The following is a 57,671-nucleotide window of genomic DNA, read 5'->3' as shown; positions in this document are numbered from 1 at the left end:
GCTACCTGCGGGCCATGCTTGCCAGCGCGAAGGTGCGCCTGAGGATGCTGCGCGGCGAGGAAATTCCTTTCCAGGACGAGGCCGAGGGTCTGTTCGGCGTGCGCCCCGAACTGATCGACCTCACCACGCTGGACCCGGTGCTGGACCGGATCGAGGAACTGGTGCCGGGCGATCTTTCCGACGGTCCGCTGAACGAGCGGCTAAATGCCTATCAGGATCGCTTCATCATCCCCAACGACCGCCTTCGCGCCGTGATCGATGCAGCCGTTGACGAATGCCGCAAGCGCACCCTGCCGCATATCCCGCTGCCCGAAGGTGAAAGCTTCGACCTTTCCCTCGTTACCGACAAGCCGTGGGGCGGGTTCAATTATTACCAGGGCGACTATCACTCGGTGATCGAGATCAACACCGACCTGCCTACGCGACTCGACCGCGCGGTGGATGTCGGCTGTCACGAGGCCTATCCCGGTCACCATGTCTATTCGACGCTGATCGAACGGGACCGGGTGAACGAACTTGGGCAGATCGAATTCACCCTGCTGCCGCTCTATTCCCCGCGCGCGATCATTTCCGAAGGCAGCGCCGAATACGGCGTGAAGCTGGCGTTCCCGGGGACTAGCCAGCTCGAATACGAACGCGACGTGCTGGCTCCGCTGGCAGGGATCGATGCCAGCAATATCGAGCAGTATTACGAGCTGCGCGAGGCGCTGGAGGGGCTCTCGGGTGCCTATTACACCATTGCCGCAGCCTATCTCGATGAAACCATGACCCGCGAGGAAGTGATCGAAGCCTCGATGCGCTATCGCCTGATGAGCCGCGAGCGCGCCGAACAGTCGCTGCGGTTCATGGACACCTACCGCAGTTACGTGATCAACTACGGGCTGGGTTCGGAGATCGTCGGCGCGGCAGTCGAGGCTCGCGATGCGGACATGGCCACACGCTGGCAGCGGTTCATCGGTATTCTGAGCAACCCGACCCTGCCGGAGGACCTGATGTAGGGCCATGCCCTTTGCCTTTCGGCAAATGCATCCCTACATGCCGCCACCTTATGGCCCGCCCCAAACCCGCCACGTTCGACAAGCAAAAGGTCGTTGCAGAAAACCGCAAGGCGCGGTTCAACTATTCTATCGAGGATACTTTTGAGGCAGGCATCGCCTTGCAAGGTACCGAGGTGAAGGCACTGCGGGCAGGGCAGGGCAGTATCGCCGAAAGCTATGCCGAGGTGAAGGACGGGCAGGTCTTCCTCGTGAACGCCACGATCCCCGAGTTCAGCCATGGCAACCGCCACAACCATGAACCCAAGCGGCCCCGCAAGCTGCTGCTTCACGAGCGCGAGATCAATCGCCTGTTCGGTGCCGTGGAGCGCAAGGGCATGACGCTGGTTCCGCTGTCTGTCTATTTCAACGGACGCGGGCGAGCAAAGGTCGAACTGGCGCTGGCCAAGGGCAAGCAGGCGCACGACAAGCGGGCCACGATCAAGGATCGCGACTGGCAGCGCGACAAGGCCCGCCTGATGCGCGAAAAGGGCTGAAGCCCCTCCCGTTTTCGCGGATGCGACAGGGCGAGCGCGATTGTCGCCCAAAGCCGGATATCGTCGTTAAGCGACGGTTGTCATTCCCTGGGCTAGAACCATCTATCAATGGCGACGCAAAGGAGTATGGGCGATCCCATGATGGAAAGGGCGACTCGGTGGCTGTCGGCACGCATGCCGGCCATGCCCCGGCGGGAAGAGATGGCGAAAAATCGCTGGCTCGCTCCGCTGGCCAGCACCATCGCGCGTTCCGAACTCTGGCGCTTCAATCGCCGCAGCGTGCCGCGCGGCGTTGCGCTGGGCGTGTTCGCCGCTTTCATCATCCCCCTGGGGCAGACGTTCCTGGCCGTGCTGCTGGCCTTGCCATCGCGCGCCAACCTGCCGCTGGCTGCCGTCACCACGCTCATCACCAACCCCTTTACTGTCGCCTTCTGGGCGGTGGTGGCGCACAGGTTGGGCGTGTTCGTGCTGAAGATCGACGATGCGACCACCGGCATGGCGAACGAACACGTGCAGAGCACGTGGTTCCAGTCATTTGCGCAGTGGGCGGAGATTGCCGGTGTGGCCGCCTTCGGCTTCGTCATCCTGGCCGTGGTCGGCGCGGCAATCGGCTATCTCGTGGCCAGCTTCGTCTGGCGTTTTGTCGTCGCCCGCAAGTGGATCCAGCGGCGCGGCAAGTTCAAGACTGCCCAGCCGGCAGAGTGACCGCGTTCGCGCATTGGCGCCAATTGCCGTCTAGGGCGCACGGGGCGGCTTTGCTAAGGCCTTTGCGATGAAGATTGTGAAAGCGCAGGAGTCGGGCCCTCTGATGGATGGCATCGCGGTGGCAGCCGCCGTGCTTGCCAGCATTGCGCTGATCCAGTTCGCTACCGAAAACACCGCCGCCACGCTGGCCTATGCAGGCGGTCTTGTGGTGCTGGGGCTGATTGCCTTTGGCGCTGCACGGGCGCGGGTTTCTGCGCAGGTCCAGCCCGTGGCCGACATGCCCGACTGGTCCGTCACCGTGGCCGCTATCGAGCGCGCCGACGAGGCCGTGGCCATTACCGACCGCGCCAACCGGCTGGTCTGCGCCAATGCCACGTTCGAGCTCTGGTTCGGCTCCAGCAATGCCCCGCCGCGCCTTCCCGTGGACGGGGCGAGCGCGGAGAAGCTGACCCGGCTGGCGCGCTCTGCCTGGCGCGACGGGAAGGGCAGCGAGCCGGTGGTCGTCGCCGACGAGGAAAAGAGCTGGGAAGCCCGCGCCGTGCGCGCCGGAAGCGGGGATGAATATCTCGTCTGGCGCTTCACACCGGTTACCCGCACCAATCCGCTGGCCGGTATCGGCGTCCACATTACCGGACTGTTCGGCAAGGTACTTGGCGCGGCCGGCATTGCCGTGGCGCTGGTTTCGCCGGACGGCATGGTGCGCGCGGCAAACCCGGCACTCGCCCGCCGCGCGCTGGGGGACGAGAACGCCAGCATGTCGGGCCAGGAATTCGTCCGCCTGCTGCGATCCGACGACCGGGAGCGTATCTTCTTCTCCCGCGAGGGGCAGAAGGGTTCGCCGCAAACGCTGGTGCAGATACCGCTGGTCGATCCGGAACTCGCCGCGAGCGAGAAGACGCCCGGCAAGACCGCTGCAGAAGCGCCGTCGATCATGCTGCTGATCGACAGCGGCATCGGCCTTGGCGGCTGGGGCGGGGAAAGCAAGGGACAGGCCGCGCAGCTCGAGGGGCTGCTTGAACAGTTGCCGCTGGGCCTTGCCACCACCAACCGCGACGGCAAGTTCCTCTTCGCCAACCCCGCGTTCCGGCGTGCATCGGGCATCGGCGCCGACCTGCCGCCTTATCCCTCGGACCTGGTGGTGCCGCGCGACAAGACCGCCATGTCCGATGCGGTTCGCCGTTATGGCCAGGGACCGGCTTCCAGTGGCGACGTTGCCGTGCGCCTGCGCGGCGAGCCGGACGAACCTGTCAGTATCGGCCTTGCCGGGGTACGCGGCCTGGGCGAGGCTGCCGTGCTGCTCTCGCTGGCCGACACGACGGAGGAGGCCCGGCTGAAACGGCAGGTAGCGCAGGCTACCAAGATGCAGGCCGTGGGCCAGCTCGCGGGCGGCGTGGCGCACGATTTCAACAACGTGCTCACCGCCATCATCGGTTATTGCGATCTCATGCTGCTGCGGCACACTCCGGGCGACAGCGACTATGACGACATCCAGCAGATCAAGGCCAACTCCAACCGCGCTGCCAGCCTGACGCGGCAATTGCTCGCCTTCAGTCGCCAGCAGACGCTGCAACCCGAGGTGCTGCAACTTCCCGACGTGCTGAGCGAGGTCAGCCAGTTGCTCAAGCGCCTGCTGGGCGCGAAGATCACTCTCAAGGTCCGGCACGATCGCAACCTTGGTCCGGTCCGCGCCGATCCCCGCCAACTGGAGCAGGTGGTCATCAACCTCGCGGTCAACGCGCGCGATGCCATTCAGTCGAGCGGGGGCGGGGAAGGCGCCAGCGGCACGCTCACCTTCGCCACGCGCCGGGTGGAGGCGAAGGACATCCGCCGCATGGGCAGCGAGATCATCCCCGCAGGCGACTACACCGTGCTGGTGGCAGAGGATACCGGCGGCGGCATTCCCGCAAAGGTGCTGGGCAACATCTTCGAGCCGTTCTTCACCACGAAAGAGCAGGGCAAGGGCACCGGACTGGGCCTGTCGACCGTTTACGGCATCATCAAGCAGTCCGGCGGGTTCATCTTCGCTTCCAATGCCAAGGCAGCGGATGGCGGCATCAAGGGCGCGCGCTTCACCATCTACCTGCCGGTACACGAGGCGACCGAAGAAGAACTGCGGCGCACCGAGGTGGAGGAGAAGGGCAGCAATTGGTCCGGCGGTGGCTGCATCCTGCTGGTGGAGGACGAGGACATGGTCCGCGCCGTGGCCGAGCGCGCGCTGGCGCGGCAGGGCTATACCATCGTCACCGCCAGCGACGGGGACGAGGGGCTGGAAATCGTCAGGTCGGGCAAGCATCCTTTCGACCTGGTGGTATCGGACGTCGTCATGCCGAGCATGAACGGCCCGGCCATGGCGCGCGAGATACGCAAGCAGCATCCCGCTTTGCCGATCCTGTTCATGTCCGGGTATGCCGAAGGCGAACTGCGCAGCGAGATCGATATCGAGGCCATGCACTTCATTCCCAAGCCCTTCAGCGTGAAGCAAATTGCTGACAAGGTGGGCGAAGTGCTGGCGAACCCGCGAAAGGGCGGTTAGCACTCTTACCCGAACGCTGGCGAAAGGCTGTTCATGACCGATACAGGTCATGATACCCTATATCATCGCCATTCTTTGGGGAGGACTGCCATCATGACCATCCGCCACACCGCCGCCGCGCTGCTTGCCGCCAGTGCGCTGGCCTTGCCCGCGTCTGCACAGCAGACCGAAGGCACCGCGCAGGGCGACGTGTCCGTCACCATCTACCAGAACGGCCAGTCGCTGGTGCAGGACATTCGCCAGCTGAACATTCCGCGCGGAACGACACGGATCGAGTTTCCCGACGTTTCGGCCCAGATTCGTCCTGCTACCCTCAGCTTCAATGCCGACGACACCGCCATCGTCGAACAGAATTTCGATTTCGACCTGCTCACACCCACCAAGCTGATGGAAAAGGCCATCGGGCAGACCGTCACGCTAATTCGCACCAATCCTGCAACCGGGGCCGAAGTGCGCGAGCGGGCGGAGGTGCTTTCCACCGCCGGCGGCGTGGTGGTGCGCATCGGCGACCGGATCGAGGTGCTGCGCGACGATGGCCTGCCGGTGCGCGTAGTCTTCGACGAAGTGCCGCCCAATCTGCGCGCCCGGCCGACGCTTTCGGTTACGCTCAATTCCACCAGCAGCGGCACGCGCCCGGCCTCGATCCGTTACCTGACGCCCGGGCTGGGCTGGACTGCCGACTACGTTTCGCTATTCGACGAGGTCAACAATACGGTCGACATGCAGGGCTGGGTCACGCTGACCAACACCACTGGCACCACGTTTCACGCTGCCGACACGCTGCTGGTAGCGGGAAATCCCAATGGCGGCGCCAGCGGGCCACGCCGCGGCATGGTTCGCCCCGGCACAGAGACAGCAGACCGCGAACGGCTGGGCGATTTCTATCTCTATCCGCTGGACGAACGCACCACGATCGCCAACGCGCAGACCAAGCAGGTCAGCTTCCTCGATGTACAGGGCGTGCCGGCACAGCGCGTGTACAGCGCTTATGTCCCATGGCTGACCAACGATTCCGGGCCGCGTAACGTCTCGTCCGAGATTGCTTTCTCCTCCTCGCGAGAGGGCGGGCTGGGCGATGCCCTGCCGGCTGGCACGGTGCGTTTCTACCAGCGCGATGCGCAGGGCAATCCGCAGTTCGTGGGCGAAAACGGCATCGGCCACACGCCGATGGGCAGCCGCCTGTCACTGCGCACCGGCGATGCCTTCGACATCACGCTGCAGACCGAGGTCGAGAGCCGCGAGAAGATCACCGCCGCCGAGTACGAGCGCAGCGCGCGCTACCGCGTCACCATCGATGGCGAGCAGGTTCGCGAGGTGGAGATAGACAGGGCGGTCGATTACTATCGCACCACCATGCGCTACACGTTCACCAATGCGAAGCCCACGCCGGTGGAAGTGGAAATGACGCAGGGCGGGTTGGACCAGGGATGGTGGGGCGGCGATTTCCGTGTCGTTTCGGAAGATGTGCCTGGCGAGCAGTTGAATATCGATCGCCGCCGTTACCGCGTCACCGTGCCCGCCAATGGCGAGCGTGAGGTTCGCGTGACATACGAGACGCGGTTCTAGGGGAAGGGCAATGCGCCATCCCCCCTCTTTGCCGAGATACTTGTTCGCACGAATTGCCGGATGCCTGATCGCCGCCGGGTGCACTGTCCCTGCCGCCGCGCAGGAACGGCCCGTGGTGCAGGCTTCGTCCCCCGAAAGCCTCGCGGTGACCGTCTACCGTGATCCCAATCGGGGCGTGGGCGACACCATGAACCCCGACTGGCCGCGCGGCTTCGCGATGATCTCCGAAACCCGGACTGTCACCTTGCCGCCCGGCGAATCGCGCATCCGCTTCGAGGGCGTGGCAGAGGGGATGGTGGCAGTCAGCGCCATCGTCACCGGACTGCCGGGCGGCACGATCGAGAAGAACCGCAACGCCGACCTCCTCAGCCCTGCTGCGCTGGTGAATGGCACACTGGGCAACCGCGTTCGCATCACCCGCACCAACCCTGGCACGGGAGAAGCGGCGAGCGAGGAAGCGGTGATCCGCACAAGAGCCGATGGCGGGCTGGTGCTGCAGACGCAAGACGGGTTCGAGGCGGTGCGCTGTTCGGGCCTGCCAGAGCGGCTGACTTTCGACGATATCCCCGACGGGCTCTCCTCCGAACCGATTTTCTCCATCGATACCCGCGATGCCAGCGGCGGCACCTATACGGTTACCCTGTCGTACCTCGCCTGGGGCTTCGACTGGGAAGCAAGCTACGTCGCCACCCTGCACGAAGGACGCGATGCCGACGACGTTCGCTTCGACCTGACAAGCTGGCTCACCATCCTCAACGACAATGGCCAGAGCTTCGAGGATGCGGAACTGATGGCCGTCGCGGGCACGCTGAACGTGACCAGCGATTTCGAGGATCTGGCCGATCCGCCAACCGCGCGGCCTCTTCGGCTGACGTGCTACCCGATCGGCAGTACGGCGCGCGGCTCACCCGTGGGCTATCCGCCGCCTCCGCCGCCGCCGCCACCCCCTCCAGCGGCGATGGCTGCCTATTCCGAAGATGCCCTGATCGTGGTGACGGGCGCCCGGGTGCAGCGTGAAATGATGGAATCGGCAACCCCGGTCATGGCGGGCGAGGAGCAGCTTGGCGACCTGAAGCTTTACCGTGTTCCGGTGCCGGTCGACGTGAATGCGCAAGGGCTGAAGCAGGTCGCTTTCCTGCGCGAAGAAGGTGTGGAAGGCGAACTGGTCTACGAGAGTGAGTGCACGCCGTGGAACTGGAATGCCGATCCCACGCAGGCCCGGCTGTTACTGGAAACGGTGAACGACAAGCGCCACGGGCTGGGTGTGGCATTGCCCACCGGTACAGTCTCGGTGTTCGAACGCGGTCCGCGCGGGGAACTGCTGGTGGCAGAGGAAACACTGCGCGATTACGCCTCCGGGCAGGATGTCGAACTGTCACTAGGAGAGTCTTCGCAGGTTTTCGTGACGTGCAACCATGCGGGCGCAAAAGACCCGCGCGACGACGAGGCGCGCTGGATGGAAACCCGCGCAACGATCACCAACGCCAATCCGCATCCCGTTACCGTGCGCTTGCAACTGGGCTTCAACAGCCAGTGGCGTTTTCGCGGCGTGCGCGAACGGTTGCGCAATGGCCAGCGAATCATCCTGGTTGACGTTCCGGCAAACGGAACGCGCACGCTGGATTGGGAGGTTGGGGAAGTCACTGACTAGCAGTGATTTCTTCGCGGGAATGGCGCAAGGGCGTGTCTTTCGCGGAAAATCCAACAAAAATTTTGTTCCACTCTTGTTCTTATGGAACAAAGTGGGTACATGTGCTTCTGTTGAAGAGTTGAACACGACCCTAGCAAGCAGACGGAGGCCATGTCATGGCAGGCGCAAATCTGAAATTGGTTGAAAAGGAATCCAACGTGGACCGTCAGAAGGCGCTGGACGCCGCGCTTGCGCAGATCGATCGCGCATTCGGCAAGGGCTCGGCAATGAAGCTGGGCCAGAAGGAAACGATGAACGTGGAGTCGATCTCCACCGGTTCATTGGGTCTCGATATCGCTCTGGGAATTGGCGGACTGCCCAAGGGACGCGTAATCGAAGTCTACGGTCCGGAAAGCTCGGGCAAGACCACGCTGGCTTTGCACGTTCTGGCCGAATGCCAGAAGCAGGGCGGCACCGTCGCCTTCGTCGATGCCGAGCATGCGCTCGATCCTATCTATGCCCGCAAGCTGGGTGTCGATATCGATGAACTGATCGTCTCGCAGCCCGATACCGGCGAACAGGCGCTGGAAATCGTCGATACGCTTGTGCGCTCCAACGCGATTGACGTGCTGGTGGTCGATTCGGTTGCCGCACTGGTGCCGCGCGCAGAGATCGAGGGCGAGATGGGCGACAGCCACGTCGGCCTGCAGGCGCGTCTCATGTCCCAGTCGCTGCGCAAGCTGACCGGTTCGATCAACCGTTCCAAGTGCATGGTGATCTTCATCAACCAGCTGCGCATGAAGATCGGCGTGATGTACGGTAACCCGGAAACCACGACGGGCGGCAACGCTCTCAAGTTCTACGCATCGGTTCGCCTCGACATCCGCCGCACCGGCGCGATCAAGGATCGTGACGAGGTGATTGGCAACTCCACCCGCGTGAAGGTGGTGAAGAACAAGGTCGCCCCGCCGTTCAAGCAGGTCGAATTCGACATCATGTATGGCGAAGGCATCTCGAAGATCGGCGAGATCCTCGATCTCGGCGTCAAGGCCGGTATCGTGGAGAAGTCCGGCTCGTGGTTCAGCTACGACAGCGTGCGCATCGGCCAGGGCCGCGAGAACGCGAAGACCTTCCTTAAGGAAAACCCTGAAATTCGCGACAAGTTGGAAGCTGCCATTCGCAGCAAAACCGACGAAGTCGCCGAGGAGATGATGACCGGTCCGGACGCGGAATCGGAGGACTGATCTTCTCAAGAAGGCCCCTGGCGGTTTTTGCCTCCAGGACTGTGTTCCAGGTGTTCCACATTAGTTGGAAAGCCGCAGACGAAAACACGAAAAGCACGGCCTTGCGAAACCGGAGCCGGCAAGTGGTGGCATTCCTGCCCCCCGCGCCGGCTTCTTCGCATCAGGGCAGTTGCCACCGATGCCTTCCCGACCGATAACGCTCCGGCAGTAGCGGGAGGCAAGGCGTGGTCGACAAGAGCGAATGGCAAGGCAACAGCGGGGAGACCTGGGCCGCCGAATGGCGCCGTACCGACCGCAGCTTCACGCTCCTCACCGAACGCCTGCTCGAACGCACGCGCAAATTCCGCTTTCGTAATGTCCTGGACGTGGGCTGCGGCGCGGGCGAACTGTCACTCGCCATGGCCCGTGGCCGGCCCGATATAACGGTCACCGGTGTCGACATATCACCGCAACTCATCGCCACCGCACAGGAACGGTCGTGCCATCTGGGCAACGTCGACTTCGTCCTTTCTGACGCTGCAGAATGGTCAGCAGAAGCAGGGATACAACCTGATCTCGTGATATCGCGCCACGGCGTGATGTTCTTCGACGATCCGGTCACAGCGTTTGCCAACCTGGCCCATCAGGCGAAAGAGGGTGCGCCGCTGATGTTCTCCTGCTTCCGGGATATCGCGCTCAATCCCTTCTTCACCGAAGTGATACGATTACTGCCGCGGGTGCCACCGGCGATGGATCCCACGGCCCCCGGTCCTTTCGCGTTCGCTGATTGCGATCGCGTACGGTCGATCCTCGAAGAGGGAGGCTGGGCTGACGTTGCTTTCGAGGAGTTCGATTATCCCATGATCGCCGGAACAGGCGAGAACGCTGTGGACGACGCCTTCGGCTACTTCTGTCGGATCGGCCCTGCCGCCCGCGCGTCAGCCGAACTCGATGATGCTGCGAAGGGCCGGTTCCATGCCCGCTTGAGGGAGCTTTGCCAGCGCAGTTGCCATGCAGGAATCGTGGCACTGCCCGCAGCCGCGTGGATCGTGACAGCAAAGAAGGGCAGCTAGTAGCTTATGGCGGCTTGCCGGGGCGCACTTTGCTCCCTAATTCGCCATTCATGACCTCGACCAACGATATTCGCCGCACATTCCTCGATTTCTTCGCGGCCAACGATCACCAGATCGTGCCCTCGGCGCCGCTGGTGCCGTACAACGATCCCTCGCTCATGTTCGTGAATGCGGGGATGGTGCCGTTCAAGAACGTGTTTACCGGCGTGGAGACGCCGCCGGCACCGCGTGCCACCAGCAGCCAGAAATGCGTTCGGGCCGGCGGCAAGCATAACGATCTGGATAATGTCGGTTATACGGCTCGCCATCTGACGTTCTTCGAGATGCTCGGCAATTTCAGCTTCGGCGATTATTTCAAGGAACGCGCCATCGAGCTGGCGTGGACCATGGTCACGAAAGAGTTTGGTCTCGATCCCCGCCGCCTGACCGCGACGGTCTATCATACCGATGACGAAGCCTTCGACCTGTGGAAACGCATTGCCGGTCTGCCGGAAGACCGCATCATCCGCATTCCGACGAAGGACAATTTCTGGGCCATGGGTTCGGATGGCCCGTGCGGCCCATGCTCCGAAATCTTCTGGGATCATGGCCCTGATGTGGCCGGCGGCCCCCCGGGTTCGCCGGATGAGGACGGTGACCGCTTCGTCGAGATCTGGAACCTGGTATTCATGCAGCATCTGCAGGAAGCCGACGAGATTACCGGCAACCTGCCGCGCCCGAGCATCGACACGGGCATGGGACTGGAGCGTATCTCCACCGTTCTGCAAGGCGTTCACAACGTTTTCGAGACCGATACTTTCAAGACGATCATCGCCGCTAGCGAGGACCTCTCTGGTGCCCGCGCGGAAGATAGCGCACTCGCCAGCCATCGTGTGATCGCGGACCATCTGCGATCGACCAGCTTCCTGATCGCGGACGGCGTCCTTCCCTCCAACGAAGGCCGTGGCTACGTGCTCCGGCGGATCATGCGCCGCGCCATGCGTCACGCGCACCTTCTGGGGGCGGACAAACCGTTGATGCACCGTCTCGTGCCCACGCTGGTTGGCGAAATGGGCCAGGCATACCCCGATCTTGGCCGGGCGCAGGCGTTGATCACCGAGGTTCTGGAGCGGGAGGAAAGCCGTTTCCGCCAGACGCTCGAAAAAGGACTTCGCCTGCTCGACGAGGAGGCTGGATCGCTTGAAGAAGGTGACAGCCTTCCCGGTGAAACGGCTTTCAAGCTCTACGACACCTATGGTTTCCCCTACGATCTCACTGAGGATGCTTTGCGTTCGCGTGGTGTCGGCGTGGACCGCGAAGGTTTCGATGCTGCGATGGCGCAGCAGAAAGCTGCCGCGCGGGCCGCATGGAAAGGGTCTGGCGCATCTGCAGACGGCGAACACTGGTTCGACATTGCCGAGCGCGAAGGTGCCACCGAGTTCACCGGCTACGCGTCCACGGAGGGCGAAGGCAGAGTGGTTGCGCTCGTAGTCGACGGTAAAGAAGTTGATCGCGCGGACAGCGGTCAGGACGTGACCGTGCTCACGAACCAGACCCCGTTTTACGGCGAGAGTGGCGGCCAGACGGGCGACGCAGGCAAGATCACCGGCGATGGACGACTGGAGATAGACGTTTCGGATACCTCGAAACCGCTTGGTCGCCTCCACGCCCATCATGGCACAATCCGGTCGGGCACCATCTCGGTTGGCGACACTGTCCACCTGGCGATCGATGCCGGGCGTCGCGACAGGATCCGCGCCAACCATTCGGCCACGCACTTGGTTCATGCCGCCTTGCGCAATCACCTTGGGGAGCATGTGACACAGAAGGGATCCCTGGTAGCCGAAGATCGCCTGCGTTTCGATTTCTCGCATCCCAAGCCGATAGCCCCGGCCGAACTCGCGGCCATCGAGGCCGAGGTCAATGCCGAGATCCGGGCGAATGAGGATGTGCGCACCCAGTTGATGAGCCCCGACGACGCGATAGAGGCCGGTGCCATGGCGTTGTTCGGAGAGAAGTACGGCGACGAAGTCCGCGTGCTTTCGATCGGACGGTCGGATTGGCAGGGCAGCGGCAGGAACTACTCGGTCGAGCTTTGCGGCGGCACGCACGTCCGCGCTACTGGTGACATCGGTCTTTTCCGGATTATCTCGGAAAGTGCAGTGTCATCGGGTGTCCGCCGGATCGAAGCGCTGACGGGCGAAGCCGCGCGCGAATGGGTGGTTCGCCGTGAAGATGCGCTGAAATCGGTTGCCGCCACACTGAAAACCGCGCCGGACGAGGTCGAGGCGCGGGTCGCGGCGCTAGTGGATGAGCGCAAGGCGCTGGAACGTGAATTGGCGGAGGCGAAGAAGCAGCTTGCCCTCGGCGGTGGCGGCGGGGCTGCGCCTAAGGCTGACGAAGAGATCGCTGGCGTGAAGTTCTCGGGCCAAGTCCTTTTGGGGATGGACCCTAAGGAACTTCGCGGGCTCCTGGACGAAGCAAAAAGGCGTATGGGCTCGGGTGTTGCCGCGATCTGCGCTGTAAATGATGGAAAAGCCGCTTTTGCCGTCGGGGTCACGGATGACCTGGTCGACCGGATCAGTGCAGTCGAACTCGTACGCGCGGGTGTAGAAGCGCTGGGCGGGAAGGGTGGCGGTGGCCGCCCGGACATGGCACAAGGTGGCGGTCCGGACGGCGACAATGCCGATGCCGCGCTGGCTGCCGTGCGAGACGCATTGGCAACCGTCGCGGCCTGACGTTTAGTCGGTTCTATTCTGGGCGGCGCGGCGGCGATCACCATCGCTGCCACGCGGCACGTCCTTCATGTTGCGCGTGTCGCGACCATGCTCGTCATCCGAGGCGACATTCTTGGGCTTGAACTTTTCGTCGTTCGGGGTGGGCTTGGTGGGGTCTGTATGTCCGCTCATGGGAAATTCTCCTTTCCCCACCAACGCTCCAACCCCATTGTATTTCCGAGAATTTCAGCTTTCTGCCGTGCTCGTGCGCAGTTTCGGCTTGGATTCGAGGGCGCCTTCTTCACGGATCTGCTCGCGGAATTCATCGCGCTTTTCGTGGATCGAGGCGATCACAGGCCCCATAGCTACGCCCAGGTCCACCAGGGCCGCCTCGGATAGCTGCAGCGAGCTTTCCAGCGTTTCCGGCACGGCGGTGGAGGCTCCGCTCTTGTAAAGTTCTGCCGCATGGAAACTGTCGCGGGCGCGGGCGATGATCGGCATGTCGGGACGGGCTGCGCGCAGCTTCTTGACCAGTCTCTGCGCAAGGACATGCTCATCCATCGTCAGGATGACTGCGGGGGCGTTGTCGATGCCCAGCCGGTCAAGCGCGTCCGAGCGCATCGCATTACCATAGATCGCGTAATAGCCTTCGCGGCGAGCGCGCTCGATCAGATCGGCATCGGCATCTACGCCGACATAAGCTTTTCCGTGCATGTCCAGCATCTGCGCCACCAGCCTGCCGACGCGGCCGAAGCCCACGATGATGACGCGAGGGGTTCCAGAATCGCCGTCCATCTCTTCCAGCGAAGGCGCAGGCTCCACCCTCCCAGCCACGTGACGGCCCAGCAGCGCAAGCAGCGGTGTGATGGTTAGGCCGATAGCGGTGACGATTTGCCAGAATTGAGCGGTGCCGGGCTGGATCAGCAGCGCATTGGTAGCGGCCGCGAGCACGATCAGCGTCGTTTCCGACGGGCTGGCCATGAGGATCCCGGTCTCCGTCGCCGTGCTGCGGCGCGCGCCCATCAGCCGCAGGAGCACGCCTGTTACCACGGCCTTCAGGGTCAACACGCCGACGACCGCCCCAAGGATTAGCCACAGGTTGTTCCAGATGGTCGCAAGATCGATGCTCATGCCGACGGTGATCAGGAAGATACCAAGCGCCAGGCCCTTGAACGGCTCCATGATGCCTTCGACTTCGGTATGGTATTCCGTTTCCGCGATCAGCAGGCCGGCAATCAGTGCCCCGACGATGGGCGACAGGCCCACGAATGCCGTGGCGAGGCTGGCCCCGATTACCACCAAGAGGCTGGCCGCAAGGAACAGTTCCGGGCTCTTCGTGCGCGCTGCCTGGGCGAACAGGCGGGGCAGCAGGAGCCGACCGGCTACCATCATGACGAAGACCACCAGAAGGCCCTGCCACAGGGTGTCCATCAGGCTGACCGCGCCTTCTTCCTGCGCGAAGGGCGCCAACGCACCCAGCAGAAAGATTACCGGCACGATCATGATGTCCTCGAACAGCAACATCGACAGGGCTGCGCGGCCTACCGGCGTGTTGGTGCCAGAGATGGGGAGGACAAGAGCGGTGGAGGAGAAGGCGAGGGCAAGGCCGAGCGCCAGGGCGCCGGTCCAGTACTGCCCCATCATGGAAAGGATTGCTGCCATCAGCGAACCGATCACCAGCAATTCCAGCGCGCCGAGACCGAAAACCAGCCTGCGCAGTTGCCACAGTCGCTTGAAGCTCAGTTCCAGCCCGATCGCGAACAGCAGCAGGATAATGCCGAATTCGGCGAAGGGCTCCAGCCGCTCCTGATCGGTGATTGTCACATACGAGAGCCATTCGTGCTCGATCACCATTCGGCCGAGCCCGTAAGGCCCGACAAGCAGTCCTATCAGGATGAACCCGATGATCGGTGTGACGCGAAATCTGGCGAAAAGGGGTATGACAATACCGGCCGCGCCGAGGATAACCAACGCGTCCTTCATGATCGGGGAGATGGCTTCGGCACCGTGCATTGGCGTCATTATCGAAGATTGGCGATAGTTTAACAACCGCTATATTGCGTTGCAGCGGCTCGCCGCGAAAGGGTCTGGCAAACTTGCTGCCACCTGTTCACATCGCTTGCCTGTCATGTATGGATGGCGGCCATGCAGACACCGACACTGATCGCACTCGCTCTCTATTTCATCCTGATGCTCGGCATCGGACTCTATGCCTGGAAACGCTCGACCGAGGATAGCGAAGGCTACCTGCTGGGCGGGCGGAACCTGCCGCCGGCGGTGGCGGCCCTGTCCGCTGGCGCATCCGACATGTCGGGCTGGCTGCTGCTGGGTTTGCCCGGGGCGCTTTACCTGTCGGGCCTGGTCGAAGCATGGATCGGCATCGGCCTTTTCGTCGGTGCGGTGGTGAACTGGATCGTGGTTGCCCCCCGGCTGCGGCGGCAGACCGTTGAATATGGCAATGCCCTTACCATACCGCAGTTCCTGGCCAATCGCTTTCCGGACAAGGCAGTGGCGCTGCGGGTGACATCTGCCATCATCATCGTGGTGTTCTTCGCGGTCTATTCCGCCGCTGGACTTGTCGGGGGCGGGTTGCTGTTCGAGAGCACGTTCATCGACGCGCCGGTGATGGGCTTCAGTCCCTACATGGCGGGCGTCCTGCTCACGGCGCTGGTGGTGCTGGCCTATACCATGGTCGGCGGATTCCTGGCTGTCAGCCTGACCGACTTCGTGCAGGGCTGCATCATGGTGGTGGCTCTGGTGGTCATGCCACTGGTGGTGCTGTTCGGAGATGGTTGGGCCGCGACGGGCGATGCGCTGCGGGCGGTTGATCCCGATTTCCTCAGCTGGTTCGGCGGTCTTACGACGATCGGGTTCCTCTCCGCCATTGCCTGGGGGCTGGGATATTTTGGCCAACCGCACATCATCGTGCGCTTCATGGCCATTCGCGAGGGCGGCGTGAAAGCTGCGCGCAACATCGGCCTCGCATGGATGTTCGTGGCGCTGATCGGTGCGCTGGGCGTAGGCCTTGCGGGCCGTGCGCACGTGGAGATGAATGGCCTTACGCTGGAGAATTCGGAGACGATCTTCATCCTGCTTGCCAACACCCTGTTCCACCCGTTCGTGACCGGTTTCCTGCTGGCAGCATTGCTGGCCGCGATCATGTCGACGATCTCGAGCCAGCTGCTGGTGAGTTCCAGCTCTCTGACCGAGGATTTCTATCGCCTGTTCCTGAAAAAAGACGCCAGCGAGCGCGAAGCTGTGACCGTGGGACGCATCAGTACGGCCCTGGTAGCCGTTGCGGCTATCGTGATTGCAAGCGATCCGGAGAGCGGCGTGCTGGCCCTGGTCGCCAATGCCTGGGCGGGCTTCGGTGCAGCCTTTGGTCCGCTGATCATTCTTTCGCTAACATGGAAGCGCATGACCGGCGCAGGTGCGGTCGCAGGCCTGGTGGTGGGCGCGGGCGTGGTGATGGCGTGGATCGCCCTCGGCTGGAACAGCGAGTTCCTGGGCGGCCCCGGCATCTACGAGATCATCCCGGGCTTCGCAGCTTCCTGGCTGGCGATCTGGCTGGTGAGCAAGGCGACTACGAAAGAGCCTGCGGTTGCTGTTGCTTGACCTCAGAATCTCGGGTTAATTCGGTCCTTTCAGGAGATCGTCATTGTCTCATCTGCGCCTGGTCGGATTTATCACGCTGATATTCTTCGCGAATCCAGCTGGTGCTCAACACCCCATTATTGTGCAGAAGCTGACCGAGTGGAACGAGGCCGCACCCAGCCCCGATAATGCTCTACTTGAGCAGGAGGTACTCACAACGGCCGCTGAAATCTATGGGCCGGATGGGGGCTGCCAAGATACGCAGGTCGCCCTCCGCGACGTGCGGCCCGCTACGGCTGATCGATATGTATTCACAGGCGTATTGAATGGAACTCTCAGAAACGCCTGGTTTGTTACAGCAAGCCTTCCGGGGTGCGATAACGCGCCGGTTCGCTTCATGGTAATCAGGGACGCGGACGAAGACCTTCGAACCATCCGCGTCAATCGCGGGGACTCGATTGCTTGGGATTCCCTCTTCGTCGATACGCTTCCGCTGGCACGATTGGGAGCCTTGGCCACCTTGCGAAGCGCAGGTGTCGGATGCGCTACAGAAGCTTCCCACACTCTTGGCGTGACACGCGTGGCAAACGAGGGAAGCGACCTTGGTCCTGATGTGTTCGGAGGGCGCTATGCTGGCAGTTGGTCCGAAATCTGGCCCATCACAATTTGCGAGCGCACTGTCGAGGTCTTCATTGAGTTTACGGCCGACGGCGATGGCGGTGCATATACTCGCGTTAGCGGAGATCAGTCCAAACTCGTCAGTGAGAATCCAGCTTAACCCCCACCCGGTCCATGCTGCCGCGTTGGGGGAGGTCCGCTGATGTCAGTCGCATCGCCGCCAGAGCCCTTTTGCTCCCATTCGATGCGGTAGAGGTCGAACCGGCGATCCGCGAGGTTGCGAACTGTGCCTTCCGCACGTGCCCACGCCAGGTCGGCCAGATTCACGTCGCTGATCGTCAGCGTTTCGACGTTCTCGGTGGCTTCCGCCGCGATGCCATCGCGGGCGAAGGGGAAGTCGCACGGCGTCAGGATACAGCTTTGTGCGTACTGGATATCCATGTTCGCCACGTTGGGCAGGTTCCCGACGTTGCCGCTTAGCACCATGTAGCACTGGTTCTCGATCGCGCGGGCGGCAGAGCAGTACCGCACGCGCATGTAGCCTTGGCGGCTATCGGTGCAGAACGGCACGAAGATGATCCTCGCGCCTTCGTCCGCCAGCCTGCGGGCGAGTTCGGGAAACTCGCTGTCGTAGCAGATCAGCACGCCGACTGGACCGCAGTCGGTCTGGATCACGTCGACGGTGTCGCCACCGTGGATGTTCCACCAGTAGGCCTCGTTGGGCGTGGGATGGATCTTTTCCTGCTCGTGAATAGATCCATCGCGCAGGCACACCATTGCGACGTTGTGGATGTCGCCATCGTCCATGCGCGTGGGGTGTGAGCCGCCGATGATGTTGATGTTGAACTTGAGCGCCATCTCCGACAGCGCCTTGCGGATGCGCGGTGTGTACTCGGAAAGTCGCTCGATGCTTTCCAGCGGGGAGAGTTCCTTTTCCTCGGCGCTCAGCAGCATCAGCGTGAACATCTCTGGAAAGAGGATGAAGTCCGCCTCATAATCGGCTGCAACATCGACGAAATAGCGCACCTGGCGCATGAATTCGTCGAAGTCCTTCACCGCGCGGGCCTGCATCTGGCACGTGGCGACGCGCACGTTCTCCACCCCGCGCGGCACGCGGGCCTTGGGGCTGGCTTCCTGGTCCACAAAGGGATTGCGCCACACCATGTGCGTGGCAAAGGCGCGGCTGCGCTTGTCTTCGGGCAGGTAGTTCTTGAGTACGCCGACAGGCTCGAATCCGTTGGCGAGCTGGAAGCGCACCACCGGGTCGTGGATCTTCCCGGCTATGACCTTTTCGAGGTAATCTTCCGGCCCGTCGACCCGTCGCCAGCTGCGCGACAGGTTCGGCATGCGCCCGCCAAAGACAATGCCCTTCAGTTCGAGTTGCTCCGCCAGCGCGCGGCGTTCCTCGTACAGGCGCCGCCCGATGCGCGTACCGCGCGTTTTGGGATCGACGCAGAGTTCATATCCATAGAGCCAGTCGCCCTTGGGGTCGTGGCGGCTGCCGTATCCGTTGCCGGTGATCTCGTCCCAGCCGTGTGGGCGCAGCGCCTTGTCACCGCCGATGCGCATGGTGGCGCAATAGCCGATCAGCTTGTCGTCCAGCAGGGCGACGAAGCAACCTTCCGGGTAGTTGTTCAGCTGTCCGCGGATTTCGCTCTGGGTGTAAGGCGCAAAATCCTCGTAAACACGCTTCGCCAGCGCCGCGATCCGGCGGATATCGCCAGTTTCAGCCTGACGGACTTCGAGACGTGCCTTGGTCATAGATAAAAGCCCCCGTTACGCCGGATTAATGGCGCAACGGAGGTTTCGTTTCCACTCTGGTGAAATCAGTGGCTCAAACGAGCCCCTGCTTCTTCATTTCGGCTTCGAGACCATCGACGATGGCTTCGAAGAACTGCTCGGTGGTCATCCAGCTCTGGCTGGGGCCGATGAGCAAGGCCAGGTCCTTCGTCATCTTGCCGTTTTCGACACAGCTGATGCAGACCTTTTCCAGCGATTCCGCGAAGGCGACCACGTCCGGCGTGTTGTCGAAACGGCCGCGATACATCAGGCCGCGGGTCCACGCGAAGATGGAGGCGATCGGATTGGTGCTGGTGGCCTTGCCCTGCTGGTGCTGGCGGTAGTGGCGCGTCACGGTGCCGTGAGCGGCTTCGGCCTCTACGGTCTTGCCATCGGGGGTCATGAGCACGGAAGTCATCAGACCCAGCGAGCCGAAGCCCTGTGCCACGATGTCCGACTGCACGTCACCATCGTAGTTCTTGCAGGCCCATACGAACTTGCCGTTCCACTTCAGAGCGGCGGCGACCATGTCGTCGATCAGGCGGTGCTCGTAGCCGATGTCGGCGGCTTCGAACTTTTCCTTGAAGCCTTCGGTATCGAAAACTTCCTGAAACAGGTCCTTGAAGCGGCCATCGTACTTTTTCATGATGGTGTTCTTGGTGGACAGGTACACCGGCCAGCCACGGTCGAGGCCGTAGTTGAAGCTGGCACGGGCGAAGTCGCGGATGGACTCGTCGTGGTTGTACATCGTCATTGCCACGCCGGGCTGGTCGAAGGTGTGCACTTCCAGGTCGATGTTCTGGCCATCATCACCCTCGAACACCATGCGCAGCTTGCCCGCGCCGGGGATCAGGGTGTCGGTGGCGCGATACTGGTCGCCAAAGGCGTGACGGCCGACCACGATGGGATCGGTCCAGCCCGGAACAAGGCGCGGCACGTTGTCGATCACGATAGGCTCGCGGAAAATCGTGCCGCCAAGGATGTTGCGGATCGTCCCGTTGGGCGAGCGCCACATCTGCTTGAGGTCGAATTCCTCGACGCGCGCTTCGTCAGGGGTGATCGTTGCGCACTTCACGCCAACGCCGTACTGCTGGATGGCCTTGGCGGCATCGACAGTGATCTGGTCGTCGGTTTCGTCGCGCTTTTCGACGGAGAGATCGTAGTACTTCAGGTCCACATCGAGGTAGGGCAGGATCAGCCGTTCGCGGATCCACTGCCAGATGATCTTGGTCATCTCGTCGCCGTCGATCTCTACAATGGGGTTCTTGACCTGAATTTTCGCCATGGGGGGTCCTGTCTATTGGTGGAGTTCGAAACTGTTTGCGGGCCTCTTAGCAGGGACGCACGCCGGTGCAAGCCAAGGGGTCAGTCTGCGCTGTCCATGGAAATTCGGCAGCGCTCGGCGAGGTGCGATACAAGAGCTGGCGAAATGGCCGAGAGCATCAGCGCGGCCTCGCTTCCCAGCCATGTCTCGCCCAGCGTCCGCACCGCTTTTGCCATTTGCACCGGTGGATAGGCTCTTGCCGCAAAGGCGCGCTGGTAGGCCGGCGCGCCGTCGGCGCCGTCACGCAGCCAATAGCGCGCGGCCATTCTCCCGCTTGCCACGGCGATGGACATGCCTTCGCCGGCGAGTGAGGGAATAACGGCCGCCTGATCGCCAAGGCGGTAAAGGCCCGTCGCGGTTTCCTGCGCTATCCAGCCGTAGGGGACTGCGCCAATCGTCTCTATCCGACTGTTTTTCCAGTCGTTTCCGAGGCGCTGGGCGAAATGCCGGTTGCGAGATGCTACCCACGCCAGCAGCGACACAGGATCGCCGCCCCCATCGGCAAGTGCCGATTTCCGCAGGGCGAGGCAGATGTTGCACGATCCGCCTTCCTGAAGGACGATCCCGGCGTAGCCGCCGGTAAACAGGTGCAGTTCGATGGCAGAGCCGATCAGCGCGGTTCGCTCTGTGCTGGCGGGGAGACGAATACGCAGGCCGAGTGCCGGATCGCTCGCCGTGCGAGGGCGAGCCTGGCCGCGGATGTCGTGTTTGCCGCTGGCAAGAAAGACGCAATCTGCCTGCCAGTCCCGCTCCTGCCCGTGGAGGCAACCGTCACTCAGCGAGCGAATCGTATCGATTTCCAGCCGGGCACCGCTGGCGACTGCGGCCTTGCGCATGGCGCAATCGAGGGCGTGCCGCGACAGTCCCAGCGCCGGTTGGGGCAGGGGAGTATGCGCTTCCCGTCCGTGCGCGAAGATGCGCAGGTGGTCCACTTTCTGCCCACCTAGTGAACCTGTGTGCACCCCCATGGCATCCAGTTGTGCCAGTGTGCGCCAGCTCATGAACCCGCCGCAAAGCGGATCGCCAACTTCCTCGTTCCGGTCCAGCAGCAAGGGCTCCGCGCCCGCCCGTGCCAGTTCGATGGCTGCCGCACAGCCGGCCGGGCCGGCGCCGAGGATCAGCGGATCCGGGATACGCACAGCCTGAACGGAAATTTTCTGGTGACCTGCGCCTTTTCGACACCGGCCTCGTCCAGCAGCGCGAGCCATTCCTGGCGGCGGAAGCTGCGGGCGATCGAGGTCTGTCCGTCCATGCGCACGATGCGATGCCACCCGGCCAGCTGCGCGAGGATGGGGTAGCCAAGGTAGCTGAGGCCATGGCGGTGCAGGTCGTTGACGAACCACCCAAGCCGGGCCTCGCTTTCCATCACCTGCAGGAACAGCAGCAGTTCGTCCCTGCTCATGTGGTGCGCCACGAGGCTGGAGACGATGAAGTCCCACTTGTCGCTCATCAGGTCGGCATAGTCCCCGGTGATGTAGGTTATCGGCAGCGATGGATCGGTTACGTCTCGCGCAGCTTTTTCGCTGCGGGGGTTGAGGTCCACGCCGACCAGTTTTGCCTTGATGCCCCGTTTCGCCGCGAAGCCGGCAATTTCCCGCAGGGTGTCGCCCTGGCCGAATCCGACATCGAGCAGCGTGAATTCCGTGCGCCCCGCAAGCGCCTTGGCAATAAATTCAAGCGTGGGACGATAGGCGAGGGTCGCGCGGTTGACCTTTGCCAGATCGGCCAGGACGCGCCGATAGACCGCTTCCGGCAGAGCCGGATCGTCCATCAGTTCCTCGGCATCCAGCCGCTGTTCAAGCATCGCTGCCGATCCAGCCAAAACGCACCCCTTCCATCGCCAGCCCCGGCCCGAATGCGAGCGCGATGCCGGAGGCGGGCTTTTCCGGTGCGAGGCGATCGAGCACGAAGAGGACAGTGGCGGAGGACATGTTGCCGAACTCGTCGAGCACGCCGCGAGAGGCGTCGAGTGCGTCGGGGGGAAGGGCAAGGCCGCGCTCGACCGCGTCGAGCACGGACCTTCCGCCGGGATGGACTGCCCATGTGGTCGGCGGATTTTCGCCTAGAATGGTCTCCTGCACAGCCGGGTCGTCCAGCGCTTCGCCCAGCTTGCCGGGCACTTCGCCGGAAAGGTGCATGACGAAGCCGCTGTTACCGATGGTCCAGGTGATCAGGTCGCCGCTTTCCTCCAGTGCCAGCGACAGGCCCTGGCCAAGCGCCAGTCCTTCGCCATCGGCGCTGAGCAGTACGGCGGCTGCGCCGTCGGCAAACTGGCCCATGGCCAGCAGGCTTTGGATGTCCTGCGATTGCTGGAGGTGTAACGAACACAGCTCTACCGCGACAGCCAGCACCCGGGCTGAGGGATCGGAGCGGACAATGTGCGCAGCCGTGCGAAGGAGCGTCACACCGGCGTAGCAGCCCATGAAACCGATGGAGACCCGCTCCACACCGGCGGCAAGGCCGAGGCGGCGGGCAATGATTTGATCGAGGCCCGGGGCCAGGAACCCGGTGCAACTGGCGACGACAAGATGGGTCACGCCCTCTGTCGAAGGCAGTCCGGCGATGGCCTGCATCGCCAGGTCGGGCGCATGGGCGGCGTAGCGTTCCATGCGAGCCCGCGTCCCCGGTTCTTCCTCGCGCATGTAAAAACTGCCGAAGTCGAGAGCGGCGTCCTTGCCCGACAGCACCGAATAGCGATGCGATATCCCGCCGCGCGATTCCATCCGGCGAAACAGCTTCGCCTTGCGTTCGTCATCAAGCTGGGACGCGGCCCATTCCGTGTAGCGCGTGTGTACGTCGCATTCCGGTACCGCCGTGGCGATGGCGTTTATGCGCGGGGCATTGCTGGCAATGGTGCGTGACATTCAGCAGGAGTAACGAGCGTGCGGGCCGCAGGTGCCGGTCATCCGCAAAAATTCGACCGTGCTGCTTCGTATTCGGCAATCAACTGCTGGCAAATGTCCTTTGTCGGTCGCACGTCGCGCACGGCCCCTGTTCCATGCCCGGCAGACCAGATGGTCTTCCACGCCCTGGCTTCCTCGTTCAGTGACATTTCGCCCGGCGCATCATGCAGTTTCGCTGCCTCCAGGCTGGGGGTGAGGAAATTCGCGCCCACGCCGGTCACCTTGTTCGTGTAGGTAACGTCTTTCGCAGAGGCGCCGATCATCATGTCCTTCTGACCTTGCGGAGCCATGCTTTCCTTGGCGGCGATGAAATGGCTGCCGAAATAGGCGAAGTCGCAGCCCATCATCTGCGCGGCGGCGATGTGCCCGCCGTGGCTCATGGAGCCCGACAGTATCAGTGCCCCATCCCAGAACTCGCGGATTTCGCTGGTAAGGGCGAAGGGACTGAAGGTGCCCGCATGGCCGCCAGCACCCGCGGCAACGGCGATGATACCGTCGACACCGGCCTCGGCAGCCTTTTCCGCGTGGCGGCGCTGGATCACGTCATGGAACACCAGCCCCCCGTAGGAATGCACGGCCTTCACCAAATCAGGCACAGCCCCCAAAGAGGTTATGATAAGCGGCACCTTGTGTTTGATGCACACCTCCAGATCGGCCTCAACCCGGGGGTTGGAGCCGTGGACGATCAGGTTCACCCCGTATGGCGCGTCGCCATCACCCTGCCGCTCCTCAATCTCGCACAGCCATTCGTCGAACCCCTCGGTGGTGCGCTGGTTGAGCGCAGGGAAGGTGCCGCAAAGCCCGGCCTTGCAGCTTTCCACCACCAAGTCAGGCCCGGAAACGAGGAACATGGGCGCAACGATGGCGGGCACTTTCAGCCCGCCAGCGAAGGTGTCCAAGGCCGGATTAGCGGCGCTCCTCATCAGAACGCTTCCGCCGGCATGTCCATCATGCTCGACTTGCCGCTGGTGATCGCCATCATCTGCGCCATCACGGGCGGCAGCAGCCGATCGAAGAAGTAGCGGGCGGTGATGATCTTGGCTTCGTAGAAGTCCTTCTCCTGCGTGCCTTCCTCCAGCTTGGCGTGGGCGATCTTCGCCGCCTTCGCAAAGCAGTAACCCATGGCGACGAAGCCCAGCAGACGCAGGTAATCGGTCGCGGCGGCTGCCGCTTCCTCCGGATCCTTCATACCCTTCTGCGCGATGTGCCCGGTGGACATCTGCAACGCGCCGAAAGCCTGTTGCAGTCCGGCGATCATCTTGCCGATCTTCTCGTCCGAGCCGTGGTCTTCGATGAACTGGGAGACCGGGTGGAAGAAGCTGCGCAGATTCTTGCCCATGCGATCGGGCAGCTTGCGGCCGACAAGGTCCAGCGCCTGGATGCCGTTGGTGCCTTCGTAGATCTGCGCAATGCGCGCATCACGGGCAAACTGTTCCACACCCGTTTCCTGGATGTAGCCGTGGCCGCCATAGACCTGCACAGCTAGGTGCGCGCTTTCATGGCCAAGGTCGGTGAAGAGGGCCTTCACCACCGGCGTCATCAGCGCGACAAAATCCTTTGCCCGCTCACGCGCCTCGGGTTCGGGGGAGGCGTGCTCTGCATCCAGCGCGCGGCTGACCCATGCCGAAACCGCACGGCTGCCTTCGTTGTAGGCGCGCATGGTCATCAGCATCCGGCGAATGTCAGGGTGAACGATGATCGGATCGGCGGGGCCATCGGGGTTCTTCACGCCCGACAGCGAACGGCCCTGCAAGCGGTCCTTCGCGTAGTACACCGCCGACTGGTAGGCGATTTCACCCACACCCAGGCCCTGGATACCCACGGCCACGCGCTCTGTGTTCATCATGGCGAACATGGCTTCAAGACCGCGGTGCGGCTTGCCGATCAGCCAGCCTTTCGAATCCTCGAACGACATCTGGCAGGTTGCCGATGCCTTCAGGCCCATCTTGTGCTCGATCGCCGTTGGCCCTGCGTTGTTGTGGTTGCCCAGCGATCCGTCATCCTTGGGCAGATACTTCGGCACAAGGAACAGGCTGATGCCCTTCACGCCCGGAGGGGCATCGGGCAGGCGCGCAAGGACCAGGTGCACGATGTTATCGGTCAGGTCATGGTCGCCGGCGCTGATGAAAATCTTGTTGCCGGTGACGAGGTAGCTGCCGTCGTCCTGCGGTTCTGCCTTGGTGCGCAGCATGCCCAGGTCCGTGCCGCAATGCGGTTCGGTAAGGCACATGGTGCCGGACCATTCGCCGCTGGCCATCTTCGGCATGTAGAAGTTCTTCAGCTCGTCGCTGCCATAGGCCTCCAGCGCCACCATCGCGCCACCGGTCAGGCCGGGATAGAGGCCGAAGGAGAGGTTGGCCGAGCAGGTCATCTCTTCCACCATCTTGCCGAGGGAATGTGGGGCACCCTGGCCGCCCCACTCCTGCGATACGCCAAGACCGGCCCAGCCGCCTTCGCAGAACTGCTTGTAGGCTTCCTGGAAGCCCTTGGGCGTGCGGACGACGCCGTTCTCGATCCGGCAGCCTTCCTGGTCGCCGGGCCAGTTGATCGGCAGCAGCACATCGCGGCAAAGCTTGTTGGCTTCTTCAAGGATCGCGACGGTCACGTCCTCGTCGAAATCCTCGAACCCTTCGAGATTGCCGAAACCGTCGTCTTCATGCAGTTCGTTGATGTTGAACAGCATGTCGCGGATGGGGGCTTCATAGACTTGCATTGGACAAATCCTCTCTGATCAGTTGCGAAGCGGCTTGCCAGTTTCGAGCATGTGCTCGATCCGGGCCTGCGTCTTCGGATTTCGAATGAGGCGCATGAACGCGTCTCTCTCAAGCTTCAGCATTTCGGCTTCGGTCACGATCTCGGTGATATCGGTATCGCCGCCCGTCAGCACATAGGCAAGCTCACCAGCGACCGTCACATCGTGTGCGGTTGCCTTGCCCTGCTTGTGGAAGCTGTCGACCGCCAGTTCCAGCGCGGCCTTGCCGCTGGGGCCGGGCAGGCGGTATTCGAGCTTCTCGGGTGCTGTGTATCCATCCACCATGGCGAGCGCGCGCTGCTTCGCATCGTAAAGCAGGCGATCGCGGTTCATGGTGATGCCATCGTCGCTGCGCAGGAAGCCCAATTCCTTCGCCTCGGCAGCCGACTTGGCGACCGTCGCGGTGGAAATGGTTTCGAACGCCTTGGATACGGCAGGCATTGGGCCAGCGGGATGGCGTTTGTTGTCCTTCCAGCGGGAAATGAATTCGCCGCAGCCGCCCCAGCCGGGGATGATACCGACGCCGCATTCGACGAGGCCGATATAGGTCTCGGCATGGGACTGGATGGCATCGGAATTGAGACAGATCTCGCAGCCACCACCCAGCGCCATGCCGGCCGGAGCCGAAACGACGGGGAAGGGGGCATACTTCAGCGCCTTGTAGGCATCCTGACCGCCCTTGATGCTCTTTTCCACCTCGCTCCACGCCGCGATGTTCAGGGCGAACATGGCGAGGCCCAGGTTGGCGCCGGCAGAGAAGTTGGACCCTTCGTTGTAGACCACGAAAGCCTTGTAATCCTTCTTCACCACCGGAATGGCCTTCTGGATCAGCTTCATTACCTGCTCGTCCAGCGCGTTCATCTTGCCGGTGAATTCCAGCGCGACGACGCCATCGCCGATGTCCCACAGGGCGGCAGAGCCGTTGGCCATGATCGGCTTGCTGGACAGCTTGATATCTTCCAGCAACAGCACGCCTTCGGCACGTTCGATGTCGTGGTATTCGCCATCGGTGCCAAGGTACTGACGCTTGCCGTCCTCGATCCGGTAGAAGCTGCGGTCGCCCGCCATCTTCAGGATCTCGGGCACCGGCAGGTCGTCAGCCTCCAGGCGCTCGACCAGCTTGGCAGCGCCGATGTTGTCGATCATCTCGAACGGGCCGGTCTTCCAGTTGTAGCCCAGCTTCATCGCGTCATCGACGCCAACCACCGTGGCGGTCGCCTCGGGAACGATGCTGGCAGCATAGGATAGCGTCGGGCCGAGGACGGACCACGCGTATTCGCCGACCTTGCCCTTCATGGAAATCAGCTTGCCGAGGTCGCCCTTGGCGGCGGAACCGTAGACCAGGCCGGGGCGCGCGGCGGCGCGGTACTCGCCGGACTTCAGGTCCTTCGCCATCTTGGTGCGCTTGCCGTCTTCTCCCTTTTCCATGGTGTAGAAGCCGCCCTTGCCCTTGCGCCCGGTGTAGCCGCTCTCGATCATCTCCTCGATCAGCGGCTCGCTGCGGGCGATCTTCTGGTACCAGTCATCCTTGGGCAGAGTGCTGGTAAGCGACTTCATCAGGTGCGGCATCAGGTCGATACCGATAAGGTCGATCAGGCCGAAAATGCCGGTCTTGGGCACGCCCATCGGCTTGCCGCCGATCTCGTCCACTTCCTCCACCGTCATGCCCATGTCGAAGGCCGAGTTCACCGCCTGCTGGATCCAGAAGGTGCCGATGCGGTTGGCGATGAAGCCGGGGCTGTCCTCGGCATCCACCGGGGTTTTGCCCAGCTTGCGGTCCACGAATTCGCGGACCATTTCCAACGTATCGGGATTGGTTTTCGGCCCTGCCACCAGCTCGATCAGGCGCATGTAGCGCGGCGGATTGAAGAAGTGGGTGATCAGGAAATCGCGCTTGAACGAATCCGACCGGCCATCGGTCAGCTGCTCCAGCGGAATGGTGGAGGTGTTGGAGGAAACAGCAGTGCCATCCTTCCGCACCTCTTCCAGCTTGGCGTAGAGGTTCTGCTTGATGTCCAGCCGTTCGATGATGGCTTCCACCACCCAGTCGCACTCTGCCACCTTGCCAAGGTCGTCCTCGATATTGCCGGTTTCGACCAGCTTGGCCGGACGCTTGCCCATGAACGGGGCAGGGTCGGTCTTGAGCATTTTCTTGACCGCACCCTCGGCAATCGCGTTGCGGTTGTCACCGTCTTTGGGGGCGATATCCAGCAGCAGCACGGGCACGCCGGCATTGGCGATCTGGGCGGCGATACCGGCACCCATCGTGCCGGCGCCGATCACGCAGACTCTCTTGATGGTTGCTTCAGCCATTATGCTTTCTCCAGGATGGTCGCGATGCCCTGACCGCCACCGATGCACTGGGTGGAGAGGGCGTATGTCTTGCCTTCACGCTGCAGCAGGCTGGCCGCCTTACCGACGATACGCGCGCCGGTGGCACCCAGCGGGTGACCGATGGCAATAGCGCCGCCATCCAGGTTGATGCGCTCTTCCTTGATGCCGAGGTCACCGATGCAGGCGAGCGACTGGCTGGAGAACGCTTCATTGAGTTCGACGATGTCGATATCGTCGATGGTCAGGCCCGCGCGCGACAGTGCCTTCTTGGAGGATTCGACCGGACCGAGTCCCATGACTTCGGGCGCGCAGCCGGAAATCGCCATCGACTTGATCTTCGCCATCACCTTCAGGCCGTTCTTCGCGGCATAGTCCGCGCTGCACACCAGCAGGGCGGCGCAGCCATCGGTGAGGGGGGAAGCGGTGCCAGCAGTCACGGTGCCATTCTCGTCAAACGAGAGCTTGAGGCCAGCCAGACCTTCGGCGGTGGTATCGGGACGCGGCGTGCCGTCGGTGTCGATTACCGTGCCATCGGGCAGGGTGTAGGGAATGATTTCGTCCTTGAACGAACCCTTCTGCACCGCTTCGCCGGCCTTTTTCTGGCTGCCGAGCGCAAACTTTTCCTGCGATTCGCGCGAGAGTTCGTACTTCTTCGCCACGTTCTCTGCCGTGTCGCCCATGCCGATGTAGGCGGCGCTGCGCTTGGCGAGTTCGGGGTTAGGCATCGGGTTGAAGCCGGTCATGGGCACGCGGCTCATCGATTCGACGCCTGCCGCGATGAACACTTCGCCAGCACCTGCGGCAATCTGCCCGGCGGCATAGTGGACCGCGCTCATGGAAGAGCCGCAGAAGCGGTTCATCGTCATGCCGCCGATGCTCAGCGGCAATTCCGCCAGCAGCACCACAAGGCGCGCGATGTTGAAGCCCTGCTCGCCTTCGGGGAAGGCGCAGCCCATTAGCAGGTCTTCGATATCCTCGGCATTCACGCCGGTGCGTTCGATCAGGCCCTTTACGGTGTTGGCAGCCAGATCGTCCGGCCGAACCTTGGCCAGCGCGCCGCGATGCGCGGGGTGGAACGGGGATCGGACATATCCTGCAATGACGACATCACTCATGGTTCTGATCTGCCTTTCTTTTTCGCGCATGGACCTTTGTTGACCTTTTGCGCCGAATGGTTACGATAAAGTCTGTGGCCTGACGTATACGTCAAGCACGGCGAAATCAAGACGCAGTTTGGTGAAAAGCTGCGCCACATTTGGAAAGGATGTTCGATGAACGACGCGGCGGTTACGTCTCACCCGCTTGATCCCAGCCGGATCCTGGATGCGGAGGGGAACCTGCGTCCGCGTCTGCTGACCGAAGCGTTCGACCGCGCGATCAGCGAGTTTCCCGATCGCGTGGCCATCGATTTCCTTGGCCGGGAATACACCTACGCCGAACTCGGTCAGGAGGTGGAAAGGGTTGCCACGGGGCTTCAGGCCCTGGGGCTTCAGAAGGACGACCGCTTCGGCCTGTGCCTGCCCAACACGCCCTATTCGATCATCCTGTACTATGCTGTCCTTCGCGCCGGGGGGATCGTGGTGCAGCTGAACCCGCTCTATTCCGATAGCGAGGTCGAGTTCCTCATTACGAACTCCGGCGCCAAGATGGTGGCCGTTCCCGACCTGGAGTTGCTGCATGCCAAGGTCGCCAATGCCTGGGGCGCCAAAGGCAGCGCGATGGAGCGCGTCGTGCTGTGCTCGATGGCCGATGTCCTGCCGTTCTGGAAAAGTGTCGGGCTGCGCACGCTCAAGCGTTCGTCGCTTGCCAGCAAGCGCGATGGCATCGTCTATTCCGATTACGCCGATCTCGCTGCGCACAAGGCCAATCTCCGCAAGGTTCCGCAGGATCCGCACGATGTGGCGGTCCTGCAGTATACAGGGGGAACGACCGGGCAGCCAAAGGGTGCCATGCTTACCCACGCCAGCCTTGCCGCCAATTCGGCGCAGATGCTGCTGCATATCGGGGAGGAGCGCGACCAGCAGGAGCGCACGCTGGGCGTGCTGCCACTGTTCCATGTCTTCGCGCTTACCTGCGTGCTGAATTTCGGCGTTGAAGTGGCTGCAGAGCTGGTCCTGCTGCCGCGCTTCGAGATGGACGAGGTTCTGGCCACCATCAAGCGCAAGCCGCCGACGATGATGTTCGGTGTGCCCACCATCTACAACGCGCTGGGTTCGCTGCCGGATGACAAGGTGCCCGATCTTTCCGGGGTCCGCACCAGTATTTCCGGCGGCGCGCCGCTGCCGCTGGAAGTGCGCCTGCAATACGAGAAGCGCACCGGTTCACCTGTCTCAGAAGGATATGGCCTGACCGAGGCTTCTCCGATCATCACCAGCAATCCCCTGCTCGGGCGCACGCCGGTGAAGGAAAATTCCGCCGGGCCTGCATTCCCGCACACGGTAGTGGAAATCCGCGATCCGGAAACCGGCAAGATCATGCCCCAGGGCGAGCGCGGCGAAATCTGCGCGCGCGGTCCGCAGCTGATGAAAGGCTACTGGAACCGCCCCGGCGCAACCGATGAGACCTTCATCGACGGTGCCCTGCGAACAGGCGATATCGGTTATCTGGACGAGGACGGCTACCTCTTCATCGTTGATCGCATCAAGGACCTGATCCTGTGCAGCGGATATAACGTCTATCCCCGCATGATCGAGGATGCCGCGTATGAGCATCCAGCCGTGAAGGAAGCCGTCGCCATCGGCATTCCCGATGACTACCGGGGCGAGGCGCCAAAGTTATTCATCGCCCTGCATGAAGGGGAGGAGCTGGACGCGGCGACGCTCCACCAGTTCCTCAAGATGCGCCTCAACCCCATCGAAATGCCCGACGCCTACGAATTCCGCGACGAACTGCCGAAAACGCTGGTCGGCAAGCTGGAGAAGAAGGCGCTGGTGGCAGAAGAGAAGGCCAAGCGTGAAGCTGCTGCCGAAGCGTCCGGAAAGGAAAGCGCATGAGTGAAGAGCAGGAAAGCTTCACCGACAGCCTGCCCGGTTTCGAGGATATGAAGCAGGGCGACCTGAAGAGTATCGCAGAAGCATCCGAAGCCCTGGGGGTCACCCAGCGCACCTTGCGCTTCTATGAGGACAAGGGCCTGATCCAGCCGGGGCGCGTCGGCTCCATGCGCGTTTACTCCCGGCGGGAAATGGGCCGCATGCAGCTCATCATGCGCGGCAAGCGCCTGGGTTTCAGTATTCGCGAGATCGGCGAATTTCTCTCGCTCTATGACGGCGAGAGCGGGACCATCGGCCAGATGCAGCACCTCAAATCGCGCATCAACGAGCGCTTGGTGGAACTTAAAGAGCACCACAAAGCCATCGAACAGACCATACGCGAGCTGGAGCAGATGGATCGCGAAGCGCAGGAGCGCATCGAGGCCGAGGCCGGCCGCAGTAACTGAACTGTCAGGACAGGGGAGTGCGAATGGTGGGCGTAGCAAGGATTGAACTTGCGACCCCTACGATGTCAACATAGTGCTCTACCACTGAGCTATACGCCCACACCATTCGGGTGTTGCCGCCTTGTTCGGGCGGCAGGCGGGCCATCTAGCGCCGCCTTGTCCGTTTCGCAAGAGCCTACTTTCGCGTCAGAGCGACGCGACAGCATTATCTTCGAACATGCGCTCCACTTCCAGCACCAGATCCTTCAGGTGGAAGGGCTTGGAGAGCATCTTGGCGTGGGGCGTTTCGCGATTGGCCTTCAGCGCCACGGCGGCAAAGCCGGTGATGAACATCACCTTGGTCGAAGGGCTCAGTTCGTTGCAGCGCTGGGCCAGTTCGATCCCGTCCATTTCGGGCATCACGATGTCGGAAAGCAGCAGGTCGTAGATCTCGGTTTCCAGCAGGGGCATCGCCTCGGTACCGCAGGAAACGGCGACGACCGAAAAGCCAGCCTGCTCCAGCGCGCGCGTGAGGTAAGTGCGCATCGCAGTATCGTCTTCGGCCAGCAGGATTCGGATCATGCTTCTTTCTCTTCCAGTCAGTCTGTGTGAAACTCGTCTCTAGGCACATTCCCGTTAAAAATCTGCCCCCTGAAACCACCTGACCTGCAATGGGACAGGCAAAAGCAATCCACGCCGCCTTTGACATGGCCAGCCTTCGCCGCCAGCACTGATGTCCAGATGAGTCACAGTCCATCCGGCCCGAACGATTCGCAGGCGCATGAAGGCGGCCTGATCCCTGGCGGCGACGGCCAGCCCGCGTTCGTGCTGCACCGCAGGAATGCGCTGGCGCTGCCGGTGCTGATCGCCGTGCCGCATGCAGGGCGCGACTATCCGCTCAGCCTTATAAACCGCATGCGCCACCCCGCCGAAGCCGCGCCCCGGCTGGAGGACCGCTACGTCGACCTGATCGCAAGGGGCGTTGGCGAGGCGACGGGGGCCACCCTGCTGGTGGCCAGCGCGCCGAGGGCGATGATCGATCTCAATCGCTCGCCGGAGGATGTGGACTGGGAAATGGTGTCCGGCTCCCATGCCGGGTTCGCGCGCTCGCGCCTTGCGGCAGGACGCAGGTCGCGCAGCGGGCTGGGCCTGGTGCCGCGGCGCTTGCCGGGGCTGGGCGAACTGTGGCGCCACCGCCTGCCATCGGCGGAACTGTCGAAGCGGATCGACCAGGTGCACACGCCCTATCACCTTGCCCTGTCGCAGATGCTGGAAGCCTTGCGCGACAAGTGGGGCGGGGCGCTGCTGCTGGACCTCCATTCGATGCCTCCCCTGGGGCCGAAAGCAGGCGAGGGGGCAGCTGTCGACTATGTCGTGGGAGACCGCTTCGGCGCCTCCTGCGAGAGCACTCTGGTGTCTGCCGCGCTCGATCATTTCGAGGAGCGGGGCGTGCGCGCTGCCCACAACCGGCCCTACGCTGGCGGCTACGTGCTGGATCGCCACGGTGCGCCGGCGCGTGGAATTTCCGCGATGCAACTGGAGGTGTGCCGCACGACCTATCTCGATCGCCAGCTGCGGGAGCCGGGCGAGGGGATCGAGGCCGTCTCGCAGCTGCTCTCCGCGCTTGTCCTGCGGCTGGCTGACGAAGTTGCGAAGGGTGCGAACGGCTTCGCACAGGCTGCTGAATAAACAAGAAAAAACCGCCCCGTGCGCGAAGCACGAGGCGGCCAAGGTTCAGGGAGGAGGTATGCAAAAGCATACCTATCCGGCCGGGCCATGAGGGGAGCGCCGGCCGGACAAATCAAAGATAAGCCTGCCGGAAAATGTTTCAAGATCACATGCAAAAGGGGCGGCCCCGAAGAGCCGCCCCTGTCGCTGTTTCGTCGCGAAATCGGCGCGCCCTGTCGGCGCTGCCGAAGCCCGCTTACTTTTTCTTCTTGGCGGTTTCGGCCGGCGCTGCGTTTGCGCCTGCGGTCATACCCTGCGGACCCTTGCCGATTTCCACCTGGCGCGCGAAAATGTTCCGCATGAGGTCGAGCGAGAACAGGTGCGCGAAGATGAGCGGCAGCAGGCCGTTCTCGTTCCACTTTCGCAGCTGGTCGCCGCGCAGTTCGCGCAGCTTGTCCTGGTTCACCATGCGGAAACCGCGATAGATGAAAGGCTGCTCGGGGTTGTCGGCCCGGTTGATCGCGATCTCGCCGTCCATCAACAGGTCGTGGTCTTCCAGTTCCTTCATAAACAACTGGGTGCGGTTGCCGGCTTCCTCGAACTTCTCGCAGAACTGCAGCAGGCCCTTCACGTGCTCGCTGGGTTCCTTGTCGCCGGTGAAGAGGGGGTGGCCCTCATCGAACTTGCCGACAAGATCGCTCGACGGGTCGAAGCAGAGCGACAGGTTGTCGGAATTCTGGTCCAGCTTTGCCAGCAGGAAGGGATAGCGGCGGATATAGGCCGGAATGTACGGCGGCGTGTCGTCGCGCGGTGCGCCGTCTTCGTCGAAGAAAACGTTCACGCCTTCGTTCAGGCCCATCAGCGCCAGCGGCACGGAGCGGTCACCGGCGGAGAAGACGATCGGGAAATTGCGCTGCGCGGAGGGGAATTCCTCAACGGTCAGCGGAACGGCGTGCTGACCGGCAACCCAGGGTGCCTTGTCGACCGTGCGCGCATTCCAGTCGCCATGATCGTTGCTGTTAAGGGGAATCAGTTCCTTGTAGAACACGGGCAAACTGGCTTTCGGCGCGCTGGCCATCATACTCTCCGATCAGGTTGCATTCGGATTTTCCGGCAGCTTGGCCGACATCCGAAGTTGGCTTTCGTGAATTTCGTCCGGCGCGGCCTTAAAGAGGTTCTGCCCCCGTTTCAAGCGGCACCAGCTTGCCTGGATTGAGCAGGCCCCTGGGGTCGAGCGCCTGCTTAACCTGTCGCATGATGGCCAGCTGCGCCGGATCGGCCAGCCTTGCCAGCTCATCCCGCTTCAGTTGCCCGATGCCGTGTTCAGCGCTGATGGAGCCTTTCCAGGCCGTGACCTGGTCGTGCACGAAGGCGCTGATTGTCTTGCCCTCACTCTCTTCCCATTCGCCGGGCGTCGCATCCTGCGGGGCGAGAACGTGGAAGTGAACATTGCCGTCACCAAGGTGTCCGAAAGCGACCGCGGTGTGGCCGGGAAAGGCGCTTTCTACCTTGGGTACGGCATCCGCCACGAAATCCGCCATGTCGGCCACCGGGACGGAGATATCGTGCTGCATCGCAGGGCCAAGTGCGCGTTCTGCCGGAGCGATCTCGTCGCGCAGCATCCAGAACGCCTCTGCCTGGGCTTCGTTACGGGCGATCGTGGCATCGGCCACCAGGTCTTGCTCAAACGCGCTTTCCAGCAATTGCTGGGCGAGGGCGGGCAAGGCGTCCGCACCGGAGGCATCGGCGGTCAGTTCGATCAGCGCGTTCCACGGGTGCGCATCCTGCAGGGGCGCGCGGGCATTGGCGCTGTGCGTCAGAACGGCATCAAGCGAGTGGCGCGGCATGACTTCGAAGCCCTCCAGCGCATCGCCCGCCACGCGTTCAGCATGCAGCAGCAACTTGCGCGCATCGCGAATGTCGGCAAGGCCAGCCCAGAGCACCGCACGGTCGGCCAGCGCAGGCAGCAGGCGCAGCGTCGCCGCAGTGACGATGCCCAGCGTCCCCTCGGAGCCGATCAGCAACTGTTTGAGGTCGAAACCGCGGTTGTCCTTCTTCAGCGGTCGGAGCGAGTCGAACACGGTTCCATCCGCCATCACCGCTTCGATCCCCAGCACCTGGGACCGCATTGAGCCATGGCGCAGCACCTGGGTTCCCCCGGCATTGGTGGAGATCAGCCCGCCGATGGTGGCAGAACCCTTGCCTCCCAGCGTCAGCGGGAAGCGCAGGTTTTCCCCTTCCACGGCTTCGTGCAGTGTCTGCAGGATCATGCCGGCATCGCAGGTGATCTGCCGCGCATCGACATCGAAGCGGCGCACCTTGTCCATCCGGCGCAGCGACAGCACTATCGCATCGCCGGTCTTGTCCGGCGTGGCACCACCCGACATGCCGCTGTTGCCGCCCTGCGGCACGATGGGCACGCCGTGGTCCCCGCACAGCCGCACAAGGGCCGCGACCTGCTGCGTGTCGGCGGGGGAGGCCATCCCCAGCGCCCGCCCTGTGAACCGTCCGCGCCAGTCGGTCAGCCACGGGCTGATCATGTCGGCATCGGTGGTGAAGCCACGTTCGCCCAGCAGCTGCGCTGCGCCAGAAAGAAATGTGTCCTTGGTGCTCATCAACCTTCCGTTGCCACTAACCGGCTGGACTTGCAAAGGCCGATGAGAGGGTTAAGCCGTCATTCAATCCCGCATGCTATCCGAGCGCAGTAACGGTAGTCCGCCAGTTCCCGATCGTCGTCACGCAGGTCCCCAACGCCAATTTCAGCATGAAACGTCTTGTCGCCATCCTCGCGCTTGTCGCTCTGCTTGTCCCCATAGTGGCGGCGCAGTTGCCGGCGCGCGTGGCAGCGCAGGACATTGGCGCACTGGCCGGGCCGCGATCCGCCCTGCCGCTGGGCTTCGGGCCATCACAGGTTTCGCCCACCACCCTGCTGGACGAGGCGCACCGCGCGCAGCAGCAGAACCAGGTACGCATCCGGCAGCGGGTAATCGTGCGGGTGTCTCCCGCGCCCGCCCGCGCGCGTTCGCAGATGATGGCAGACCTGCCGCGCCGCCCGATGCGCCAGAGCTTTGCGGAAGTCGAACATGGCGACTGTGTCGAGGTGAACGACATCATCGGCGTGCAGCCAACCACCGACAATCGCCTGCTGATGTTTACCCGCCAGCGGCAAATCCTAGCGGCCAGCCTTGGCGAAAGCTGTGTGGCGCGCGCCTTCTATGCCGGGTTTTATGTCGAGCGAAGCGAGGATGGCCGCCTGTGCGTTGCGCGCGACCTGCTGCAATCGCGCGCCGGGGCCAGTTGCGAAGTGACCGATTTCAGCCGCCTGGTCGCTGTCAGCGGACAGTAACGATTTACCCGTAAATCTTGACTTTCTGCGTGCCTGCTGCATAGGGCGCGGCGCATGCCTTGTGCTGCATGACAAGCATCTCCTCTTATTTCCGGACCTTACGCATTGACCACTTTCGCCGATCTCGGCCTTTCCCCTGAATTGCTCCAAGCCGTCGAGGAGGCTGGCTACACCGAGCCAACTCCGATCCAGGCGGAGGCGATTCCGGCGGTGCTGATGATGAGGGACGTGCTCGGCATTGCGCAGACGGGCACCGGCAAGACCGCCAGTTTCGTGCTGCCGATGATCGATGTGCTTTCCAACGGCCGTCGCCGCGCGCTGATGCCGCGCAGCCTGATCCTGGCGCCGACGCGCGAACTGGCGGCCCAGGTTGCCGAGAATTTCGAGAAGTACGGCAAGAACAACGACCTCAAGATGGCGCTGCTGATCGGCGGCGTGCAGATGGGCGAGCAGGTAAAGGCCCTGAACGACGGTGTGGACGTGCTGATCGCCACGCCGGGACGCCTGATGGATCTGTTCGAGCGCGGCAAGATCATGCTGAATGCCTGTGAACTGGTGGTGATCGACGAGGCCGACCGGATGCTCGACATGGGCTTCATCCCCGATATCGAGTTCATCTGCGACAAGTTGCCGGAAAAGCGCCAGACGCTGCTGTTCAGCGCCACCATGCCGCCGCCCATTGCCAAGCTGGCCAAGAAGTTCCTCGATAATCCCAAGCGGATCGAGGTGACGCGTGCCGCTTCCACGAACGAGAACATTACCGCGTTCAAGATCCCGGTGAAGAGCCGCGAGAAGCGCGAGACGCTGCGCTGGCTGCTGCGCAACGATCTGGTGGAAACCGCGATCATCTTCTGCAACCGCAAGACGACGGTTCGCGAACTGAACAAGAGCCTCCAGGGCCACGGCTTTGCCAGCGGCGAAATCCACGGCGATATCGACCAGAACCAGCGCAATGCCGAACTGAACCGCTTCAAGTCGGGCGAGATCAACATCCTTGTCGCGTCGGACGTTGCCGCGCGCGGGCTGGACATCAAGGGTGTGAGCCACGTGTTCAACTTCGACACGCCGTGGCACCCGGATGACTATGTCCACCGCATTGGCCGCACGGGCCGTGCCGGGGCCAAGGGCCGCGCATTCACGTTCGTCGCCCCCGAAGATGCCGAGGCTATCGACAACGTCGAGAAGCTGACCGGCAACAAGGTGCCCGTGTTCGGCAAGAAGGACGTTCGCGTCGAACTGCCAAAGGCCCAGCCGAAGCAGGAAAAGCCGAAGCAGGAAGAACCTGAGGACGACACCGTCGAGGAACGCGACGAGAAGCCGAAGCGCTCTCGTTCGCGCCGCGACGATGACCGGCAGGATACGCCGAAGCCGCGCCAGGAAAAGCGCGAGAGCAAGCCGCAGCGGGAAGAAAAGCCGCGCCAGTCGCGCCATCGCAACCAGGACGAAGAGCCTGTACCCGCTGGCGAATGGAATGGCCCCAAGCCCGACTTCCTCGGCGTGGGGTTCAACTGACCGGACGCTAGAGCCGTGGCCTGACCAGCAGACCCTTGAAGATGGTCTTGCTGGGACGCACCTCGATAACCAGCACCCCGGCAACCGCCAGGGCAGCACCGGCCAGCATCACCGCGCCCACCGGCTCGTTCGCCAGTGTCGCACCCATCAGGATGGTAAAGACCGGCGTCAGCAGGGTAATCGGTGCGACCACGCCTGCCTCGTTCTTCTGCAAAATGCGGAAATAGGCGGTGTGAGCGAATACCGAGACGACGAGCCCCGAGAAGGCCAGCGCGCCGAGCATTTCCCAAGGGGCGGCAAGGGACACGGCAACCTGGCCGCTCTCCAGCATGAAACTCAGCGGTAGCAGGAGCGCAGTGGAGAAAAAGCCCGCCCACGCCATCATTCGCAGCGCGGACAGTTCGATAGTCTTGAGGTAGACCGACCCCAGCGCGCCCACCAGCGCTCCGGCAAACACGAAAAACAGGCCGGCCGAGTTTTCCCAGCCCGAGGGGGAAGCGACCGCAAGCCCTACGCCGCCCAGCGCCATGGCAATGCCGATACCGCGCCGCCAGCGCACCTGCTCCTTCAGGATCACCATCGCCAGCAGCACCGTCATCGGCGCGCCGGAAAGCTGGACGATGGCAGATGCGGAGGCGGTTGCATCCTGCAGGCCGACGAACAGCAGGGCGAAACCGCCGCCGCTTACTGCTGTGGTCACCAGCGCGACCCGCCACCAGTCGCGGCCCGGCCATTTCAGCCAGGGTGCGAGAGCGGCCATGACTACGACCGAACGCAGCGCGGCATACCAGAGCGGCGGCACCGCAAGGTCGGTCACCACCACGCGGCTGACCAGCACATTCGCGGCCCAGATCAGGCACAGGAGAACCAGCAGGGCTATATCGCGCAGGGGCATGACGGGCCGTTAGCAGGTCGCCCGGGCCAAGGGAAAGCTTGCGTGACGGCCGGGCGGGCAAAGGCAGCCGCTTGGCCATGTTCCGCGCAATAGACTTATGTTGTCGCGCATGACGCCCCATCTTTGCCATGACCCTTCCGCAGAGGCCGGTGCCTCTACGGACGGAACAGGGGGTCGCAAATGACCGGCAGAGACCGCGCAAGCGGCAAGCCCGAAGCTGCAAGCTTTCGTCTTCGCGGCAGGCGTGCCGATTCCGCTACCGACGAGGAGATCGTCTGCGAGGCCGCGGACATCGTGGAGGCCGTCGGCATCGCAAACCGTCATTTCGGTGCAGGTGATGTAGAGCTGCGCTGCTGGCGCGGACGCGACTACGAACTGCGCATCCATGCCGACAAGTCATGGTCGCTCAAGCCGACCTATAAGCTGTAGCCGAAATCCGGGCCGGATCAGGCTTCGCGTCTGGTGAGGTAGAGATAGGCCGGATCGAACTCGGCAAGTTCGCACAGGCCATCCCAGTCATGAATCTGTACCCGCTGCGTCTGGAAGGTGACGAGGTTCATTTCGCGCAGTTCCTTCAGCATCCGGTTCACATGCATCTGCGTGAAACCGAGGCACTCGCCGATCTGCGTCTGGGTTAGCGGCAGCCAGAAGGTGTGGTCGGTGGTGAGGCCCACCACCTCGCACCGGCTGTACAGCTCGCAGAACAGGTGGGCGATGCGCGCCTTGCCCGAACGGGAGCCGATATTCATGATCCATTCCCGGTGGATCGAGGCGTCCACCATGGTGGCGAACCACAGGATACGCGCAAGCCGCGGGCTCTCGTCGATCAGCCGCGAAATATCCGTGTGCATGAATTTGACGATGCGGCAATCGGACATGGCGCATATACCATGGTCCAGCACTTCGAGCGGATAGGAATGCAGGTCAACGAAGTCACCGGGGATCTGGATTTCCATGATCTGCCGCTCGCCATCCTGGCTGTCCTTGCAGCGGCAGGCGAACCCTTCGAGAATGAGCGAGGAGTAGTGAATCCGCTCACCCTCGCGCACCAGGTATTCGCCCGGCGCAAACACGGCGGTTTCGCACATGGCATTTTTGAGCAACCCGGCCTCGGTTTCCGATAAGGCGAACCGTGTGCGGATCGACGCCAGGAACTTCCAGATGTCCGGCAGGCTGCCCCTGCCAGCCGAATCGAATGGATCGCGTTCGTGCTGTTTCAATGTTCCGCCCCGTCCAAGCTTGGCCAAGCCCCGTTCAGCCCGGCCGAGCGCTATTTAACCACAAGAATGCGGCGCTCTATAACAAATTTATATTCGTCCGCATCTTTATGGCGGCGATCGACGGCCTTGGAAACGATCTAGGTCGCCAAAGTAACGAAGCTGTCGATGACCCGCTTGGTGCCTGCCTTCTCAAAATCGATTTCCAGCTTGTTGCCCTCCTGCCCGATGACCTCTCCGTACCCGAACTTCTCGTGGAACACGCGTGCGCCGATCTCCACGTCGTCGCGTGGTTTGGCGGCGAAGCTCGCCGCGCTGCGGCCCGGTTCCTTCAGGCGGGCAGGCCTGGTCTCGTAACCCGTAGCAAGTGCACGCTGCCAGCCCGGTCCGCGAGCATTGGAGCGATCGGGCCTGTTGCTGGAGACGTGGGCGAACGGATCCTCGCTCTCGCTCCAGTTGGCTTGCCAGAGCGACTTGCCACCGGTCATCGTGGTTTCGCTTTCGATATGCTCTTCCGGCAGTTCCTCGACGAAGCGGCTGGGGATGCTGCTGGTCCACTGGCCATAGATGCGCCGGTTGGCCGCGTGGAGGATGGTGCAACGGCGCTTCGCCCGCGTGATGGCGACGTAAGCGAGACGGCGTTCCTCTTCCAGCGACGCCAGGCCACCTTCGTCTAGCGAGCGCTGCGAGGGGAACACGCCTTCTTCCCAGCCGGGCAGGAACACATGGTCGAATTCCAGTCCCTTCGCGGCGTGCATGGTCATGATGGTGACCTTTTCCTCGTCGTCGTTGGCATCGTTGTCCATCACCAGCCCGACGTGTTCGAGGAAATCGCCCAGCGTCTCGTATTCCTCCATCGCACGGGCAAGTTCGATCAGGTTTTCCGCCCGCCCAGCGCTTTCGGTGGAGCGGTCAGCCTTGAGCATGGCGTCGTAGCCGCTCTCTTCCAGCACCGCGCGCATCAATTCGGAAGGGCTGACTGCCTCGCTCATTTCGCGCCAGCGCAGGAAATCGCTCATCAACGCGGCAATGGTGTTGCGGGCGCGGGCGGGCAGTTCGTCGCTGTCGGCAAGTTCCAGCGCGGCGGCTGCCAGCGGCTGCTGCGTCCGGCGCGCGTGCTGGTACATCTTTTCCAGTGTCTTGGCGCCAAGGCCCCGCTTGGGCTGGTTGTAGATCCGCTCGAACGCCAGATCGTCGGCGGGCTGGGCGATTACGCGCAGGTAGGCCAGCGCGTCGCGGATTTCGGCGCGTTCGTAGAAACGGAAACCGCCGATGATGCGGTAGGAAAGGCCGATCTGGATGAACCGGTCCTCGAACTCGCGGGTCTGGTACTGCGCACGCACCAGGATGGCGGCCTGTTCAAGGCTCAATCCCTCGCGCTCCAGCCGTTCCAGTTCCTCCCCCACGCGGCGCGCCTCCTCCGGCGCATCCCACACACCGATGGCGCGCACCTTCTGGCCTTCGGGCAACTGCGTCCAAAGCGTCTTGCCTAGGCGCTGGCTGTTCGCCTCGATCAGTCCGCTGGCAGCGGCAAGGATTTGCGGAGTGGAGCGATAGTTCTGCTCCAGCTTGACCACCTTCGCTCCCGGGAAATCCTTTTCGAACCGCAGGATGTTGGCAACTTCCGCACCGCGCCAGGAATAGATCGACTGGTCGTCGTCCCCCACCACGCAGATGTTCTTGCGTTCCTGCGCCATCAGCCGCAGCCACAGGTACTGCACGGCGTTGGTGTCCTGGTATTCGTCGACGAGAATGTACTTGTAGCGTTGCTGGTAGTTTTTCAGCACGTCCGTATGGCGGCGGAAGATGTTGAGCATATGCAGCAGCAGGTCGCCGAAGTCGCAGGCATTCAGGCTTTTCAGCCGTTCCTGGTAGATACGATAAATCTCCGCGCCCTTGCCGTTGGCATAGCTTTCGTTGTCGACCGCCGTCAGGTCATCGGGATTGAGGCCGCGGTTCTTCCAGCTGTCGATCAGTCCGGCGAGCTGCCGCGGCGGCCAGCGCTTCTCGTCGATATCGTTTTCCCGGATCAGCGTCTTCAAAAGGCGCAACTGGTCATCGGTATCGATGATGGTAAAGTTGCTTTCCAGCCCGACCAGTTCCGCATGGCGTCGCAGCATCTTCGCGCAGATCGAGTGGAAGGTGCCGAGCCACGGCATGCCTTCCAGCGCACCGTTGGTCAGCGTGGAAACGCGTTCGCGCATTTCCCGCGCGGCCTTGTTGGTGAAGGTGACGCACAGGATCTCGCTGGGCCATGCCAGTCGCTCCCGCACGATGTGGGCGAGGCGGTGGGTGAGGGCGGCGGTTTTTCCCGTGCCTGCGCCCGCCAGCATCAGCACCGGTCCTTCCGTCGTCAGCACGGCATCGCGCTGCGGCGCATTGAGATGGGCGAGCCATTCGGGCGCGGCGGTGGCTGGAACGGAGTCGCTATCGGAGGGGGGCTGGGTCACCTGTGAACAACTAGGGAACACAGCCGCACCGTGCAAGGCCAGCGACGAGCCGGGGAACCCTACTTTTTCGGAACAGTGGTCAAGATAACGTCGTTCTAAAGGCAATAGTAACGACGCGAACCGATACAGGAGACAGTTGATGAACAAGGTAATTCTTGGCGCTGCCGCGGCGCTTTCGATGATTTCCGTGCCTGCCCTGGCCGATCACCATAACGGTGACCACATGGAAATGACCGCTGCCCAGCAAATGATGTACGACGAACTCGATGCCGCCGATCAGGCCGAGTTCGACAGCTACGAGATGGAGCAGAAGACCACTTACTTCGGCTGGAATGACGATCTACGTACATACTACTGGACGTTGAACGACGACCAGCAGGAAGCGTGGTGGTATCTGAACGATAACCAGCGCTCGCAGGTATACCAGATCCCCGCCGAACAGCGCTCCGCTGCCTGGAATTCGATCCTGACGCAGGTCGCACAGATGGAAGGCACCATGCCCGCCAGCCAGCAAACGACCACCAACAGCGCGATGAACTCGAACTCGAACTCGAATTCGAATTCGAACATGCGTTTCGTTAGCAATGCGATGGTGCAGAACATCCCCGCGCCGCACCAGGGCGAGTATCCCGTGTGCGAAAGCGATGCTGATGACAGCTGCATCAACGCATGGGCCACCGGACGTCGCGGTCCGGGAGTTGACCGCCCGCTCGAATACTGGCCGGGTGACCGCTCCTAAGCGGCTAACCGACTGACCAGATGCCAAAGGCCGTTTGCGAGAGCAGGCGGCCTTTCGCCTTGCTCGCCGCTGTCAGGTCGCGGGCCAGCGCAGCAGCACCAGCTTTGCCGGGCCGACCTTGCGCTCTGCATCGACTTCCAGCGCTTTGATTTTCACGTCTTCCTTGGCACCCACTTCCAGGGCGACCCATGTCGCAGGGCCGATCCAGCCCAGACGGGTCAGGCGATCTATCGCGACTGCCCCCGCATTGGTGCCATAGGGCGGGTCCAGCAGCACGAGGTCTCTTGCGCTCTTTGCGGCGCCAAGGCTCATCACCGATCCGGCGACCACTTCGCACTGCTGTTGCGCCCGCAGCGCTGCGATGTTCTGCCGGATACAGCGAATGGCGGCAGCGTCCTGCTCTACAAACAGGCAATTGTTCGCCCCACGCGAAAGCGCTTCCAAGCCCAGCGCGCCCGAACCGGCGAACAGGTCCGCCACGGAAAGCCCCTCGAACGATCCCAGCCGACTCACCAGCATGGAGAACAGCGTCTCGCGCGTGCGATCTGCCGTGGGGCGCGTGGCTTCGCCAGTGGGCGCGCGAAGCTGCCGGCGTTTCCAGTCGCCTGCGATGATTCTCACTTCAGGCTGCTCCGGAACCGCTCGATATCTTCCTTGCGGATTTCCTGCGCCGCACCGCGCGGCAGGTCGGCAAGGCCGAACGGGCCATAGGCGGTGCGGATCAGGCGGCTGACTTCCAGCCCGAGGTGCTCCAGCACGCGGCGCACTTCCCGGTTCTTGCCTTCGGCCAGCGACAGCTCGATCCACTGGTTGCGACCCGTGCGCCGCTCCAGGTTGGCATCGATGGGGGCATAGCGCATCCCCTCGATCTCGATCCCGTCCATCAGCGATTCGAGCTGTTCCTGAGACACATCGCCGAAAGTGCGCGCCCGATAGGTGCGAGAGACTTCGGTTGCGGGCAATTCAAGCAGCCGCTTGAATTCGCCATCATTGGTCAGCAGCAGCAATCCCTCGGTGTTCATATCCAGCCGCCCGATTGGCATCAGCCGCGGCGTATCCTTGGGCAAGGCATTGCGCAGCGCGGTGTAGATGGTGGGGCGGCCCGAGAAATCGCGTTCCGCCGTCAGCAAGCCGGTGGGCTTGTGAAAAGCGAACAGACGCGTGCGTTCGGGCTTGGCCACCGGCTTTCCGTCCACCGTCACGCCTTTCAGGCTGGTCAGGAACGTGGCGGGTGTCGTCACGAACTCGTCGCCGATCTTGATCCGTCGATCATCGATCATGCGTTCGATCTCGCGGCGGCTGGCGACACCAGCGCGGGCGAGCAGTTTGGCGATGCGATCACCCTCGGGGCGTTCTTCCTTGGACATTTGCGGCTCTCTAGGCGTTGAAAGCCCGTTCATCCAGCCTTCCATTGCACTGGATTACGGCTAGACCGACACTCAGGTACGAAAGCGGAGAGCAATTTATGGCCGAAGCGGCCGCCGAGACGAAGAAATCCAAGCCCGGCTGGCGCACGCTGGCGCGATCGCTGAAAAATCCCAAGAGCGGCTACATGGCGCTGTTCGGCTTTGCCAGCGGCCTGCCTTTCGCATTGTTCCTGGGCACGCTTTACGCCTGGCTTTCCGAAGCCGAGGTGGAGCTGGAGACGATGGGCGTCTTCTCGCTGATCGGCCTCGCCTATGCCTTCCAGTTCCTGTGGTCGCCGCTGATCGACAAGGTGTCGATACCGGGCTTTCGCAAGCTGGGGCGGCGCAAGCAGTGGATCGTGCCCTCGCAGATCCTGCTGGGCGTCATCCTGATCGCGCTTTCGCTGTCGAACCCGACGAACGAGGCGATTGGCTGGTTCAGCCTGCTGGCAGGGATTGGCGCACTCGCCAGCGCCACGCAAGACATTGCCATCAACGCCTGGCGCATCGACGTGGCGGACGAGGAGGCAACGCTCGATATCCTCTCCACCGTGTACCAGATGGGCTACCGCCTCGCCGCGCTGGTGGGCGGGGCATTGGGCCTGATCATTGCGGCTCGTATCGGCTGGCCGCAGACCTATCTCATCATGGGCGGCATTTTGCTCGCCATCGGTATCGCCGGCCTCTTCGCACCTGACAGCAAGGCGGGCGAAAACGTGGACGGCACCGTTACCGACGAGTTGCTGCTGAGTCTGCGCAAGAAGGGCGAGCTGAAGCCATCGGTGCGCGCAAAGGCGCTGGGCGCGGTGGGCCTGTTGTGGGCGCTCGCTATCGGTGTAGTGCTCACCTTCATGTACATGTCGCTGGCCTATGCGCCTGAAGACCGGCCCAACCCGACCGACTTCACCGTGAATTACGGCCCGTGGATCATCGTGGCGACCGTGGTGATTCCCGCGCTGATCGCTGGTTGGCTCGCCTCGCAGAAGGCCAAGGGCGAAAATGTGATGACGGAGGACCTGCCCGAACGCGCAGGCAATTCCTACGCGGTCGACCATCTCTACCGGGCGCTGGTCATGCCGCTGGTGGAGTTCGTGGGCCGCATGGGCTGGTCGCTGGTGCTGATCCTCTCGCTGGTGCTGACATATCGCATCTGCGACGCGATCTGGGGCACCTTTGCCTATCCGTTCTACCTCGGCGAACTGGAATATACGAACGACGAGGTGGCGTTCGCCTCCAAGTTCTTCGGCGTGGGCGCAATCATCGCCGGGCTGGCGCTGGGCGGCTACCTGCTAACCGTTATCGGCCGTATGGCGACGCTTACTCTCGGGGCGCTGATCGCGGCGCTGACGAACCTGCTCTATGCCGACATGGCAGCGGGCGGGGCGAACATGCAGGCGGCCAGTGACTTCATCGGCTTTTCCGCCCTGATCAACTTCATGGCTCCGTTCGGCTCCGAAGGTTTACCGCGCCTGACGTTTACGATCATGTGGGAGAATCTGGCTATCGGCATCGCAGGGGCGGCCTATGTCGCGTGGCTGAGTTCCATCGTCTCGAAGAAATACTCCGCCGTGCAATATGCGCTGCTGTCCTCCCTCACGCTGCTAGTTGGCACGCTGGGTCGTGGCGCGCTGGGAGAGATGATCGAAGACCAGGGCTATTACGACGTGTTCATCCTGACGACGCTGATCGGTTTCGTTGCCGTGGTGCTGTGCGTGTTCGAATGGATTCGCGTGAGCCGGGCAGGGGCGAAATCCGGCGTCGTTACGCCTGATCGCCACGATGCCGCGCCCGAACCGGCGGAATAGCGCCTAGTCAGGCAGCTCGCGGTTGAGGCTGAGGACCTTGCCCGCAAGGTAGAGGGATCCGAAGATCAGCACCGTGCCTTCGCTGGTCTCGGTCATGGCGCGGATGGCGGCTGGCACATCGTCCGCCGATCTAACAGATGCGATACCAGCTTCCCGCGCCAGTTCAGCGAGAACTTCGGGCGCGACGCAATCGTTGCCGGGGATCGGCACTGCCGTGATCGAATCGATCTGCGGTGCAACGATCGCCAGGAACCGCCGCGCGTCCTTTGCGGCCATCATGCCGATCACGGCATCTACCGGTTTCGGTGCATTATCCAGATACCGGGCGAGCGCCTTGGCCGCATCGGGATTGTGCCCGCCATCCAGCAGGAAATGGCGGTGCGGCAGCAGTTCGGTGAGTGGGCCATCGCCGAGGCGTTGCAAACGCGCGGGCCAGCGGCAGTTGCGAATCCCCTCGGCCATGGCGGCGGCTGAAACCGGCACCGTGTCCTGATGACGCAGCATGGCGACGGCCAGCGCGGCGTTGTCCGACTGGTGCGCGCCGGACATGGTTGGCAGTGGCAGGTCGAGCCTTCCGTGACGGTCGCGATAGGCGATGGAATCCTCGCCTGCCTCTGCCCACCAATCGTGCCCGCGCATATGCAACGGCGCGCCAGCAACACCCGCGCGCCGCTCGATCTCCGCCTCCACATCGGGCGAATAGTTCTGGGTAACCAGCGGCGAGCCGGGACGGGCGATGCCCGACTTTTCGAATGCGATGCGCACCATGGGGTTCCGGGCAGGCGAGGGCGCTTCGGGGTCTTCGTTCAGCAGGAACTGTTCGTGGTCGATACCCAGCGAGGCAATCCCGCAGGCAGCGGGCCGCTCCATGACATTGGTCGCGTCGAAACGACCACCCAGGCCAACTTCGATCACGCAGGCATCGGCGGGCTCGCGCGAAAAGGCGAGAAAGGTCACTGCTGCCGTGACCTCGAAGAAACTGGGCGCGAGGTCACCCGCAACGTCCAGCACTTCCTCCAGCAGCTGCGCCAGCATGGCGTCGGAGATCAGGTCTCCACCAATGCGGATGCGTTCGTTGTAGCGGACGAGGTGCGGCTTGGTGGCGACGTGGACTTTAAGCCCCTCTGCCTCCAGCATGGCGCGCAGGAAAGCGCAGGTGGAGCCCTTGCCATTGGTGCCCGCGACATGGAACACCGGCGGCAGGTGCTTTTCGGGATTGCCAAGCCGATCGAGCAGGGCGCGGATCACGTCCAGCCCGATGCGCCCTTGCGGCAACGAAAGAGCGCTCAGGCGATCCAGCTGGCGCTGCACGTCGTCATTGTCCGAAATGGCGAAGTCTTTCATCGGCTCGCCCGCCGGTCAGGCTGCCTTTGCCGGAGTCAAATAGTCCAGCAACTGCGCCAGCGTTTCGCGCAAGTCCTTCCGGGCAACCACCATGTCCACCATGCCGTGCTTGTGCAGGTATTCGGCGCGCTGGAACCCTTCGGGCAGCTGTTCGCGAATGGTTTCCTGGATAACGCGCTGCCCGGCGAACCCGATCAGGGCATCGGGCTCCGCGATCTGGACATCGCCCAGCATGGCATAGCTGGCGGTAACGCCGCCCGTGGTCGGATCGGTCAGCACGACGATATAGGGCAGGCCCGCTTCACGCAGGCGGCGCGTCATCACGGTGGCGCGCGGCATCTGCATCAGGCTGAGTATGCCCTCCTGCATACGCGCACCGCCGGCGGCGGTTACGCAGACGAAGCCGCAATTTTCATCGATGGCACGCTGGGCCGCGTTGCAGAAGGCATCGCCCACGGCCATGCCCATGGAGCCGCCCATAAAGGTGAAGTCCTGCACGCCGACAACCGCCGGATTGCCCTCGATCGTGCCGAAGGCCGCGGTGAAGGCATCGTTATGCGGATTGCTGGCGCGCGCCGCCTTCAGGCGATCGCTGTAGCGCTTGGTATCCTTGAACCGCAGGGGATCCTCGGAAACCTGGGGGGCAGGCAGCAGTTCGAAATCGTCGCCATCCATGATCTGGCTGAGCCGCTTGTCGGCACCGATGCGGCCATGATGGTCGCAGCGCGGACAGACGTTCAGGTTCTCCTCGTACTCGGTACGGAAGACCATTTCCTGACAGCGCGGACACTTGATCCACAGGTTGTCGGGGGATTCGCGCTTGTTGCCAAAGGGCAGGCGCTCTCGGACACGGGTTAGCCAGCTCATGGATGGGGCCTATCGGGCAGAATGCACTGCATTGGCAAGTTTTTCGACCAGTGCACGCAGGTGTTCAGGTGCCTTTTCCCCATGCTCGGCGACAATCTCGACCAGCGCGGAGCCGACGACTACGCCGTCCGCCACCTTGGCGATCGCCTCGGCCTGTTCGGGCGTGCGCACGCCGAAACCGACGGCAATGGGCAGGTCGGTATGCTGCTTGATGCGGGCGACGTTCGCCTCGATCGTGTCGACAGCGGCCTGCTGCTTGCCGGTGATGCCCGCTACGGACACGTAATAGAGAAAGCCCGCTGACTTATCGAGCACCGTGGGCAGGCGTGCATCGTCGGTTGTAGGGGTGGCAAGGCGGATGGGGGCGATTCCCTTGTCGCGCAGGGCAGGACCAAGATCCTCGTCTTCTTCTGGCGCAAGGTCGACGCAGATCACGCCATCGATGCCAGCCCTGTCGGCAGCATCGGCAAACCATTCCGGCCCGCGCCGGATCATCGGGTTGGCATAGCCCATCAGCACCAGCGGCACGTCGGGATGGCGCGCGCGAAAATCGGTGGCCATCTGCAGAACGTCCGCAGTCCTGGTGCCCTTGCCGAGCGAGCGAATGTTGGCGTTCTGAATGGCAGGGCCATCGGCCATGGGATCGGTGAAGGGCATCCCCAACTCGATCACGTCCGCGCCGCCCTCGACCAGCGCGTCAAGATTGGCGGCGGTGTCGCCATCGCCAGCGGTGATGAAGCAGACGAGCGCAGGGCCGCGCGAGAAGGTGTCGGAAAAACGGGTCATGATGGCCGGCGCCATAGCCCCGCTGCCACGGCAATCACAATGGCAATTCCACCGGCGAACGGCGCAATCTGCGGCGCGCTGATTTCCTGCCCGCTTACTACGAAGCCGAGGGCCGAGAGAACGAAGCCGATAGGCAGGCCGATGAGGAAGAACACGCCAGCACGGGCGGGGGAGAAGGTCACATCTCCACCCCAAGCGCCTCAGCCACGGTGAAGATGTCCTTGTCGCCGCGACCGCACAGGTTTGCGCAGATAATCGCGTCCTTCGGCATCGTCGGTGCGACCTTGGTGATGGCGGCGATGGCGTGGCTGGGTTCCAGCGCGGGGATGATGCCTTCGGTGCGGCAGAGCAGCTGGAAGGCTTCCAGCGCCTCGGTATCGGTGGCGTGGGTGTATTCCACGCGGCCCGTTTCTTTCAGCCACGCGTGTTCCGGGCCGATGCCGGGATAGTCGAGACCTGCCGATATAGAATGGCCTTCGGTGATCTGGCCGTCCTCGTCCTGCAACAGGTAGGTCTTGTTGCCGTGGAGCACGCCGGGGAAACCGCCTGCGAGGCTTGCAGCGTGTTCATCACCATCAAGGCCGTGGCCTGCGGCTTCCACGCCCAGCATCTTCACCGTGGGATCGTCGAGGAAGGGGTGGAACAGGCCGATGGCGTTGGAGCCGCCGCCGATGGCCGCTACCAGCAGGTCCGGTAGCTTGCCGGTGCGATCCAGCAGCTGCGCACGCGCTTCCTTGCCGATCACGCTCTGGAAATCGCGGACAAGCTCCGGATAGGGGTGCGGGCCGGCGGCGGTGCCGATGATGTAGAAGGTGTCGTGGACGTTCGCGACCCAGTCGCGCAGCGCCTCGTTCATGGCGTCTTTCAGCGTGCCGCGCCCGGCGGTGACGGGGCGCACTTCCGCGCCCAGCAGCTTCATGCGGAACACATTGGGCGACTGCCGCCGCACGTCCTCTGCGCCCATATAGACGATGCAGGGCAGGCCGAAGCGCGCGCAGACGGTGGCTGTGGCCACGCCGTGCTGGCCCGCGCCGGTCTCCGCGATGATGCGCGTCTTACCCATACGGATTGCCAGCAGGATCTGGCCGATGCAGTTGTTGATCTTGTGTGCGCCGGTATGGTTCAACTCGTCGCGCTTGAACCAGATTTGCGCTCCTCCCAGCTCCTCGGTCAGGCGCGGGGCGAAATACATCGGGCTGGGGCGACCGACGTAATGTTCAAGCAGGTCGTCGAACTCCGCCTTGAACGCGGGGTCTTCCTTCGCGGCCTTGTATTCCTTTTCCAGGCCCAGGATCAGCGGCATCAGCGTTTCGGCGACGTAGCGGCCGCCGAACTGGCCAAAGTGCCCGCGATCGTCGGGCTGGTTGCGGAATGAGTTCGGTTTGTTCTCGGTCATGATCGCCGATTGGCAGAGGTAGGGGCGGGTGTCCAGATAGGCCTCTGGTCGGGGATGGTTGCATCGCCTGCGGCGCTAGTCGTTTGCTGTTAGCGGTTGATCGATTCGTTCATTTTCCAACAATGTTCTCGCTCGCAATTAGGCGCCAGGACGGGTCCGAACATCGGGTTCGGGGGTCCTGGAGAACATGAGAGACATGAATACCAATAAGATTGCTATCGCAATGGCAACGCTCGCCGCCGCGGTTGCGGTACCTGCTGCAGCACAGGCCCAGGAAGCCATGGGCACGGGCCGCGCCGAAGTGCGTGGCGGTGTCGCTTGGGCTAGCGGCCAGGAAGAGGCCGTGGCCGGCGCTGCGCTCGGATACGATTTCGACCTTGGCGATTCGGCCTTCATCGGCGTTGAAGGGTCCGCCGATCACCTGCTGGCTGACGGTGCCGACTTCGTCTGGGGTCTTGGCGCACGTGCCGGTGTCCGCGTAAGCGACGCAGGACGCCTTTACGCTGCCGGCGGCTACGCGTTCGGCGATGGCGAGGACACACCCTACCTTGGCGCCGGATACAGCCACCGTGTCGGCCAGTCCGTCTACGTGAGCGCGGAATATCGCCACTTCTTCAGCGACTTCATCGATGTGAACGCTGCAACCGTGGGCGTTGGCTTTAACTTCTGAGCCGATCAGTAGCTGGCGGGAAGGGCGGTCTTACGGGCCGCCCTTTCTGCTTTGACCCTACACCTAGGCTGCCTTGGCGCGTGCTTCGCGTGCGGCCTTGCAGAACGCGGCGATCTTTGCCGGGTCCTTCTTGCCGGGCTCGCTTTCCAGCCCAGACGAGGCATCGACCAGCGGCGCGCCGGTGTAGCGGATGGCATCGGCCACGTTGTGCGGGCCAAGTCCGCCCGCCAGCCCCCAGGGAAGAACGTGGCGATGGTTCAGCAACAGCCGCCAGTCGAGCGCAAGGCCATTTCCCCCCGGCAACGCGCCAGCGGCAGCATCGTAGAGAAGGCGGTGCGCGCTGTCCCGGTATTTCGCCGCACGTTCCAGCGCGCCGCGATCCTTGACCCCCACGGCCTTCCAGACTTCGAGGTTGGAATTCTGGCGAATCAGCGCCAGCCACTCCGGATTTTCGGCACCGTGCAGTTGCAGCACGTCCGGCTGGATTTCCTGCAGGGCTTCCGATGTGGGTTTTGGCTGTAGGTTCACGGTCAGCAGCACGACCTGCACATGGTCCGGCACGCGCGAGCGCAGCTTCGCCGCCTCCGCGATCGAGAGGTGGCGCGGCGACTTCTCGAAATGGACGAGGCCGACATGGGTCGCACCTGCATCGACTGAGGCATCGATGGTGTCGCCGGTAGTGAGTCCGCAAATCTTTATGAGCTGGTCTGACATAGGCTTCACTTAGTGGAGCGGGCAGTGTTGGTGAAGGGTTAAGCCGACGCTGCCGAATGCAGAAAAATTTTCTACAGCGTCGCCTCAATCTCGCGGGCGGCCTGAAGCGGATCGTCCGCGCGGCTGATGGGGCGGCCGATGACAAGCACCGAGGCCCCATCGTCGCGCGCCTGCCGCGGCGTCACTACGCGCTTCTGGTCCCCGGTGGCCTTTCCGCCGGGACGCAGGCCGGGAACGACGAAGAAGCCGTCCTTCCACTGCTTGTGGACCGCCTTCACTTCCTGTCCCGAACACACGATACCGTCGAGGCCGCTGTCCTTCGCCAGCTCGGCCAGCCGCATCACATGATCGTGCGGCGTGCCGCCGACGCCGGTACGCTCGAGATCGCGCTCGTCCAGGCTGGTGAGCATTGTGACGGCCACGACCTTGGTGTTCTCTCCGGCCGCAGCTTTCGCATCCTCCATCATCGCGCGTCCGCCACTGGCATGCACGGTCATAATGGCTGGCTCCACCACATGCAGCGATTGCATGGCGCCTGCGACCGTGTTGGGAATGTCGTGCAGTTTCAGGTCGAGGAAGATCGGCAAGCCCAGGTGCGCGATCTCGTGCACGCCGTGGGTGCCGTGCGCGCAGAAGAATTCCAGACCCAGCTTGACCCCGCCGATATGGCCCCTGACTTTCTCCACCAGCGCTTTCGCCGCATCCAGTTGCGGCACGTCAAGCGCGAGATAGACAGGGTTGCTCATGGCTTGCTGCCGCTGTCGTTATCGCGGTGAGTGCCATCGCCGATGTCGTCTCCGAACAGCGGGGCGGACCGGGTTTCGTCGCCGCGCTGCGCCGTCGTTTCGGCGTTGTCATCCACGGGTTCGGTTGGCTTGAGCGGTGTATCGGGATCGGAGCGCGCGTCGGGCTGCGTGCGCACGGGTTCTTCCTCGACATCCTGCCTGGCCGCGACTGGCGTGGTGGATGCCGTGCGCGCGGCATTCTCCAGGCTCGCGATCTTGCGCCGCATCTTCCACTTGCTGGCGCGGTGATAAAGCCACATCGGCACAAAGCCGATTGCGAACGACACGATCACGATTGCCGGGATCTTGGTGTCGACCACGATGCCATCCCAGATGGTCACGGTTACCGTTGGATCCCAGTTGGCGATGGAAAACAGCAGCAGGCCTACCAGCAGCAGTACCCAGATGACGGTGCGAACGATCTGCATTCGTTTCTTTCCTGTCCCGTTAGCGATTTGGATGAGATGCTAGGCCAGCGTTCCCGCAATGGGAAGGGTGGTGCGGCTACCCTGCAAAAACGCGGTCGAAGATCGTGTCCACGTGCTTGAAGTGGTAATCGAGGTTGAACTTCTCCTCGAGCTCGCTCTCCGATAGCGCGGCAGTCACTTCCGCGTCGGCCTTGAGCAGGTCGAGCAGCGACATCTGGCCATCCGATTCCCACACCTTCATCGCGTTGCGCTGCACCAGCCGGTAGGCGTTGTCGCGCGTGATGCCGGCCTGCGTCAGCGCCAGCAGGACGCGCTGCGAGTGGACAAGGCCGCCCATCTTGTCGAGGTTCTTCTGCATCCGCTCGGGGTAAACGAGCAGCTTGTCCACGACGCCGGTCAGGCGGGCGAGGGCGAAGTCCAGCGTGATGGTGGCGTCGGGGCCGATAAAGCGCTCGACGGAAGAGTGCGAAATGTCGCGCTCGTGCCACAGGGCCACGTTTTCCAGCGCGGGAATGGCATAGCCGCGGATCATGCGCGCCTGGCCGGTCAGGTTCTCGGTCAGGATCGGGTTGCGCTTGTGTGGCATCGCGCTCGAACCCTTTTGGCCGGGGGAAAAATATTCCTCCGCTTCCAGCACTTCGGTGCGCTGCAGGTGCCGGACTTCCACCGCCAGCCGCTCCATCGAGGAGGCGATGACGGCCAGCACGCTGAAATACATCGCGTGACGGTCACGCGGGATTACCTGTGTGGAAACAGGCTCTACCGTCAGGCCGAGCTGTTCGGCGACGTATTCCTCGACGCTGGGGTCGATATTGGCAAAGGTGCCTACCGCGCCGCTGATGGCGCAGGTGGCGATTTCCTTCCGCGCGGCCTGCAGGCGATCGCGGCAGCGGTCGAACTCGGCATATGCCTGCGCCAGCTTGAGGCCGAACGTCGTAGGCTCTGCATGGATGCCGTGGCTGCGACCGATGGTGGCGGTGTACTTATGCTCCTGCGCGCGGCGTTTCAGCGCGTCCAGCAGGGCATCGAGGTCTTCCAGCAGGATATCGGTGGCGCGCGCCAACTGGACCGCCAGCGTCGTGTCGAGCACGTCCGAACTTGTCATGCCCTGGTGCATGAAGCGCGCTTCCGGGCCAACCTCGTCCGCCACCCAGTCGAGGAAGGCGATCACGTCGTGCTTCAGCACACGCTCTTTCTCGTCGATGGCGGCGACGTCGATCTTCGGGTTCGTTGCCCACCAGTCCCACAAGGCCTTGGCCCCGCTTTCGGGCACCACGCCCAGCTCGGCCAGCTTCTGCGTAGCGTGGGCTTCGATCAGGAACCAGATCTCGTACTTGGTTTCCGGTTCCCAGATGGCTGTCATGGCGGGGCGGGCGTAACGGGGGACCATCGTGAACTCCGGATGATATCTGGGTGGCAAAGTCGCTGCGCGGCTAGGCCGTGTGTCCGAAAATGGCAAGGCGCGCGATTGCCGACGTTGCTTTCATGCCGGGTTCGTGGTGTGATTACAGGCAGATCGCAACATCGGCAGGTGCGGCAAACAGGGGAATTTCATGTACCGTTCTATCGTCGCCCTTCCGCTGGTGTCCATTGTCATGAGCGCGCCCGCCCATGCAGGAGAGGAACCGCTGTACCAGCCGGCCCCTGCCTGGGTCGAAGAAGCGGACATCGACGCTGCCATTGCCCAGGATGGCCCCGCCACCCTGCTGTTCGACTGGCAGCACCGGCTGGAGGACGGGGTCGCGTGGGCCTACGTCGACTGGGCGCAGCGGATCGACAATCCCCAGTCGCTGATGCAATCCAACACGCAAACGCTGGAATGGCTGCCGGACAAGGGTGACCTGATCGTCCACAGCATGGAGATCTACCGCGATGGAGAGGTGATCGACCTGCTCGAACGCGGCGTGACCTTCGATGTCCTGCGGCGCGAACAGGGGCTGGAAGACCGTCTGCTGGATGGCAGCCTGACCGCTACCGTATCCGTGCCGGGTCTGCGCGAGGGTGACGTGCTGCGCATTGCCCACACGGTGTCCACCTCCGACCAGGCGCTGGGCGACGAAGTGCAGGCTACCCAGTACCTCCCCAGCGAGCCGTGGCAGGTGGGCACCGCGCGCGCCGTGCTGAGCTGGCCAGCGGATGAGGAAATCTACTGGGACGTGGAAGAGCGTGTGGAACTGGCGGAGCCGGAACTGCGTGACGGGTATCAGTACATCACCGTGGACCTGCCGCTGGCGGAGCCGGATCCGACGCCGATGGATGCTCCGCGACGGTTTCATCGTCCCACGGTTTTGCGGGCAGGCAGCTTTGCCGACTGGAATGAGGTTTCAGCCGTGATGGCCCCCCATTTCGATGCCGCTGCCGATGTGGGCGCGGATTCCGACGTAGCCGGCCTGGCACGCGGCATCATGGGCAAGACGGACGATCCGCTGGACCGCGCCGCGCGCGCAGTGCGGCTGGTACAGGACGAGGTGAGCTATCTGCTCAACGGCCTGGATGGCGGCAACTACCTGCCACAATCCGCCAATGAGACCTGGGAGGTGCGCTACGGCGACTGCAAGGCGAAAACGGTCCTGCTGCTGGCGCTGCTGCGTGAAATGGACATAGAGGCGGAACCCGTTCTGGTCAGTTCGCGCATGGGCGATGCGGTGCCCGAACTGTTGCCGCTGCCCGCCGCGTTCGATCATGTGATCGTCCACGCCGTTATCGATGGCACCGACTACTGGCTGGACGGGACCAGCGCCGCCACGCGGCTGGCGACCCTTTCCGACGTGCCGCCGTTTCACTACGCTCTGCCGCTGCGCGAAGGCGGTGCAGACCTGATACCGATGACGCAGCGCGATCTCGCCATGCCGCAGATGCGGGCGAACGTGACGATGGATCACTCCGCCGGGATAGACTTTCCCGCGCTGGTTACAATGGACATCCAGTTCGTTGGACCAACCGCCGCCCAGATGCAGGCCGTGGTCGATGCGAACAACCCGGCCATGCTGCAATCGATGGCGCGTAACTTTTCCGGCGGAAGCGACTTGGCGATGCAAGTCAGTTCGCTGGACATTGCCTACGACGATGAAGAAGCCGTCGCCAGCCTGCAGGTGCGCGGCGTGGCACAGGCGCAATTCGAATGGGTGGACGGAAGGCTGCGATCGAACATCGATGCCGGTGAGGACGTCAGCGAATTCAACCCCAACCGTGCCCGCCCGGCGTGGCGCGACATTCCCGTAGCGACCCCTGGCCCCATGCGGCAGGCATTCGGCATGCGTATGCGCCTGCCCGAGGGCGGCGATGGCTTCACGCTTGAAGGGGAGCCGGAAATCGAACTGGGCTATGGCAACACGCGCATAACCCGCACCGCCAGCATCGACGGCGACGAACTGCTGGCAACCGGAGAGACCTTCGGGCTGCTTGGCGAGATCGCTCCTGACGACCTCCCGGACGCGCGCCGCGCCGCCCGGCAGATCAGCAGCCATTCCCTGCAACTGGTTCCGCCCGAAAGCGTGACCTGGCGCTGGGAGCTTTCCGACGCGCAGCGCGCCGAACGCGCCGCACCCCTGCTGGAGGCATACGAAAAGGCAATCGAATTTGCCGACGAGGACGATTTCCAGCCACTGATCGCGCGCGCCATGTTCCTGCAGTCGATCTATGATTTCGACGCGGCATTGGCCGACTTCGATGTGCTGGCCGAGGAACAGCCGTCGTCATGGGCATTCAGCAGCCGATCATGGCTGCACCGCGCGCTGGGCGACGAGAAGGCGATGCTGTCGGACATGCAGGCCGCATACGAACTCGACCTCGACAACGGGCTGGCGCGCGAAGTGGCGCAGATGCTCGCCTACGATGGCCGGTATGATGAGGCGCGCGACCTGATGAACTCGCTGGCAGTGACCGATGACGACATGGTCTGGCACCTGTCCATGATGGCCACCATCGCCGCTGCCGAAGGCAAGCTGGAAGATGCGCAGGACTTTAT

The 57,671-nt window shown here is 63.0% G+C and carries 49 protein-coding genes and 1 tRNA gene (2 of these 50 cut by a window edge); 21 read left to right on the top strand and 29 right to left on the bottom strand.

The features are described 5' to 3' along the window. The 9 genes from D2V07_RS02525 to alaS all read left to right on the top strand — a co-directional run. Positions 1–998: the 3' portion of a hypothetical protein gene (locus D2V07_RS02525; protein WP_119584415.1), read on the top strand. Its footprint begins 304 nt before the window's first position; the window shows 998 of its 1,302 coding nt (coding positions 305–1,302); its start codon lies beyond the left edge, outside the window; its stop codon occupies positions 996–998. 50 nt (positions 999–1,048) lie between these two features. Continuing rightward, positions 1,049–1,531 carry an SsrA-binding protein SmpB gene (gene smpB / locus D2V07_RS02520; protein WP_119584414.1) on the top strand — a complete coding sequence of 161 codons (483 nt, stop codon included), beginning with the start codon at positions 1,049–1,051 and terminating at the stop codon, positions 1,529–1,531. A 174-nt stretch (positions 1,532–1,705) separates the two neighbouring features. After that, on the top strand, positions 1,706–2,236 hold the full coding sequence (locus D2V07_RS02515) for a DUF2062 domain-containing protein (RefSeq protein ID WP_233548206.1): 531 nt from the start codon (positions 1,706–1,708) through the stop codon (positions 2,234–2,236). A gap of 67 nt (positions 2,237–2,303) precedes the next feature. Then, positions 2,304–4,769, top strand: a complete 2,466-nt coding sequence (locus D2V07_RS02510) for a response regulator (protein ID WP_119584413.1) — start codon at positions 2,304–2,306, stop codon at positions 4,767–4,769. Positions 4,770–4,862: 93 nt separating this feature from the next. Next, positions 4,863–6,335: a DUF4139 domain-containing protein gene (locus D2V07_RS02505; RefSeq protein WP_119584412.1), complete on the top strand. Its 1,473-nt coding sequence runs from the start codon at positions 4,863–4,865 to the stop codon at positions 6,333–6,335. Between the two features lie 40 nt (positions 6,336–6,375). Then, the gene (locus D2V07_RS02500) at positions 6,376–7,986 is read left to right on the top strand and encodes a DUF4139 domain-containing protein (RefSeq protein ID WP_119584411.1); all 1,611 of its coding nucleotides are present in this window, start codon (positions 6,376–6,378) and stop codon (positions 7,984–7,986) included. A 155-nt stretch (positions 7,987–8,141) separates the two neighbouring features. After that, positions 8,142–9,209 (top strand): recombinase RecA, encoded by a 1,068-nt coding sequence (gene recA / locus D2V07_RS02495; RefSeq protein ID WP_119584410.1) that lies wholly within the window; start codon positions 8,142–8,144, stop codon positions 9,207–9,209. A 224-nt stretch (positions 9,210–9,433) separates the two neighbouring features. Next, entirely contained in the window at positions 9,434–10,261 is an 828-nt protein-coding gene (locus D2V07_RS02490; protein ID WP_119584409.1) for a class I SAM-dependent methyltransferase, read from the top strand. 50 nt (positions 10,262–10,311) lie between these two features. Continuing rightward, the gene (gene alaS, locus D2V07_RS02485; protein WP_119584408.1) at positions 10,312–12,978 is read left to right on the top strand and encodes an alanine--tRNA ligase; all 2,667 of its coding nucleotides are present in this window, start codon (positions 10,312–10,314) and stop codon (positions 12,976–12,978) included. A gap of 3 nt (positions 12,979–12,981) precedes the next feature. On the opposite strand, the gene D2V07_RS18665 is transcribed toward alaS, so the two are convergent. Together D2V07_RS18665 and D2V07_RS02480 are read right to left on the bottom strand one after the other, a co-directional pair. Next, complete coding sequence (locus D2V07_RS18665) at positions 12,982–13,149, bottom strand: hypothetical protein (protein WP_199698712.1); 168 nt, start codon at positions 13,147–13,149, stop codon at positions 12,982–12,984. A 54-nt stretch (positions 13,150–13,203) separates the two neighbouring features. Then, complete coding sequence (locus tag D2V07_RS02480; protein WP_119584407.1) at positions 13,204–14,970, bottom strand: cation:proton antiporter domain-containing protein; 1,767 nt, start codon at positions 14,968–14,970, stop codon at positions 13,204–13,206. Between the two features lie 132 nt (positions 14,971–15,102). Here D2V07_RS02480 and putP point away from each other — a divergent pair, with 132 nt between their 5' ends. Continuing rightward, on the top strand, positions 15,103–16,572 hold the full coding sequence (putP, locus tag D2V07_RS02475; protein WP_119584867.1) for a sodium/proline symporter PutP: 1,470 nt from the start codon (positions 15,103–15,105) through the stop codon (positions 16,570–16,572). 43 nt (positions 16,573–16,615) lie between these two features. Next, positions 16,616–17,329, top strand: coding sequence for a hypothetical protein (locus tag D2V07_RS02470; RefSeq protein WP_119584406.1), 714 nt, complete (start codon positions 16,616–16,618; stop codon positions 17,327–17,329). On the opposite strand, the gene D2V07_RS02465 is transcribed toward D2V07_RS02470, so the two are convergent. The 9 genes from D2V07_RS02465 to D2V07_RS02425 all read right to left on the bottom strand — a co-directional run bounded on the left by D2V07_RS02465 (position 17,326) and on the right by D2V07_RS02425 (position 29,376). Then, positions 17,326–18,930: a bifunctional GNAT family N-acetyltransferase/carbon-nitrogen hydrolase family protein gene (locus tag D2V07_RS02465; RefSeq protein WP_119584405.1), complete on the bottom strand. Its 1,605-nt coding sequence runs from the start codon at positions 18,928–18,930 to the stop codon at positions 17,326–17,328. The two genes, D2V07_RS02470 and D2V07_RS02465, sit on opposite strands and share 4 nt — an antisense overlap. Before the next feature lie 73 nt (positions 18,931–19,003). Beyond that, positions 19,004–20,233 (bottom strand): NADP-dependent isocitrate dehydrogenase, encoded by a 1,230-nt coding sequence (locus D2V07_RS02460; protein WP_119584404.1) that lies wholly within the window; start codon positions 20,231–20,233, stop codon positions 19,004–19,006. 80 nt (positions 20,234–20,313) lie between these two features. Continuing rightward, positions 20,314–21,411 (bottom strand): NAD(P)/FAD-dependent oxidoreductase, encoded by a 1,098-nt coding sequence (locus D2V07_RS02455; protein WP_158586750.1) that lies wholly within the window; start codon positions 21,409–21,411, stop codon positions 20,314–20,316. After that, positions 21,390–22,076: a methyltransferase domain-containing protein gene (locus D2V07_RS02450; protein WP_119584402.1), complete on the bottom strand. Its 687-nt coding sequence runs from the start codon at positions 22,074–22,076 to the stop codon at positions 21,390–21,392. The genes D2V07_RS02455 and D2V07_RS02450 overlap by 22 nt, the downstream gene beginning before the upstream one ends. Continuing rightward, a complete protein-coding gene (locus D2V07_RS02445; RefSeq protein ID WP_119584401.1) occupies positions 22,069–23,136 on the bottom strand; it encodes a type III polyketide synthase in 1,068 nt (355 codons plus the stop codon). Before D2V07_RS02445 ends, D2V07_RS02450 begins: the two co-directional genes overlap by 8 nt. A 38-nt stretch (positions 23,137–23,174) precedes the next feature. Continuing rightward, positions 23,175–24,098 carry an NAD(P)H-dependent flavin oxidoreductase gene (locus D2V07_RS02440; protein ID WP_233548205.1) on the bottom strand — a complete coding sequence of 308 codons (924 nt, stop codon included), beginning with the start codon at positions 24,096–24,098 and terminating at the stop codon, positions 23,175–23,177. Continuing rightward, positions 24,098–25,888, bottom strand: coding sequence for an acyl-CoA dehydrogenase C-terminal domain-containing protein (locus D2V07_RS02435; protein WP_119584400.1), 1,791 nt, complete (start codon positions 25,886–25,888; stop codon positions 24,098–24,100). The genes D2V07_RS02440 and D2V07_RS02435 overlap by 1 nt, the downstream gene beginning before the upstream one ends. Before the next feature lie 18 nt (positions 25,889–25,906). Beyond that, positions 25,907–28,240 (bottom strand): 3-hydroxyacyl-CoA dehydrogenase/enoyl-CoA hydratase family protein, encoded by a 2,334-nt coding sequence (locus D2V07_RS02430; RefSeq protein WP_119584399.1) that lies wholly within the window; start codon positions 28,238–28,240, stop codon positions 25,907–25,909. After that, positions 28,240–29,376, bottom strand: a complete 1,137-nt coding sequence (locus D2V07_RS02425) for a thiolase family protein (RefSeq protein WP_119584864.1) — start codon at positions 29,374–29,376, stop codon at positions 28,240–28,242. Before D2V07_RS02425 ends, D2V07_RS02430 begins: the two co-directional genes overlap by 1 nt. A 156-nt stretch (positions 29,377–29,532) precedes the next feature. On the opposite strand from D2V07_RS02425, the gene D2V07_RS02420 reads away from it, so the two are divergent. Together D2V07_RS02420 and D2V07_RS02415 are read left to right on the top strand one after the other, a co-directional pair. Continuing rightward, on the top strand, positions 29,533–31,254 hold the full coding sequence (locus tag D2V07_RS02420; RefSeq protein WP_119584398.1) for a long-chain-fatty-acid--CoA ligase: 1,722 nt from the start codon (positions 29,533–29,535) through the stop codon (positions 31,252–31,254). Continuing rightward, positions 31,251–31,697 carry a MerR family transcriptional regulator gene (locus D2V07_RS02415; RefSeq protein WP_233548204.1) on the top strand — a complete coding sequence of 149 codons (447 nt, stop codon included), beginning with the start codon at positions 31,251–31,253 and terminating at the stop codon, positions 31,695–31,697. The genes D2V07_RS02420 and D2V07_RS02415 overlap by 4 nt, the downstream gene beginning before the upstream one ends. Before the next feature lie 24 nt (positions 31,698–31,721). Here D2V07_RS02415 and D2V07_RS02410 read toward each other — a convergent pair. Both D2V07_RS02410 and cpdR read right to left on the bottom strand, forming a co-directional pair. Continuing rightward, a tRNA-Val gene (locus D2V07_RS02410) sits at positions 31,722–31,796 on the bottom strand. Positions 31,797–31,883: 87 nt separating this feature from the next. Further along, on the bottom strand, positions 31,884–32,258 hold the full coding sequence (cpdR, locus tag D2V07_RS02405; protein ID WP_119584397.1) for a cell cycle two-component system response regulator CpdR: 375 nt from the start codon (positions 32,256–32,258) through the stop codon (positions 31,884–31,886). Between the two features lie 159 nt (positions 32,259–32,417). Here cpdR and D2V07_RS02400 point away from each other — a divergent pair, with 159 nt between their 5' ends. After that, positions 32,418–33,365: an N-formylglutamate amidohydrolase gene (locus D2V07_RS02400; protein WP_119584396.1), complete on the top strand. Its 948-nt coding sequence runs from the start codon at positions 32,418–32,420 to the stop codon at positions 33,363–33,365. Positions 33,366–33,600: 235 nt separating this feature from the next. On the opposite strand, the gene D2V07_RS02395 is transcribed toward D2V07_RS02400, so the two are convergent. Next, on the bottom strand, positions 33,601–34,422 hold the full coding sequence (locus D2V07_RS02395) for a SapC family protein (protein WP_119584860.1): 822 nt from the start codon (positions 34,420–34,422) through the stop codon (positions 33,601–33,603). Positions 34,423–34,510: 88 nt separating this feature from the next. After that, positions 34,511–35,959: an FAD-binding oxidoreductase gene (locus tag D2V07_RS02390; RefSeq protein ID WP_119584395.1), complete on the bottom strand. Its 1,449-nt coding sequence runs from the start codon at positions 35,957–35,959 to the stop codon at positions 34,511–34,513. Positions 35,960–36,108: 149 nt separating this feature from the next. Here D2V07_RS02390 and D2V07_RS02385 point away from each other — a divergent pair, with 149 nt between their 5' ends. Both D2V07_RS02385 and D2V07_RS02380 read left to right on the top strand, forming a co-directional pair. Further along, positions 36,109–36,690 carry a hypothetical protein gene (locus D2V07_RS02385; RefSeq protein WP_119584394.1) on the top strand — a complete coding sequence of 194 codons (582 nt, stop codon included), beginning with the start codon at positions 36,109–36,111 and terminating at the stop codon, positions 36,688–36,690. Positions 36,691–36,795: 105 nt separating this feature from the next. Beyond that, positions 36,796–38,202 (top strand): DEAD/DEAH box helicase, encoded by a 1,407-nt coding sequence (locus D2V07_RS02380; protein ID WP_119584393.1) that lies wholly within the window; start codon positions 36,796–36,798, stop codon positions 38,200–38,202. 7 nt (positions 38,203–38,209) lie between these two features. Here D2V07_RS02380 and D2V07_RS02375 read toward each other — a convergent pair whose 3' ends face one another. Next, positions 38,210–39,097 carry a DMT family transporter gene (locus D2V07_RS02375; protein WP_119584392.1) on the bottom strand — a complete coding sequence of 296 codons (888 nt, stop codon included), beginning with the start codon at positions 39,095–39,097 and terminating at the stop codon, positions 38,210–38,212. Positions 39,098–39,277: 180 nt separating this feature from the next. On the opposite strand from D2V07_RS02375, the gene D2V07_RS02370 reads away from it, so the two are divergent. Continuing rightward, positions 39,278–39,526: a hypothetical protein gene (locus tag D2V07_RS02370; RefSeq protein WP_119584391.1), complete on the top strand. Its 249-nt coding sequence runs from the start codon at positions 39,278–39,280 to the stop codon at positions 39,524–39,526. 17 nt (positions 39,527–39,543) lie between these two features. Here D2V07_RS02370 and D2V07_RS02365 read toward each other — a convergent pair whose 3' ends face one another. Both D2V07_RS02365 and D2V07_RS02360 read right to left on the bottom strand, forming a co-directional pair. Next, complete coding sequence (locus D2V07_RS02365; RefSeq protein ID WP_119584390.1) at positions 39,544–40,317, bottom strand: Crp/Fnr family transcriptional regulator; 774 nt, start codon at positions 40,315–40,317, stop codon at positions 39,544–39,546. A 137-nt stretch (positions 40,318–40,454) separates the two neighbouring features. Then, complete coding sequence (locus D2V07_RS02360) at positions 40,455–42,764, bottom strand: ATP-dependent helicase (protein WP_119584389.1); 2,310 nt, start codon at positions 42,762–42,764, stop codon at positions 40,455–40,457. A gap of 139 nt (positions 42,765–42,903) precedes the next feature. Between D2V07_RS02360 and D2V07_RS02355 the strand changes: the two genes are divergently transcribed. Continuing rightward, positions 42,904–43,503: a hypothetical protein gene (locus D2V07_RS02355; RefSeq protein WP_119584388.1), complete on the top strand. Its 600-nt coding sequence runs from the start codon at positions 42,904–42,906 to the stop codon at positions 43,501–43,503. 72 nt (positions 43,504–43,575) lie between these two features. On the opposite strand, the gene rsmD is transcribed toward D2V07_RS02355, so the two are convergent. Further along, positions 43,576–44,124, bottom strand: coding sequence for a 16S rRNA (guanine(966)-N(2))-methyltransferase RsmD (gene rsmD / locus D2V07_RS02350; RefSeq protein WP_119584387.1), 549 nt, complete (start codon positions 44,122–44,124; stop codon positions 43,576–43,578). Next, positions 44,121–44,870, bottom strand: coding sequence for a pseudouridine synthase (locus tag D2V07_RS02345; RefSeq protein WP_119584386.1), 750 nt, complete (start codon positions 44,868–44,870; stop codon positions 44,121–44,123). Before D2V07_RS02345 ends, rsmD begins: the two co-directional genes overlap by 4 nt. A gap of 98 nt (positions 44,871–44,968) precedes the next feature. Between D2V07_RS02345 and D2V07_RS02340 the strand changes: the two genes are divergently transcribed. Next, a complete protein-coding gene (locus D2V07_RS02340) occupies positions 44,969–46,714 on the top strand; it encodes an AmpG family muropeptide MFS transporter (protein WP_119584385.1) in 1,746 nt (581 codons plus the stop codon). A 3-nt stretch (positions 46,715–46,717) separates the two neighbouring features. On the opposite strand, the gene D2V07_RS02335 is transcribed toward D2V07_RS02340, so the two are convergent. From D2V07_RS02335 to trpB, 5 genes are read right to left on the bottom strand one after another with little or no spacing between them, the layout of a single operon-like run. After that, on the bottom strand, positions 46,718–48,058 hold the full coding sequence (locus D2V07_RS02335) for a bifunctional folylpolyglutamate synthase/dihydrofolate synthase (protein WP_119584384.1): 1,341 nt from the start codon (positions 48,056–48,058) through the stop codon (positions 46,718–46,720). Positions 48,059–48,073: 15 nt separating this feature from the next. After that, positions 48,074–48,925, bottom strand: coding sequence for an acetyl-CoA carboxylase, carboxyltransferase subunit beta (gene accD / locus D2V07_RS02330; RefSeq protein WP_119584383.1), 852 nt, complete (start codon positions 48,923–48,925; stop codon positions 48,074–48,076). 9 nt (positions 48,926–48,934) lie between these two features. After that, positions 48,935–49,711 (bottom strand): tryptophan synthase subunit alpha, encoded by a 777-nt coding sequence (gene trpA, locus D2V07_RS02325; protein ID WP_119584858.1) that lies wholly within the window; start codon positions 49,709–49,711, stop codon positions 48,935–48,937. Beyond that, on the bottom strand, positions 49,708–49,893 hold the full coding sequence (locus tag D2V07_RS02320; protein ID WP_119584382.1) for a hypothetical protein: 186 nt from the start codon (positions 49,891–49,893) through the stop codon (positions 49,708–49,710). Before D2V07_RS02320 ends, trpA begins: the two co-directional genes overlap by 4 nt. After that, the gene (trpB, locus tag D2V07_RS02315) at positions 49,890–51,107 is read right to left on the bottom strand and encodes a tryptophan synthase subunit beta (RefSeq protein ID WP_119584381.1); all 1,218 of its coding nucleotides are present in this window, start codon (positions 51,105–51,107) and stop codon (positions 49,890–49,892) included. Before trpB ends, D2V07_RS02320 begins: the two co-directional genes overlap by 4 nt. A 196-nt stretch (positions 51,108–51,303) precedes the next feature. Between trpB and D2V07_RS02310 the strand changes: the two genes are divergently transcribed. Further along, positions 51,304–51,777: an outer membrane protein gene (locus tag D2V07_RS02310; RefSeq protein ID WP_119584380.1), complete on the top strand. Its 474-nt coding sequence runs from the start codon at positions 51,304–51,306 to the stop codon at positions 51,775–51,777. Positions 51,778–51,840: 63 nt separating this feature from the next. Here D2V07_RS02310 and D2V07_RS02305 read toward each other — a convergent pair whose 3' ends face one another. The 4 genes from D2V07_RS02305 to purB all read right to left on the bottom strand — a co-directional run bounded on the left by D2V07_RS02305 (position 51,841) and on the right by purB (position 55,094). Next, complete coding sequence (locus tag D2V07_RS02305; protein WP_119584379.1) at positions 51,841–52,491, bottom strand: phosphoribosylanthranilate isomerase; 651 nt, start codon at positions 52,489–52,491, stop codon at positions 51,841–51,843. Between the two features lie 71 nt (positions 52,492–52,562). Further along, the gene (pyrF, locus tag D2V07_RS02300) at positions 52,563–53,237 is read right to left on the bottom strand and encodes an orotidine-5'-phosphate decarboxylase (protein ID WP_119584378.1); all 675 of its coding nucleotides are present in this window, start codon (positions 53,235–53,237) and stop codon (positions 52,563–52,565) included. Then, on the bottom strand, positions 53,234–53,704 hold the full coding sequence (locus D2V07_RS02295) for a LapA family protein (RefSeq protein WP_119584377.1): 471 nt from the start codon (positions 53,702–53,704) through the stop codon (positions 53,234–53,236). The genes pyrF and D2V07_RS02295 overlap by 4 nt, the downstream gene beginning before the upstream one ends. A 76-nt stretch (positions 53,705–53,780) precedes the next feature. Then, a complete protein-coding gene (gene purB, locus D2V07_RS02290) occupies positions 53,781–55,094 on the bottom strand; it encodes an adenylosuccinate lyase (protein WP_119584376.1) in 1,314 nt (437 codons plus the stop codon). A 163-nt stretch (positions 55,095–55,257) separates the two neighbouring features. Here purB and D2V07_RS02285 point away from each other — a divergent pair, with 163 nt between their 5' ends. Continuing rightward, positions 55,258–57,671: the 5' portion of a transglutaminase domain-containing protein gene (locus D2V07_RS02285; protein WP_119584375.1), read on the top strand. 379 nt of this gene lie beyond the right edge of the window; only the first 2,414 of its 2,793 coding nucleotides appear in the window; the start codon lies at positions 55,258–55,260; the stop codon falls past the right edge of the window.

This window comes from Aurantiacibacter zhengii (assembly GCF_003584125.1).
Lineage (GTDB): Bacteria > Pseudomonadota > Alphaproteobacteria > Sphingomonadales > Sphingomonadaceae > Alteraurantiacibacter > Alteraurantiacibacter zhengii.
Note: the sequence above shows the minus strand (reverse complement) of the source record. Positions and strands in the feature narration are given on the sequence as shown.

Excerpts from the sequence above, each read along its gene's own strand:
- smpB (WP_119584414.1), top strand. The coding sequence starts at position 1,049 with ATGGCCCGCCCCAAACCCGCCACGTTCGACAAGCAAAAGGTCGTTGCA.
- D2V07_RS02515 (WP_233548206.1), top strand. The coding sequence starts at position 1,706 with ATGCCGGCCATGCCCCGGCGGGAAGAGATGGCGAAAAATCGCTGGCTC.
- D2V07_RS02510 (WP_119584413.1), top strand. The coding sequence starts at position 2,304 with ATGAAGATTGTGAAAGCGCAGGAGTCGGGCCCTCTGATGGATGGCATC.
- D2V07_RS02505 (WP_119584412.1), top strand. The coding sequence starts at position 4,863 with ATGACCATCCGCCACACCGCCGCCGCGCTGCTTGCCGCCAGTGCGCTG.
- recA (WP_119584410.1), top strand. The coding sequence starts at position 8,142 with ATGGCAGGCGCAAATCTGAAATTGGTTGAAAAGGAATCCAACGTGGAC.
- alaS (WP_119584408.1), top strand. The coding sequence starts at position 10,312 with ATGACCTCGACCAACGATATTCGCCGCACATTCCTCGATTTCTTCGCG.
- D2V07_RS18665 (WP_199698712.1), bottom strand. The coding sequence starts at position 13,149 with ATGAGCGGACATACAGACCCCACCAAGCCCACCCCGAACGACGAAAAG.
- D2V07_RS02480 (WP_119584407.1), bottom strand. The coding sequence starts at position 14,970 with ATGCACGGTGCCGAAGCCATCTCCCCGATCATGAAGGACGCGTTGGTT.
- putP (WP_119584867.1), top strand. The coding sequence starts at position 15,103 with ATGCAGACACCGACACTGATCGCACTCGCTCTCTATTTCATCCTGATG.
- D2V07_RS02465 (WP_119584405.1), bottom strand. The coding sequence starts at position 18,930 with ATGACCAAGGCACGTCTCGAAGTCCGTCAGGCTGAAACTGGCGATATC.
- D2V07_RS02460 (WP_119584404.1), bottom strand. The coding sequence starts at position 20,233 with ATGGCGAAAATTCAGGTCAAGAACCCCATTGTAGAGATCGACGGCGAC.
- D2V07_RS02450 (WP_119584402.1), bottom strand. The coding sequence starts at position 22,076 with ATGCTTGAACAGCGGCTGGATGCCGAGGAACTGATGGACGATCCGGCT.
- D2V07_RS02445 (WP_119584401.1), bottom strand. The coding sequence starts at position 23,136 with ATGTCACGCACCATTGCCAGCAATGCCCCGCGCATAAACGCCATCGCC.
- D2V07_RS02440 (WP_233548205.1), bottom strand. The coding sequence starts at position 24,098 with ATGAGGAGCGCCGCTAATCCGGCCTTGGACACCTTCGCTGGCGGGCTG.
- D2V07_RS02435 (WP_119584400.1), bottom strand. The coding sequence starts at position 25,888 with ATGCAAGTCTATGAAGCCCCCATCCGCGACATGCTGTTCAACATCAAC.
- D2V07_RS02430 (WP_119584399.1), bottom strand. The coding sequence starts at position 28,240 with ATGGCTGAAGCAACCATCAAGAGAGTCTGCGTGATCGGCGCCGGCACG.
- D2V07_RS02425 (WP_119584864.1), bottom strand. The coding sequence starts at position 29,376 with ATGAGTGATGTCGTCATTGCAGGATATGTCCGATCCCCGTTCCACCCC.
- D2V07_RS02420 (WP_119584398.1), top strand. The coding sequence starts at position 29,533 with ATGAACGACGCGGCGGTTACGTCTCACCCGCTTGATCCCAGCCGGATC.
- D2V07_RS02415 (WP_233548204.1), top strand. The coding sequence starts at position 31,251 with ATGAGTGAAGAGCAGGAAAGCTTCACCGACAGCCTGCCCGGTTTCGAG.
- cpdR (WP_119584397.1), bottom strand. The coding sequence starts at position 32,258 with ATGATCCGAATCCTGCTGGCCGAAGACGATACTGCGATGCGCACTTAC.
- D2V07_RS02400 (WP_119584396.1), top strand. The coding sequence starts at position 32,418 with ATGAGTCACAGTCCATCCGGCCCGAACGATTCGCAGGCGCATGAAGGC.
- D2V07_RS02395 (WP_119584860.1), bottom strand. The coding sequence starts at position 34,422 with ATGGCCAGCGCGCCGAAAGCCAGTTTGCCCGTGTTCTACAAGGAACTG.
- D2V07_RS02390 (WP_119584395.1), bottom strand. The coding sequence starts at position 35,959 with ATGAGCACCAAGGACACATTTCTTTCTGGCGCAGCGCAGCTGCTGGGC.
- D2V07_RS02385 (WP_119584394.1), top strand. The coding sequence starts at position 36,109 with ATGAAACGTCTTGTCGCCATCCTCGCGCTTGTCGCTCTGCTTGTCCCC.
- D2V07_RS02375 (WP_119584392.1), bottom strand. The coding sequence starts at position 39,097 with ATGCCCCTGCGCGATATAGCCCTGCTGGTTCTCCTGTGCCTGATCTGG.
- D2V07_RS02370 (WP_119584391.1), top strand. The coding sequence starts at position 39,278 with ATGACCGGCAGAGACCGCGCAAGCGGCAAGCCCGAAGCTGCAAGCTTT.
- D2V07_RS02355 (WP_119584388.1), top strand. The coding sequence starts at position 42,904 with ATGAACAAGGTAATTCTTGGCGCTGCCGCGGCGCTTTCGATGATTTCC.
- D2V07_RS02345 (WP_119584386.1), bottom strand. The coding sequence starts at position 44,870 with ATGTCCAAGGAAGAACGCCCCGAGGGTGATCGCATCGCCAAACTGCTC.
- D2V07_RS02340 (WP_119584385.1), top strand. The coding sequence starts at position 44,969 with ATGGCCGAAGCGGCCGCCGAGACGAAGAAATCCAAGCCCGGCTGGCGC.
- D2V07_RS02335 (WP_119584384.1), bottom strand. The coding sequence starts at position 48,058 with ATGAAAGACTTCGCCATTTCGGACAATGACGACGTGCAGCGCCAGCTG.
- accD (WP_119584383.1), bottom strand. The coding sequence starts at position 48,925 with ATGAGCTGGCTAACCCGTGTCCGAGAGCGCCTGCCCTTTGGCAACAAG.
- trpA (WP_119584858.1), bottom strand. The coding sequence starts at position 49,711 with ATGACCCGTTTTTCCGACACCTTCTCGCGCGGCCCTGCGCTCGTCTGC.
- trpB (WP_119584381.1), bottom strand. The coding sequence starts at position 51,107 with ATGACCGAGAACAAACCGAACTCATTCCGCAACCAGCCCGACGATCGC.
- D2V07_RS02310 (WP_119584380.1), top strand. The coding sequence starts at position 51,304 with ATGAATACCAATAAGATTGCTATCGCAATGGCAACGCTCGCCGCCGCG.
- D2V07_RS02305 (WP_119584379.1), bottom strand. The coding sequence starts at position 52,491 with ATGTCAGACCAGCTCATAAAGATTTGCGGACTCACTACCGGCGACACC.
- pyrF (WP_119584378.1), bottom strand. The coding sequence starts at position 53,237 with ATGAGCAACCCTGTCTATCTCGCGCTTGACGTGCCGCAACTGGATGCG.
- D2V07_RS02295 (WP_119584377.1), bottom strand. The coding sequence starts at position 53,704 with ATGCAGATCGTTCGCACCGTCATCTGGGTACTGCTGCTGGTAGGCCTG.
- purB (WP_119584376.1), bottom strand. The coding sequence starts at position 55,094 with ATGGTCCCCCGTTACGCCCGCCCCGCCATGACAGCCATCTGGGAACCG.